General features: G+C 46.6%; 50 protein-coding genes, 3 tRNA genes and 4 pseudogenes (1 of these 57 only partly in view). 32 read left to right on the top strand and 25 right to left on the bottom strand.

Features of this window, described 5'->3' with window-relative positions:
• The 4 genes from C4H11_RS09620 to rnr all read right to left on the bottom strand — a co-directional run.
• Positions 1-1,002, bottom strand: the 5' portion of a protein-coding gene (locus tag C4H11_RS09620) for a tyrosine-protein phosphatase (RefSeq protein ID WP_106043320.1). It extends 66 nt beyond the left edge of the window; only the first 1,002 of its 1,068 coding nucleotides appear in the window; its start codon is at positions 1,000-1,002; the stop codon falls past the left edge of the window.
• 184 nt (positions 1,003-1,186) lie between these two features.
• The gene (locus C4H11_RS09625; protein WP_106041552.1) at positions 1,187-1,738 is read right to left on the bottom strand and encodes an RNA polymerase sigma-70 factor; all 552 of its coding nucleotides are present in this window, start codon (positions 1,736-1,738) and stop codon (positions 1,187-1,189) included.
• A 197-nt stretch (positions 1,739-1,935) separates the two neighbouring features.
• Complete coding sequence (locus C4H11_RS09630; RefSeq protein ID WP_106041554.1) at positions 1,936-2,412, bottom strand: pyridoxamine 5'-phosphate oxidase family protein; 477 nt, start codon at positions 2,410-2,412, stop codon at positions 1,936-1,938.
• A gap of 4 nt (positions 2,413-2,416) precedes the next feature.
• The gene (gene rnr, locus C4H11_RS09635) at positions 2,417-4,564 is read right to left on the bottom strand and encodes a ribonuclease R (protein ID WP_106041556.1); all 2,148 of its coding nucleotides are present in this window, start codon (positions 4,562-4,564) and stop codon (positions 2,417-2,419) included.
• Positions 4,565-5,150: 586 nt separating this feature from the next.
• On the opposite strand from rnr, the gene C4H11_RS09640 reads away from it, so the two are divergent.
• On the top strand, positions 5,151-6,158 hold the full coding sequence (locus tag C4H11_RS09640) for an NAD-dependent epimerase/dehydratase family protein (RefSeq protein WP_106041558.1): 1,008 nt from the start codon (positions 5,151-5,153) through the stop codon (positions 6,156-6,158).
• The gene (locus tag C4H11_RS09645) at positions 6,149-7,114 is read left to right on the top strand and encodes a phosphatase PAP2 family protein (protein ID WP_106041559.1); all 966 of its coding nucleotides are present in this window, start codon (positions 6,149-6,151) and stop codon (positions 7,112-7,114) included. The genes C4H11_RS09640 and C4H11_RS09645 overlap by 10 nt, the downstream gene beginning before the upstream one ends.
• Positions 7,115-7,155: 41 nt before the next feature.
• Here the strand turns inward: C4H11_RS09645 and C4H11_RS09650 are convergent.
• A pseudogene (locus C4H11_RS09650) lies at positions 7,156-7,245 on the bottom strand (transposase); the annotation flags it as partial.
• A 118-nt stretch (positions 7,246-7,363) separates the two neighbouring features.
• Positions 7,364-7,435: transfer RNA gene (locus C4H11_RS09655), tRNA-Arg, on the bottom strand.
• Positions 7,436-7,630: 195 nt separating this feature from the next.
• Here C4H11_RS09655 and C4H11_RS09660 point away from each other — a divergent pair.
• From C4H11_RS09660 to C4H11_RS09700, 9 genes are all read left to right on the top strand, one after another.
• Positions 7,631-9,481: a 2-oxoacid:acceptor oxidoreductase subunit alpha gene (locus C4H11_RS09660; protein ID WP_106041561.1), complete on the top strand. Its 1,851-nt coding sequence runs from the start codon at positions 7,631-7,633 to the stop codon at positions 9,479-9,481.
• A gap of 12 nt (positions 9,482-9,493) precedes the next feature.
• Positions 9,494-10,498 carry a 2-oxoacid:ferredoxin oxidoreductase subunit beta gene (locus C4H11_RS09665; protein WP_106041563.1) on the top strand — a complete coding sequence of 335 codons (1,005 nt, stop codon included), beginning with the start codon at positions 9,494-9,496 and terminating at the stop codon, positions 10,496-10,498.
• 432 nt (positions 10,499-10,930) lie between these two features.
• Positions 10,931-11,623, top strand: coding sequence for an outer membrane beta-barrel protein (locus tag C4H11_RS09670; protein WP_106041565.1), 693 nt, complete (start codon positions 10,931-10,933; stop codon positions 11,621-11,623).
• A gap of 160 nt (positions 11,624-11,783) precedes the next feature.
• A complete protein-coding gene (locus C4H11_RS09675) occupies positions 11,784-12,539 on the top strand; it encodes an outer membrane lipoprotein-sorting protein (RefSeq protein WP_106041567.1) in 756 nt (251 codons plus the stop codon).
• Entirely contained in the window at positions 12,539-13,747 is a 1,209-nt protein-coding gene (locus C4H11_RS09680) for an ABC transporter permease (protein WP_106041569.1), read from the top strand. The genes C4H11_RS09675 and C4H11_RS09680 overlap by 1 nt, the downstream gene beginning before the upstream one ends.
• Positions 13,748-13,829: 82 nt before the next feature.
• The gene (locus C4H11_RS09685) at positions 13,830-15,032 is read left to right on the top strand and encodes an ABC transporter permease (protein ID WP_106041571.1); all 1,203 of its coding nucleotides are present in this window, start codon (positions 13,830-13,832) and stop codon (positions 15,030-15,032) included.
• 45 nt (positions 15,033-15,077) lie between these two features.
• On the top strand, positions 15,078-15,761 hold the full coding sequence (locus C4H11_RS09690) for an ABC transporter ATP-binding protein (RefSeq protein WP_106041573.1): 684 nt from the start codon (positions 15,078-15,080) through the stop codon (positions 15,759-15,761).
• A complete protein-coding gene (locus C4H11_RS09695; protein ID WP_106041575.1) occupies positions 15,758-16,918 on the top strand; it encodes a hypothetical protein in 1,161 nt (386 codons plus the stop codon). Before C4H11_RS09690 ends, C4H11_RS09695 begins: the two co-directional genes overlap by 4 nt.
• 31 nt (positions 16,919-16,949) lie before the next feature.
• A complete protein-coding gene (locus tag C4H11_RS09700; RefSeq protein WP_106041577.1) occupies positions 16,950-18,224 on the top strand; it encodes a hypothetical protein in 1,275 nt (424 codons plus the stop codon).
• 99 nt (positions 18,225-18,323) lie between these two features.
• Here the strand turns inward: C4H11_RS09700 and C4H11_RS09705 are convergent, their stop codons facing one another.
• The 3 genes from C4H11_RS09705 to miaB all read right to left on the bottom strand — a co-directional run bounded on the left by C4H11_RS09705 (position 18,324) and on the right by miaB (position 21,243).
• Positions 18,324-19,076 carry a hypothetical protein gene (locus C4H11_RS09705; protein WP_106041579.1) on the bottom strand — a complete coding sequence of 251 codons (753 nt, stop codon included), beginning with the start codon at positions 19,074-19,076 and terminating at the stop codon, positions 18,324-18,326.
• 277 nt (positions 19,077-19,353) lie between these two features.
• Positions 19,354-19,788, bottom strand: coding sequence for a hypothetical protein (locus C4H11_RS14670; protein ID WP_164996527.1), 435 nt, complete (start codon positions 19,786-19,788; stop codon positions 19,354-19,356).
• A 57-nt stretch (positions 19,789-19,845) separates the two neighbouring features.
• Positions 19,846-21,243, bottom strand: a complete 1,398-nt coding sequence (gene miaB, locus C4H11_RS09715; RefSeq protein ID WP_106041581.1) for a tRNA (N6-isopentenyl adenosine(37)-C2)-methylthiotransferase MiaB — start codon at positions 21,241-21,243, stop codon at positions 19,846-19,848.
• A 609-nt stretch (positions 21,244-21,852) separates the two neighbouring features.
• Between miaB and C4H11_RS09720 the strand changes: the two genes are divergently transcribed.
• From C4H11_RS09720 to C4H11_RS09730, 3 genes are all read left to right on the top strand, one after another.
• Positions 21,853-21,978, top strand: a complete 126-nt coding sequence (locus C4H11_RS09720; protein WP_234819928.1) for an SHOCT domain-containing protein — start codon at positions 21,853-21,855, stop codon at positions 21,976-21,978.
• Between the two features lie 378 nt (positions 21,979-22,356).
• Complete coding sequence (locus C4H11_RS09725; protein WP_106041583.1) at positions 22,357-22,779, top strand: large conductance mechanosensitive channel protein MscL; 423 nt, start codon at positions 22,357-22,359, stop codon at positions 22,777-22,779.
• A gap of 101 nt (positions 22,780-22,880) precedes the next feature.
• Positions 22,881-24,377, top strand: coding sequence for an acetyl-CoA hydrolase/transferase family protein (locus tag C4H11_RS09730; protein WP_106041585.1), 1,497 nt, complete (start codon positions 22,881-22,883; stop codon positions 24,375-24,377).
• A 195-nt stretch (positions 24,378-24,572) separates the two neighbouring features.
• On the opposite strand, the gene C4H11_RS09735 is transcribed toward C4H11_RS09730, so the two are convergent.
• Complete coding sequence (locus tag C4H11_RS09735; protein ID WP_106041587.1) at positions 24,573-25,205, bottom strand: DUF4294 domain-containing protein; 633 nt, start codon at positions 25,203-25,205, stop codon at positions 24,573-24,575.
• Between the two features lie 169 nt (positions 25,206-25,374).
• Between C4H11_RS09735 and C4H11_RS09740 the strand changes: the two genes are divergently transcribed.
• The 4 genes from C4H11_RS09740 to C4H11_RS09755 all read left to right on the top strand — a co-directional run bounded on the left by C4H11_RS09740 (position 25,375) and on the right by C4H11_RS09755 (position 29,314).
• Entirely contained in the window at positions 25,375-27,405 is a 2,031-nt protein-coding gene (locus C4H11_RS09740) for a ComEA family DNA-binding protein (RefSeq protein WP_106041589.1), read from the top strand.
• A gap of 183 nt (positions 27,406-27,588) precedes the next feature.
• Positions 27,589-28,362, top strand: coding sequence for a radical SAM protein (locus C4H11_RS09745; protein ID WP_106041591.1), 774 nt, complete (start codon positions 27,589-27,591; stop codon positions 28,360-28,362).
• 121 nt (positions 28,363-28,483) lie between these two features.
• Positions 28,484-28,948 carry an Lrp/AsnC family transcriptional regulator gene (locus tag C4H11_RS09750; RefSeq protein WP_106041593.1) on the top strand — a complete coding sequence of 155 codons (465 nt, stop codon included), beginning with the start codon at positions 28,484-28,486 and terminating at the stop codon, positions 28,946-28,948.
• A gap of 54 nt (positions 28,949-29,002) precedes the next feature.
• On the top strand, positions 29,003-29,314 hold the full coding sequence (locus C4H11_RS09755; protein WP_106041595.1) for a DUF4491 family protein: 312 nt from the start codon (positions 29,003-29,005) through the stop codon (positions 29,312-29,314).
• Positions 29,315-29,642: 328 nt separating this feature from the next.
• On the opposite strand, the pseudogene C4H11_RS14675 reads toward C4H11_RS09755, so the two are convergent.
• The 4 genes and pseudogenes from C4H11_RS14675 to C4H11_RS09770 form a co-directional block, all read right to left on the bottom strand.
• A pseudogene (locus C4H11_RS14675) lies at positions 29,643-29,747 on the bottom strand (AlbA family DNA-binding domain-containing protein); the annotation flags it as partial.
• 23 nt (positions 29,748-29,770) lie between these two features.
• Positions 29,771-30,235, bottom strand: coding sequence for a DNA-processing protein DprA (locus tag C4H11_RS09760; RefSeq protein WP_106041597.1), 465 nt, complete (start codon positions 30,233-30,235; stop codon positions 29,771-29,773).
• On the bottom strand, positions 30,232-31,269 hold the full coding sequence (locus C4H11_RS09765) for a virulence RhuM family protein (protein ID WP_106043322.1): 1,038 nt from the start codon (positions 31,267-31,269) through the stop codon (positions 30,232-30,234). Before C4H11_RS09765 ends, C4H11_RS09760 begins: the two co-directional genes overlap by 4 nt.
• A gap of 78 nt (positions 31,270-31,347) precedes the next feature.
• The gene (locus C4H11_RS09770; RefSeq protein WP_106041599.1) at positions 31,348-31,650 is read right to left on the bottom strand and encodes a hypothetical protein; all 303 of its coding nucleotides are present in this window, start codon (positions 31,648-31,650) and stop codon (positions 31,348-31,350) included.
• 163 nt (positions 31,651-31,813) lie between these two features.
• Between C4H11_RS09770 and C4H11_RS09775 the strand changes: the two are divergent.
• Positions 31,814-32,171 (top strand): annotated as a pseudogene (locus tag C4H11_RS09775) (integrase core domain-containing protein); the annotation flags it as partial.
• Here C4H11_RS09775 and C4H11_RS09780 read toward each other — a convergent pair.
• The 4 genes from C4H11_RS09780 to ribD all read right to left on the bottom strand — a co-directional run bounded on the left by C4H11_RS09780 (position 32,116) and on the right by ribD (position 36,519).
• A complete protein-coding gene (locus C4H11_RS09780) occupies positions 32,116-32,898 on the bottom strand; it encodes a porin family protein (protein ID WP_106041601.1) in 783 nt (260 codons plus the stop codon). The pseudogene C4H11_RS09775 and the gene C4H11_RS09780 sit on opposite strands and share 56 nt — an antisense overlap.
• 11 nt (positions 32,899-32,909) lie before the next feature.
• A complete protein-coding gene (locus C4H11_RS09785) occupies positions 32,910-34,034 on the bottom strand; it encodes a PCMD domain-containing protein (RefSeq protein ID WP_106041603.1) in 1,125 nt (374 codons plus the stop codon).
• Positions 34,035-34,386: 352 nt separating this feature from the next.
• Complete coding sequence (locus C4H11_RS09790; protein WP_106043324.1) at positions 34,387-35,313, bottom strand: DMT family transporter; 927 nt, start codon at positions 35,311-35,313, stop codon at positions 34,387-34,389.
• Between the two features lie 129 nt (positions 35,314-35,442).
• Complete coding sequence (gene ribD / locus C4H11_RS09795) at positions 35,443-36,519, bottom strand: bifunctional diaminohydroxyphosphoribosylaminopyrimidine deaminase/5-amino-6-(5-phosphoribosylamino)uracil reductase RibD (RefSeq protein ID WP_394336036.1); 1,077 nt, start codon at positions 36,517-36,519, stop codon at positions 35,443-35,445.
• Positions 36,520-36,573: 54 nt separating this feature from the next.
• On the opposite strand from ribD, the gene prmC reads away from it, so the two are divergent.
• The 7 genes from prmC to C4H11_RS09830 all read left to right on the top strand — a co-directional run bounded on the left by prmC (position 36,574) and on the right by C4H11_RS09830 (position 40,767).
• A complete protein-coding gene (gene prmC, locus C4H11_RS09800; protein ID WP_106041605.1) occupies positions 36,574-37,419 on the top strand; it encodes a peptide chain release factor N(5)-glutamine methyltransferase in 846 nt (281 codons plus the stop codon).
• On the top strand, positions 37,410-37,886 hold the full coding sequence (locus C4H11_RS09805; protein ID WP_106041607.1) for a regulatory protein RecX: 477 nt from the start codon (positions 37,410-37,412) through the stop codon (positions 37,884-37,886). Before prmC ends, C4H11_RS09805 begins: the two co-directional genes overlap by 10 nt.
• 81 nt (positions 37,887-37,967) lie before the next feature.
• The gene (gene pyrE / locus C4H11_RS09810) at positions 37,968-38,606 is read left to right on the top strand and encodes an orotate phosphoribosyltransferase (RefSeq protein ID WP_106041609.1); all 639 of its coding nucleotides are present in this window, start codon (positions 37,968-37,970) and stop codon (positions 38,604-38,606) included.
• A gap of 95 nt (positions 38,607-38,701) precedes the next feature.
• The gene (locus C4H11_RS09815) at positions 38,702-39,112 is read left to right on the top strand and encodes an SRPBCC family protein (protein WP_106041611.1); all 411 of its coding nucleotides are present in this window, start codon (positions 38,702-38,704) and stop codon (positions 39,110-39,112) included.
• 26 nt (positions 39,113-39,138) lie between these two features.
• On the top strand, positions 39,139-40,479 hold the full coding sequence (argH, locus tag C4H11_RS09820; protein WP_106041613.1) for an argininosuccinate lyase: 1,341 nt from the start codon (positions 39,139-39,141) through the stop codon (positions 40,477-40,479).
• 104 nt (positions 40,480-40,583) lie between these two features.
• A tRNA-Gly gene (locus C4H11_RS09825) sits at positions 40,584-40,656 on the top strand.
• A gap of 27 nt (positions 40,657-40,683) precedes the next feature.
• A tRNA-Leu gene (locus C4H11_RS09830) sits at positions 40,684-40,767 on the top strand.
• A 149-nt stretch (positions 40,768-40,916) separates the two neighbouring features.
• Here C4H11_RS09830 and rpmH read toward each other — a convergent pair.
• Positions 40,917-41,078: a 50S ribosomal protein L34 gene (gene rpmH, locus C4H11_RS09835; RefSeq protein WP_004292199.1), complete on the bottom strand. Its 162-nt coding sequence runs from the start codon at positions 41,076-41,078 to the stop codon at positions 40,917-40,919.
• A gap of 194 nt (positions 41,079-41,272) precedes the next feature.
• Here rpmH and efp point away from each other — a divergent pair, with 194 nt between their 5' ends.
• The 3 genes from efp to radC all read left to right on the top strand — a co-directional run bounded on the left by efp (position 41,273) and on the right by radC (position 43,684).
• Positions 41,273-41,839: an elongation factor P gene (gene efp / locus C4H11_RS09840; protein WP_106041615.1), complete on the top strand. Its 567-nt coding sequence runs from the start codon at positions 41,273-41,275 to the stop codon at positions 41,837-41,839.
• A gap of 133 nt (positions 41,840-41,972) precedes the next feature.
• Entirely contained in the window at positions 41,973-42,962 is a 990-nt protein-coding gene (locus tag C4H11_RS09845) for a glycosyltransferase (RefSeq protein WP_106041617.1), read from the top strand.
• 35 nt (positions 42,963-42,997) lie between these two features.
• Positions 42,998-43,684 (top strand): RadC family protein, encoded by a 687-nt coding sequence (gene radC, locus C4H11_RS09850; RefSeq protein ID WP_106041619.1) that lies wholly within the window; start codon positions 42,998-43,000, stop codon positions 43,682-43,684.
• Positions 43,685-43,708: 24 nt separating this feature from the next.
• Here radC and C4H11_RS09855 read toward each other — a convergent pair whose 3' ends face one another.
• The 3 genes from C4H11_RS09855 to C4H11_RS09865 all read right to left on the bottom strand — a co-directional run bounded on the left by C4H11_RS09855 (position 43,709) and on the right by C4H11_RS09865 (position 50,039).
• Positions 43,709-44,839, bottom strand: a complete 1,131-nt coding sequence (locus C4H11_RS09855; protein WP_106041621.1) for an AAA family ATPase — start codon at positions 44,837-44,839, stop codon at positions 43,709-43,711.
• Positions 44,840-45,376: 537 nt separating this feature from the next.
• Positions 45,377-46,867 carry a RagB/SusD family nutrient uptake outer membrane protein gene (locus C4H11_RS09860; protein WP_106041623.1) on the bottom strand — a complete coding sequence of 497 codons (1,491 nt, stop codon included), beginning with the start codon at positions 46,865-46,867 and terminating at the stop codon, positions 45,377-45,379.
• A gap of 25 nt (positions 46,868-46,892) precedes the next feature.
• Positions 46,893-50,039 carry a SusC/RagA family TonB-linked outer membrane protein gene (locus C4H11_RS09865; protein WP_106041625.1) on the bottom strand — a complete coding sequence of 1,049 codons (3,147 nt, stop codon included), beginning with the start codon at positions 50,037-50,039 and terminating at the stop codon, positions 46,893-46,895.
• Positions 50,040-50,554: 515 nt separating this feature from the next.
• Here C4H11_RS09865 and C4H11_RS09870 point away from each other — a divergent pair.
• The 3 genes from C4H11_RS09870 (at position 50,555) to C4H11_RS09880 (ending at position 56,568) form a co-directional block, all read left to right on the top strand.
• Positions 50,555-51,769, top strand: a complete 1,215-nt coding sequence (locus C4H11_RS09870; protein WP_106041627.1) for a site-specific integrase — start codon at positions 50,555-50,557, stop codon at positions 51,767-51,769.
• 206 nt (positions 51,770-51,975) lie between these two features.
• On the top strand, positions 51,976-54,981 hold the full coding sequence (locus C4H11_RS09875) for a SusC/RagA family TonB-linked outer membrane protein (RefSeq protein WP_234819815.1): 3,006 nt from the start codon (positions 51,976-51,978) through the stop codon (positions 54,979-54,981).
• A gap of 18 nt (positions 54,982-54,999) precedes the next feature.
• Positions 55,000-56,568 carry a RagB/SusD family nutrient uptake outer membrane protein gene (locus tag C4H11_RS09880; RefSeq protein WP_106041631.1) on the top strand — a complete coding sequence of 523 codons (1,569 nt, stop codon included), beginning with the start codon at positions 55,000-55,002 and terminating at the stop codon, positions 56,566-56,568.
• Between the two features lie 90 nt (positions 56,569-56,658).
• Here C4H11_RS09880 and C4H11_RS09885 read toward each other — a convergent pair.
• From C4H11_RS09885 to C4H11_RS09895, 3 genes and pseudogenes are all read right to left on the bottom strand, one after another.
• Positions 56,659-56,748, bottom strand: a pseudogene (locus tag C4H11_RS09885) (HipA N-terminal domain-containing protein); the annotation flags it as partial.
• Positions 56,745-56,951: a helix-turn-helix transcriptional regulator gene (locus tag C4H11_RS09890; protein WP_106043328.1), complete on the bottom strand. Its 207-nt coding sequence runs from the start codon at positions 56,949-56,951 to the stop codon at positions 56,745-56,747. The gene C4H11_RS09890 and the pseudogene C4H11_RS09885, both read right to left, overlap by 4 nt.
• Positions 56,952-57,044: 93 nt before the next feature.
• Positions 57,045-57,257 (bottom strand): hypothetical protein, encoded by a 213-nt coding sequence (locus C4H11_RS09895; RefSeq protein ID WP_129588297.1) that lies wholly within the window; start codon positions 57,255-57,257, stop codon positions 57,045-57,047.
• Between the last annotated feature and the right edge of the window lie 414 nt (positions 57,258-57,671).

Below are 57,671 nucleotides of genomic sequence, written 5' to 3' on the forward strand. Positions count from 1 at the left end.
GCCCTGTTGCAGGTAAGTGTCCACATCTCCGTATCTTCTTTCCACCTCCTTTTTGACGGCAGTCAGGAAGCCATCGTCACTGTATTCTCGGGGTGCAAAGACTTCTCGCGAACGCATGGGCAGGCGATAGGCATATTCCAAGGTTGGAGGATTGTTGAAGTAGTCGTTATTGAAACGGTAGTCCTCCATGATGGTCTCTTCGTCCACGCCGAGAGCGGCCAATAGTAGCGCCGAGACAATGCCTGTACTTCCCTTGTCCGAAGAGCAATGTATCACTACGGGATAACTTCCTTTATCCAGTAGAATGTCGAAAATCTGCCGGTATTCCTTGTCGAGCTTGCTCATCAAGTCGCGATCCATCCGCTCCGCTATGCGGCAGACGGTATCGCTTTTTATCTTCTGCTCATTCACCTCTTTCTGGAGCTTTTCTATCTCGCCGATACCGATAGGGAGGTGCACCACGTCAAAGTTTTTCTGTAAGTCCGTTTGACTGTTCACTTCGATAAGAGAACGCAGGTCGATGATGGTCTTTATACCAAGATTCTTCAGTTCGCCAATCGAGCTGTCCTCCAGACTTTCTATCTCGGCCGAACGATAGACCATGCCCCAGCGTACGACTTTCCCGGTAGAGTAAGATGGATAGCCTCCCAAGTCGCGGAAATTCTGTATCCCGGGAATATTGACGTTGCGCGTGGCTACCTTCACCCGATATTTGCCGTCGAAGACAAGGGTGTAGTAATAACGCCGAACAGGGTCGGTAGTGATGATGGTGAGTTTCTGGTCGGTAACATCAGCCATGGCAATAGGCTCCTCCGGGATGGCATCGGGATTGGTAGAAGCATATACCTTTACTTTACCCTTGGCAAAAGGATACATTTCCCACCTCACAATGCAATTCCCCACATTGTTCTCTTCGCATACCACAACAATATGGGGGGCAGTACGGCTACAGGCAGTCAACAATACGCCCAGCGTTAGCAGGCTAAACAGATTTCTGTACATAGGCAGTAACTCTCTGACATCTTCAATCACAAAAATAGATTTTTTCATCACATTGCATAACGATGCTACCCGGCTTTTATATTTCTTTGTCTAACTTTAAGGGAACAGCAGGGCAAACCGATGCTTTTCCTGCACACATACGGATTGCTTTTGGGAAAAGGAAAGGAGTGCTGAGCATGCGGTTTCAGAACAGATAAGAGTATTTCCCGTCCAGATACTTGCGGATATATTTCAATGCTTTTGTAATCTGCGCTTCCACGGTCTTTACCGAGGTTTGCGTTCGTTCGGCTATCTCTTTGTTCGTAAGGTTCTCCTGACGGCTTTGGCGGAACACCTCCCTGCATCTGTCGGGCAAGGCGCAGACGGCCTCCTCTATCAGGCGATGCAGCTCTTCCAACTCTATGTTCTCGTCAATGAAGTAGTTGTCGCTCAACGTTTCGCCAAGCCCGTCTATGGGACAGGTCCGCTTGCTGTCGCGCAGCACATTCAGGCATCGGTTTCGGGCTGCCCGAAAAAGATAGGCTTTGAAGGAAAGCTTGATTTGAAACTCTTCCCGGTTCGTCCAAACGTGCATAAAGATATCCATGGCAATCTCTTCTATCTCTGCTTCGTCTTTGAGATACAGCTTCATAAAGCGGCACAACGGAACGAAATAGGTATCAAACAAGTACTTAAAGGCTTGTTCGTCACCCGTTTGCAACTGCTTCAATATATGTATCTCATCGTTTACAAGCATGATTCATCAAGGTGTTTGACTTTTTGAACGAGTGTCTCATTCGTAAAGGCAAAGGCCGGCCATACAACGCTCAACAACAGGCACATCTTCAGACCTTGTCTAAAAAGATAGCTCCAACCAAGCACTTACATAATGTAGAACATGGCAATAACATGTGCAAAGAAGTTTCGCCCATTTCTTTCGGATATGGAGCAACATCAGGTTTCGCTAACGCGCAATCCGAAGGCTTTGCACGTCATCTCTTCCACCGCCACCTCCCATATCTTGACATGGCGAACGGCGGGTTCGGAATAAGTGCAAGGATTGTCGGTATATCGGCTCATGAAAAAGTCCAGAATCTCACGCTTCTGCCCCATGTCTTCTATGAAGCGCACCTTTCCGCGGCACATCACACTGCGCGACTTCATGCTGTAACTGCATGCCACCTGCCGGTGCATGTACACCAGCTCGTGCCCCTCGCAGAAGGTGACGCAGACTTGAGGGCGCTTTGCCAGCATCTCCATTTTGCCCCCTTCAGGGCCGGAATGAAGGTATATCACTCCGTTCCGATAGGCGAAGTTCATGGGAATCACATACGGATTGCCCTCTACATCGGTGATACCCACCATGCAATAAGGACATTTATCTATTACTTCTTTTATTTGTACGAGGTCTGTGATAGCGATTGTCTTCATCGTTTTATTCCATCAGTGCAAAATCCAGTTGTTTCTTTTCCAGATTGGCACGTGCCACTTTGATGCTGATGGCATCGCCCAAGCTGTACGTGCGATTCTTGCGGCGTCCGCGCAAGCAGTAGTTCTTCTCGTCGAACTCGTAGTAGTCGTCGTCGAGGTCGCGGATGGGAATCATCCCTTCGCACTTATTCTCATTCAGTTCCACGTACAAGCCCCACTCCGTCACTCCGGAGATGACACCATCGTAAACTTGACCCAGACGCTCTGACATGAATTCCACCTGCTTGTACTTCACCGAAGCACGCTCGGCATTGGCAGCTATCTGCTCCATGTTGCTGCTGTGCTCGCAAAGATCCTCATATTTCTGCTCGGACACGCTGCGACCGCCCATATCGAGGTACTTAGTCAGCAAGCGGTGCACCATCATGTCGGGGAAGCGGCGGATGGGCGAGGTGAAGTGTGTATAATAGTCGAACGCCAGACCGTAGTGCCCCACATTGTGTATGGAGTAGCGTGCCTTCTGCATGGCACGAATGGACACGGTTTCAATCAAGTTCTCCTCTTTCTTGCCCTGAATGTCGTCCAACAGGTGGTTGATGGATTTGGAGATGTCGGTTTTCGTGCCTGCCGTGCGCAGCTTGTAGCCAAAGCGGGCGATGAACTGAGCCAGATTATCCAGTTTTTCGGGATCGGGCAGGTCGTGTATGCGGTAGGGGAACACTTTTGCCTTTTTGCTTTTGGGCACGCGTCCTATCTTCTCGGCCACGGTGCGATTGGCAAGCAACATGAATTCCTCCACCAGTTTGTTGGCATCTTTAGCCACCTTGAAGTAAACGCTTACCGGCTTGCCTTTTTCGTCTATCTCGAACTTCACCTCATAACGGTCGAAGTTGATGGCACCGGCCTTGAAGCGGTTGTCGCGCAGAATCTTGGCCAACTTATCCAATTGGAGGATTTCTTCCTTGAAGTCGCCTTTTCCGGTTTCGATAATCTCCTGCGCCTCCTCGTAGGTGAAGCGGCGGTCGCTTTTGATGACGGTATGTACCACTCGCGAGTTTTTCACTTCTCCCTTTTCCGTCATTTCGAAGATGACGGAATAGGCCAGTTTCTCTTCGTCGGGACGGAGAGAGCAGATGAAGTTGCACAACCGTTCGGGCAGCATCGGGATGGTACGGTCTACGAGATAGACCGAGGTAGCTCGTTTCTCAGCCTCCTTGTCGATGATGCCTCCCTCTTTTACGTAGTGGGTCACGTCGGCGATGTGTACGCCTACTTCCCAAAGTCCCTCCTTCAGTTGGCGGATAGAAAGGGCATCGTCGAAGTCTTTGGCATCTTTAGGGTCGATGGTGAAAGTAGTCACTTGGCGGAAATCTTCACGCTTGGCTATTTCTTCGGCAGAGATTTCGGCGGGTATCTTGTCGGCGGCTTTCTCTACGGCAGCAGGGTAGACATACGGCAAGCCGAATTCCGCCAGAATGGCATGCATCTCGGTGGTATTGTCTCCGGTTTTTCCCAAAATGTCAATTACCTGCCCGATGGGGTTCTTAGCCTTGTCCGGCCATTCCACCACCTTCACGATGGCTTTGTCGCCCGTCTTTCCACCTTTCAGCTTCTCTTTGGGGATGAAGATGTCATTGGCCAGCGTGCGGTTTTCCGTCACCAGGAAGGCGTACGATTTGCCCACTTCCAGCGTTCCCACAAACGTGTCGTTGGCTCGTTCCAGTATCTCCACCACTTCTCCTTCGGCTTCGCGCCCGCGGCGTTTGGCATAGAAGGCGATGCGCACCCTGTCGTTGTTCATGGCGTGCGCCGAGTTTCGTTCGGCGATGAATATGGGGTCTCCGCCTTCATCGGGCAGGAACGAGTTCTTTCCGTTGCTCTTGCGTTGAAAGACGCCCGTCATCTCCACGCCGTGGGTATTCAGCTTATATCTGTGCTTCTCCACCTCGCTGATGTAATCGTCCATCACCAATTCGGACAAGATGTTCATGCACAGCATCTTCAGCGGGTGAGTGGTCAGCCGCAGTTGTTCGAATAGGTATTTCAGGGATAAAACTTCGCCTTGCTTGTTGTGGAAGAAGTCCAGCAGCACTTTGGCAAGCTCTTTCTTTTTCATGCGTTTGCCGGCTTTTTTGTCTTTTTGCTTAGCCATAATCTGTCTTTTTATGGATGCGTAAAAAGGGAAGTATTATCGATATTCCGCATCCGTTTCTTTTGCAAAGAAAAGAATTTTTTGTTTTCGACAGTTCAAAATGTTTCAGAAACTTCGTATCATGCTGAAAATAGTGTCCGACCGGAATTCCTTTTCATACGAACTCCATATCTTCTCCGCATCCGCTCCGTCTATCCTCCGTATGATCTCCGTATCACCTCCGTATCACCTCCGTATCATCTCCGTATATCCTCCGCTTATATAGATACGGAGAAGGTATGGGGAAGACACGGCGTTGATACGGCCGGGGTATGGTTTCGGTGGTAGGGATATATTGGCTTGCCGCATATTGATAAAGACAGGTGATGATAGATGTATCGATTCAAGGTACAAGATAGATGTGCTTATAGAAGAATATTTCATTAAAAAATAAACAGCTTCTGAATATAATATCCTATCTTTGCGATGATTTATCTATGAGAAAATGGAGATGCAGACTTTAGACACCGGAAGTAGAGAACAAGCTGAAAGCTCTGTTTGTCAAAAAACGCATTTATAAATATATACGTTGAACCAAAGAAGTAGTATGGAAAGCATCTTAGTGACAGGAGCAAGCGGATTTATCGGTAGTTTTATTGCGGAAGAGGCATTGAAGCGCAAATTCGGTGTATGGGCAGGCATCCGCTCATCCAGTAGCCGCGAATACCTGAACAACCGTAAGATACATGTCCTTGAACTGAACTTTGCCCATCCCAATGAGCTTCGTGCCCAATTGTCAGGGTATAAGGGCACCTACAATAAGTTTGACTACATCGTCCATTGTGCAGGTGTCACCAAGTGCGTCAACAGGAATGAGTTCGACCACGTCAACTATCTGCAAACGAAATTCTTCGTTGATACACTGAGGGAACTGAACATGATACCCAAACAGTTTATTTTCATCAGCACCTTGAGTGTATTCGGTTCTGTTCGCGAAGAGACATACGAACCCATTTCGGATCAAGACACTCCCTGCCCCAATACGGATTACGGATTCAGTAAACTGAAGGCAGAGCTTTATTTGCAGAGTATTCCGGGGTTCCCTTACATCATTTTTCGCCCTACAGGTGTTTACGGTCCGCGCGAGAAAGATTACTTTCTGATGGCCAAGTCCATCAAACGGCACATAGACTTCTCCGTGGGGTTTCGTCGGCAGGATTTGACGTTTGTATATGTCAAGGATATTGTGCAGGCCGTCTTTCTCGCCATGGAAAAGAAAGTGGTGCGCCGCGGTTATTTCCTGACCGACGGAGGCGTTTACCAAAGCCGTGCGTTTTCCGACCTGATACGGAAAGAATTGGGCAATCCGTTTGTTATTCGTTTCAGATGTCCGTTAATTGTGTTAAAGTTAGTATCTTTGCTGGCCGATTTTTGGGCAAAGCGACGGAACACCACCAGCACGCTCAATCCGGATAAGTATAGAATAATGAAACAACGCAACTGGCAGTGCGACATCACTCCTACCGTAGAAGAGTTGGGATATCATCCCGAATATGATTTGGAACGGGGAGTGAAAGAGACCATCGCCTGGTATAAAGAAAAAGGATGGCTTTAGATTTATTTAAAAAGGTAGAAACACGCAAAGGACTGTTTGCCGTAGAGAAGATAACACTGATATATAACCTGTTGACTTCTATCCTGATACTGTTTCTTTTTCAGGAAATGGAACATCCGGGCAGGATGCTCCTCGACCGCATCGTTATTGCAGCCATGACGTTCTTGTTGATGTATCTTTATAGATTGGCGCCATGCAAATTCTCGGCTTTCGTGCGCATAGCCATCCAGATGTCACTGTTGTCCTATTGGTATCCCGACACGTTTGAGTTCAATCGCATCTTTCCCAACCTCGACCATGTGTTTGCTTCGACCGAGCAATGGTTGTTCGGTGGGCAGCCTGCCGTATGGTTCAGCGCTTATTTGCCGCAAATGTGGGTGAGCGAGCCATTCAACATGGGCTACTTTTTCTATTATCCGATGATATTGGTAGTGATAATGTGGTATTTCGTCTACCGCTATGACTTGTTTGAGAAAGTATCTTTCGTGGTGGTCACTGCCTTCTTTATCTATTATCTTATTTATATATTCGTGCCTGTTGCCGGCCCTCAGTTCTACTTTCCTGCCATCGGCAACGGCAACGTGGCTCAAGGCATCTTTCCTTCCATTGGCAGCTACTTCCATCACCATCAGGAACTTCTTCCGGGTCCCGGCTATGAACACGGTTTTTTCTACAATCTGGTCGAAGAGTCGCAGCAAGTGGGCGAGCGTCCTACGGCAGCCTTTCCAAGTTCGCATGTGGGAATGTCTACCATCCTGATGATTATGGCTTGGCGCGGGAGCAGACGTCTGTTTACCTGTCTGTTGCCTTTCTATCTGTTGCTCTGTGGAGCTACGGTGTATATTCAAGCACATTATCTGATTGACTCCATCGCCGGTTTCATTTCCGCTTTCGCGATTTATGTGGCGGTGACGTGGATGTTCAAGAGGTGGTTTGCGCAGCCGATGTTCAAATAAGGGGTTCCCGGCTTTCGGCTCCGATGCGCCATCGTTCCCCTTCTTCCCGCTACTCCTTTGAGAACCTTTTGCGTCAAGATCCGCCGGTTGCGGCAGACATGAAGAGGCGTGCTGTCAACAATGCTGATTCCATCTCGTTATGAGACTTGGCAGCCTTGCATTGCAGTCAAGGCTTGGCAAGTACAGTCTCTTCTCGGAGGAAGTCCGGCAACAAAAAAGCCTACTCAGTTACGAATAGGCTTAATTTTGTACCCCTGAGCAGAATCGAACTGCTATTTAACGTTTAGGAAACGCTTGTTCTATCCGTTGAACTACAAGGGCTTCTCTCTGCTGCACCTTGAACAACAAGGTTTTCCATGTGAATTTCTGCATATCGCAACAGATTGCGGGTACAAAGATAATGTATTCTGTCGATTTTCCGAAAAAAGTTTTGTTAATCCAATTAACTTTGCGAAATTTGCCAAGTGTGTAAAAGAACAATAACCTCTAAAAAATAACCTTTAGAAAATCGTAAGTATGGCAAACGACATGATGGTCAAAGAACTGGAGCAAGTGGTAGTCCGCTTCTCCGGAGACTCCGGCGATGGTATGCAACTCGCCGGCAACATCTTTTCAACAGTTTCGGCTACGGTAGGAAATGACATCAGTACCTTCCCCGACTACCCTGCAGATATCCGCGCTCCGCAAGGTTCACTTACCGGCGTTTCAGGCTTTCAGGTGCACATAGGCGCAGGTAAAGTCTATACTCCGGGAGATAAGTGCGATGTATTGGTGGCTATGAATGCTGCCGCTCTGAAAACACAGTATAAGTTTGCAAAGTCCACAGCCTGCATCATTATAGATACAGACGCCTTTCAGAAAGGAGATTTGGAAAAAGCAGCTTTTAAAACCAATGACCCCATTGAAGAAATGGACATCAAACAAGATGTGATCGCCGCTCCCATCTCGCAAATGGTGAAAGATTGTCTGGCCGAAACCGGGATGGACAACAAATCCATGCTGAAATGCCGCAACATGTTCGCAGTGGGACTGGTATGCTGGCTGTTCAACCGCGACCTGAAGATTGCCGAAGACTTTATTCGTGAGAAGTTTGGCAAGAAACCCGAAATTGCCGAAGCGAACATCAAGGTTATTCATGCAGGATATGACTATGGGCACAACACGCATGCTTCCGTAGCTCATACGTATAAGATAGAGAGCAAGGCCACCGTGCCCGGCCGCTACATGGATATTACGGGAAATAAAGCCACGGCCTACGGTTTCATTGCTGCTGCTGAAAAAGCGGGTATGAAGCTGTTCCTCGGTTCTTATCCCATCACTCCTGCCACCGACGTGCTGCACGAGCTTTCAAAGCACAAATCACTGGGTGTGATGACCGTGCAATGCGAAGATGAAATTTCGGGTTGTGCCACTGCCATCGGCGCCTCTTTTGCCGGCGCATTGGCCGTAACTTCCACTTCAGGTCCCGGCGTCTGCCTTAAATCGGAGGCCATGAACCTGGCCGTCATCACAGAATTACCTCTCGTGGTGCTCAACGTACAACGTGGAGGCCCTTCCACCGGTCTGCCCACCAAATCAGAACAAACAGACTTGTTGCAGGCTTTATTTGGCCGTAACGGCGAAAGTCCGATGCCCGTCATTGCGGCCGCTTCGCCCACAGGCTGTTTCGATGCAGCCTACATGGCCAGCAAAATTGCACTGGAACACATGACTCCCGTAGTATTGCTGACTGATGGTTTCGTAGCCAATGGTTCCGGTGCATGGAAATTACCCAAGCTGGCAGATTACCCGGCCATCAACCCGCCTTATGTCACTCCGGAGATGAAAGAGAACTATACTCCGTACAAACGCAATCCGGAGACAGGGGTACGTTATTGGGCAATTCCTGGACAGGAAGGATATATGCACATACTCGGCGGTCTGGAAAAAGACAGTAACACAGGCGCCATCTCCACCGACCCGGAGAACCACAACCTGATGTGCCACCTACGTGCAGAGAAAGTAGCCAAGATTCCCGTACCCGATGTGAAAGTACAAGGTTGTGCGGATGATGCCGACCTGCTGATAGTAGGTTTCGGCGGTACATACGGTCACTTGTACTCGGCCATGGAAGAGATGAACAAGGCAGGCAGAAAAACAGCCCTCGCCCATTTCACCTACCTCAATCCGCTGCCTCAGAACACGGAAGCCGTTTTGAAGAAATATAAAAAGGTGGTGATTGCCGAACAAAACCTCGGACAGTTTGCCGGTTATCTGCGTATGAAGATAGATAACTTCACACCGTATCAGTTCAATGAAGTCAAAGGACAACCGTTTGTCGTGGCCGAACTGGTAGAGGCTTTCAATAAGATAATTGATAACGACTAAAAGAAAAACATCATGTTCGAATATACAGCAAAAGACTTCAAGAAAGGACAACCTCGCTGGTGTCCGGGTTGCGGTGACCACTTCTTTCTGGCTTCACTGCACAAAGCAATGGCAGAAATAGGCATAGCTCCCTGGGAGACTGCCGTCATCTCAGGCATCGGCTGCTCCAGCCGTTTGCCCTACTACATGAATACGTATGCGATGCAGACCATTCACGGGCGTGCCGCCGCCATCTCGACCGGCGCCAAAGTAGCCAATCCCAATCTGACCGTGTGGCAGATTTCGGGTGACGGCGACGGGTTGGCCATCGGCGGAAATCACTTCATACATGCCGTACGCCGCAACATCGATCTGAACATGATTCTGCTGAACAACCGCATCTACGGCTTGACCAAAGGGCAATACTCGCCGACTTCCCCGCGCGGTTTCGTCAGCAAATCGTCTCCTTACGGCACAGTGGAAGACCCGTTCCATCCGGCCGAACTCTGTTTCGGTGCCCGCGGGCGTTTCTTTGCCCGTGCGGTAGCTACTGATGGTGTAGGAACCACAAATATCCTGAAAGCGGCTATTGCCCACAAGGGAGCTTCTGTCTGCGAGATTCTGCAACATTGCGTCATCTTCAATGACAATACCTACGACAATGTTTATAAGAAAGAGGGTCGTGCCCAAAACGCCATCTATCTGGAACACGGCAAACCGATGCTTTTCGGAGAGAACAATGAATATGGCCTGATGCAGGAAGGCTTCGGCCTGAAAGTTGTAAAGCTCGGCGAAAACGGTATCACGGAAAAGGATATTCTTATTCACGACGCCCACTGCATGGACAACACCCTGCAACTGAAGCTCGCCTTGATGGAAGATCCCGACTTCCCGGTTGCACTCGGTGTAATCCGTGATGTGGAAGCGCCTACCTACAACGACGCCGTTCACGAACAAATAGAAGAAGTATCTTCCAAGAAGAAGTATCACAACTTTGAAGAGCTGCTGATGACAAACGATACGTGGGAGGTAAAATAAGCTTTCGCATTACAAGCATACTTTTTTGTTCATTATTTTTTCCCCTTCACTAAAGCCCGGAAGGTAAAAGTGAAGGGGATTTTTTTAATGTATCTATTTGTCTTGACGTTTTAAGCAGTGATTGTATGGTGTCTTGAGACTCTGGTTGCATTCAGTATAAAAACAAATCCGTATTACTCCGCATGTTCCAACTCCTCTTCCCCCCCAAAAAAAACAGCCTTTTAGCGTCATTGCGGCCTAAGAGTCATCAACTTCCATGAATAGGACTAACAAATTGTACAAAAAAGGGTGAAACACGGTTTTTTATACGATTTGTTAGTCTATTCTATCGTTTTTTTTTATTCTTTTGTGAAGAAAGGCTAAAGAGAGTCTATATTTGTTACGTGGCATCAAGAGAAACTAAAGCATAATATTCACTAAAAACAAAAGAACATGAAAAAATTATTAATGATCATTGCTATCGCAGTATGCGGCATCAATCAAATGCATGCACAGTTCTACGTTGGTGGTTCGGTTGGATTTACCAGTAGTAAAATAAGTATGGGGACGGGCTCCGACGAAAGCGGTTCTTCGTATAAGATACTGCCTGAAATCGGTTATAAGTTCAGCGACCAAATGTCTTTCGGCGTCAGCTTAGGATACCTCAAAGGCTATGCGGCATTGGGCTCTTTCGATGTGAATGACATCAAGGCTTTGGGTGGTGCTCTTATAAGTACAGCTGCCGACCTTTCTTCCAGTGACTCGAACGACATGAGTCTGAAGGCATTCCGCATCGCTCCCTATCTGCGTTACACTGTTTTCGAGTCGGGAATGTTCCAGTTCTTCATCGATGGCGTTGTAGGATACAGTTCCATAAAGGCAGATGCCCAGAAACTTGGTAAAAAGGCAGGCGGTGATAGTGGCTTGGGAAATATCAACATGAAAGACCGGACCGTAACGGGCTTGGAAATGTGCATACGTCCGGGTATCGCCGTGAACCTGAATGATAATTTCAGCCTGTTCGCCAAGATCGGCTCCTTAGGCTATCAGACCCTGAAGTTGAAAGACAGCGATTTCAAACTGACCCGTATCGGATTTGACCTCGATAGCAACAACTTGTTGTTAGGAGCAATATTCTACTTCTAAACGTTCCGGGGCCTCAAGAGGGTGTGTCAAAAAAAACAGAAGTCGCTTATCTGACAGATAAGCGCAACGGATTTTTTCTTGACATGCTCTCTTTCTTTTTTGTTTGACTTGTTGCTCCGGAGAAGACTTTCTTCTTGTTTAATGCCAACACTGTGTTCTTATGAAAGCCAACATTCTATTCTTTTTATGGGTCTGTAGCATTTTCCTTTTACCGGCAAGCGCACAAGAGCCTTCGGTCACCGGCATCATGACGAAAGCGTGCCGCAACAAGGAGGGACAGACTTTTCGGGCAAAAATGAAGATGACCATCATACGCCCCAAGTGGAAAAGAGAGATTGAAGCCAAGATGTGGGTAAGAACGCGCGACTACTCATGCGTGCTGCTCACTGCACCCGCACGCGAACGGGGGCAGGCTTTCCTGAAACGGAAAAACGATCTGTGGAACTGGCAGCCGGGAATAGGACGCACCATCAAGATGGCGTCCACCCTCACCGGTCAGTCGTGGATGGGAAGCGACTTCACCACGGACGACATAGTACGGCAGACCTCATTTTTGAACGACTTCACCCACACCCTGTTGGGCAAAGAGATAGTGGACGGCAACGAATGCTACAAGATTCTGCTCACTCCAAAGCCCGAAAGCATAATCGTGTGGGGAAAAGTGATCTCATGGGTAAGTACGAAAGACTTCGTGGATGTGAAAAACGAGTACTACGACGAAGACGACAATCTGGTGCAGACCTATCGGGGTTACGACTTCGAGCACTACGCTTCATACTACATCCCCATGAGGATGGAGATGATTCCGGCACAGAAGAACAACCACAAAACGGTGCTCACCGTGCAGGCCTATGAAATCAATCCACCGATAGACGACAGATTCTTTTCCCTGCAAAACCTTAAAAAACTGCACTGATGCTCAGAACGGCCTGGCTCAATCTATGGAGAAACCCGCGGCGTACATGCACCACAGCGGCGTCGGTATGCTTCGCGGTATTCTTCTGCATACTGCTGAACTCGGCCTATATCGGTATTTGGGAGGCATTCATACAGAACTTTCTGCGCATAGAAAAAGGACATATAGAGATATGCCACAAAGCCGAAGAGGAGAGCGACGATGAATACATGCCTATGTCGGACGAGATGCTGCAACACTTGTCCGACTTGTCCGGGGTGACCGATGTATTACCGCGGATAGAGACATTTGCCATGGCTTCTGCCGGAGACCTGAGCCGCGGAGTGGCGGTGTTCGGTGTTCGCCCTTCGCAAGAGAAGCGCCGAATGAGTATCACCTCCATGCTGACTGAGGGGAGTTACCTTGAAGAAGATGACGACGGTGTGTTGTTGGGACTGAAACTAAGCCGTAGCCTCAACGTTGGCGTGGGCGACAGCATAGCCGTGATAGGCAAAGGCTGCCACGGTTCGAGTGCAGGAGGCCTGTTTCCCATACGGGGCATAGTGACACTGCCAGTAGCCAAAGCAGACAAAGTGGCCGTATATATGAGCCTGAAAGCGGCGCAAGAGTTCATCGGTCTGCCCGTGGGGTACAGCCGCGTGTATCTGTGGATAGACAAGGAAGAAAACCTTGCCGCCATACAAAAGGAAGCAGAGGCTCTTCTTCCTCCCGACGAATATGATGTGCAGAACTGGATAAGCACGATGAGTGATTTTCTGATCTATGCAGAGACTACAAAGACGATAGGAGAGATAGTGAACCTCATTCTGTACATGCTGGTGGCATCGGGTGTGCTGGGCACCGTGATCATGATGGTCAACGAGCGTCGATACGAGTTCGGCATGATGATAGCTTTGGGCATGCAACGCACCCGGCTTGCTCTGACCGTGTTCTGCGAACTACTATTCATCATGGTGGGGGGAGGCATGGCAGGCATAGTTGCCGTACTGCCCATCATCCACTATTTTGAGTGCAATCCTTTTCCCTTAGATGGCAATTCAGCCAAGCTGATACAAGATTATATCACCAACCCCGAGTTCACCTGCCACACCGGAGTGGGCCTCATCGCCGAGCAACTGATTGCCGTGGCGCTGATAGGTGGAATCGTCATGCTATATCCCGCACTGGCCATCTTCAAGTTAAAGGTGAACCTTGTGTTGAAACAATAGCGATAAACAAGAAAAAAACGATGAAGAAATGAACCTCTTCAGAAAAGAGTACTAAGACAATAACAATAAAGAAGAAAACGCCATGATATACTGTCCCGCCTGGAGAAACATTTGGCGCAACAAGTTGCGCAGTGGCATCATAATGGGTGCCATAGCCATCGGTATGTTTGCCGGAACGCTTCTGGTGGCATTTCTCAAGGGGTGGAGTACGGACATCATACAGGAGCACATAGACATGCAGGTATCGTGCATTCAGATACACAGGCACGATGACGGAGCGGAGAACGATGCAAGCAATTTCTTCGCCGAGGAAGAAGTCGTGCAGGTGCTTGAGACTACACCGGGTATAACGGGTTTCAGCACCCGGCTGAAAGCCGATGCCGTGCTCACAAGTCCGGAGGAGAGTACCGGAGTGACCCTGATAGGAGTAGATTCGGAAATGGAGAAAAAGATTTCACGCGTGTATACCACTATTCCCGATTCGGCCGGCAGCTTCCTGTCCCACTCCGAGGTGAGCCCCATCGTAATCAGCCGTGAGACGGCCGACAGACTGAAGGTACGCCTGCGATCGAAAATAGTGCTCAATGTGCAAGACTGCTCCGGCGAAATACAGAGCACCCTCTTCAGGGTGGGAGGCATCTTCGCTACCCACAGCAAACGCTTCGATGCGGTGACGGCCTACGTGCGCAAGTCCGACCTGGCCCCTTACCTCATGACGCCTGAAGGCTGTGTGCACGAGATAGCCGTGATGACGGCCGAGCCGAAGAAGAGCGACGAGCAAGCCCGCAGGCTGTCGCAACGCCTGCCCTCTATGCTGAAAGCCGAGTCCTGGGGCGAGGTATTCCCCGTGCTGAACGTGGGTCTTTTCTGGTTAAAAGTCTTTAGCTATCTGTTTTTGGGAGTATTCCTCACCGCACTTTCGTTCGGTACGGTGAACATCATGCAGATGGCCGTGATGGAGCGCGACAAGGAGTTCAAGATGTTGTACCGAATAGGCATGGCACCGAGGCTGATACTGAAGATGGTGCTGCTGGAGACCTGCTTCCTCACCTTGGTGGGCGCAATAGTCGGCATCGTGCCGGCCACGGTGCTCGCGGCACTCACGGCCGATGTGGGCTTGAACATAAGCATGCTGTTCAACCTGAAATTCGCATACGGATTTGGCGAGGTGGTGCACCCTGAACTATCGGTGGTGGCCATAGTGGAGATTTTCATCCTTGTCGCAGTATCGGCTACGGTGTCGGCCATACTGCCCATGCACCACACTTTGAAAATAATGAAATGAACCGGAAGAGAAGCCGATGCGGCATAACTAAATAACAACAAGCATATGGCATTGATAGAGACAGAAGAACTTGGAAAGATATATCGGGGCAAGGCTTTCGACGTGGAGGCCGTGGCCGACGTCAGCCTCGGCTTCGAGCAAGGAGAGTTCACTGCAATAGTAGGTCCCTCGGGCTCGGGAAAGACCACCTTGCTCAATCTGATAGGCGGGTTGGACCGCCCATCGGCAGGCAGGGTGATGATAGACGGAAAGGACATCGGCCTGCTGAAGGAAAAGGAGCTGGTGGACTTCAGGCTGCACAACGTGGGCTTCGTGTTCCAGGCATACAACCTGATTCCGGTGTTCACGGCGGAGGAGAACATATCTTTCCTGATGGAGCTGCAAGGCAGACCTAAGGAGGAACGGAAAAGCCGTACACAAGAGTTGCTGCGGGTGATAGGTCTGTCCGACCGTGCCCGCAGCCGTCCGGCCGACCTTTCGGGTGGCGAGCAGCAGCGTGTTGCCGTGGCTCGCGCACTGGCGGCAAAGCCCCGTTTTGTGCTGGCCGACGAGCCTACGGCCAATCTTGACACCAAGTCGGCCGAGAACCTACTCGACATGATGATGAGGCTGAATAAGGAGGAGGGCATGACCTTCATCTTTTCTACGCACGACCCCCGCGTCATGGCAAAGGCCGGACGCATCATCACTTTGGAAGACGGCAGAATGATAAAAGAGGAGAGAATATGAGGAAGGCGGTGCTCATATGGATGGCATTGCTCGCCACATGCACGCTGACGGCACGGGCGCAACGCATGGAGGCACCACGCATTTCGGGCTACCTGAACAACAGCACGGTTTATGCGGCTACCCACCCCGACCTGCTGGAGGAGACGTTGTGGCAGAACATCGTGTACCTGCGCACGGACTTAGACTGGAGAGCCTCCTCTGCTATTCGTATAGATGCGGGGATGAGGAACATAGTCTATACGGGAAATGCTACCGCACTGTCGTACATAAAAGAGTATACGGACGGGGAGCGAGGATGGGCAGGCATGACTTTCGACATTGTCGACCGCGAAAGGATGCTCTACCGACTGAACATAGACCGGCTGTCGTTGCAATGGAGCTCCGGTGCACTGGAGGTGAAGGTGGGCAGGCAGCGCATAGACTGGGGGCAGACGCTGGTGTGGAACCCCACAAACATCTTCAATCCTCATTCTTTCTCTCGCTTCAACTGCCTCGAACGACCGGGATGCGACGCTCTGCGCACCACGTATTATCACAACGAGACGTCGTACAGCGAGATGGCCATCTCGCCCGACAGGAATGGAAGAATGACGACGGCCTTCAGGCACGGCGGACGGATGGGACGTGCCGACTACAACCTGATGACGGGTATATATCGCGAAGAAGACGCCGTGGCCGGAGCTGCGATGACCTACGGGCACGGCGAACTGATGGTGCGCACCGAGGGCGCTTTGTTCGTGCCGCTCGACTCCAAGGACGAGTGCGAAACGATAGTACAGATTGCAGCCGGTGCCGACTACGCCTTCAACAGCAATCTGACGATACTGTGCGAGGTGCTATACAGAAACCGCAGTATTGACACGGACGTGAACAGCCTGATGTTTTATACAGACCCGCACTCGGCCAGAGACCTGTCCGTATCAAGGTGGAGCATTCTGGCGCAGGCTGTCTATCTGCTCACACCACACCTGTCTGTACGCCTGTCGGCATCACATTTTACAGACAAGCGGCTATCTCACGCCGGCTTCAACCTCAACTATCGGATGGGGGCCAACATAGAGACCTCACTCTTTGCCCACTTTGCGAACTACGCTTCGCAACAGCCGATAAAGATCAAGGCAGAACTGGGGTACGTGCAACTGAAATGGAGTTTTTAGAAGATAAGACAATAATAAATCAAAAGATACAATGAATATGCTTACACATATCAGATCACTTGCAACAGGCCTGCTTGGAGCACTACTGCTGGCAGGCGTGTTTTCGGCCTGCGATCGTAAAGATTCCGAGCCGTTTGTACCAATGGAGTATGTGACGTTCTCGGGGGAGTTGTTCACCAAGAATCTGCGATTGAAAGAGGTTGTAGACGAAACGCAGGGACAGCTCCACGTGGGTGCGTTAGAGCCCATCTTAAGCGGACAAGGCTTGTCGGAGAGCGAAATCAAATCGATCATGCAAAAGGTGAACATGTACATTCAGCTTTCCGGCGAGTGCTACGCTCACGCCATCACTTACCACACCACAGGCCCGAAAGGAGAGCCCATCGTGGCATCGGGCATGATTTATTATCCCAAGTCGGGCCGCCCGAAGGGGGTAATAGAGATTGTGCCGTGGAGCAAGAGCAAAAAGGAGTGCGGTACGGAGAATTACGCTTTCATGCCCGAAATCATTCCCGGCATGAGCGCATACGTGCATATCGTGGCCGATCAAGTGGGGTATGGTGCTACGGCCGACGTTCCAATAGCCTACTTGCAATACGACAACGTGGCCGTGGTGGCCGCTGACATGCGTCGGGCCGCAGAGGAGTTTGTGTACAATCGCCATCATTGCAAACTGAGTGCCGAAAGCATCCTGATGGGCTATTCGCTGGGAGGCGGAGGGGCATTGAGTCTGGCCCAATATTATCAGGGGCATCCTGAAAGAGGCGTCAAGGTGAAGGATCTTTTCATAGGGGGTGGAGTGTACGACCCCTCGCTCATGGTAAAGGAGATATTTGCTTCGGGTCATGCCGGTTATGCTCAAATACCGTCTGTGATATGCTCGTTCGACCATTACGACGATTTGCAGATAGACTTCGGTAAAGTCTTCAAAGGAGATTTGCTGAAACACTACAAGGACTGGTGTTACGGGCAGTACAACCTGACAGAATTAACCGAGTCTCTGGGTACCGATCTCCGCGGATATTTTACCGATGAGTTTCTGGGCAGAGAGGAGTCGGAGGAGTATAGGAAGCTGCTGGAGATTTGCCGGCAGAAAAAGATAAGTCTGGAGCAGAAGCCCGACTTCAAGATACACCTGTCGCATGCACGGAAAGATGAATTAGTACCCACAAGCTGCTCCGACTGGTTGTACGAGGAACTTTCCGCCATGGGTGCCGAAGTGGAATACAACAAATACAACGCAAACCACCTGACTTGTTCCCTCTTTACGTTTTGGGAACTTTGGATGGCCCTCGGCAGTCGCTGACCACCCGAAGATACCCTCTCTGCCCAATGCGTCAATTCGGGGTGTCCAGCACCTTGCGTGATGGTATGGCTATAGCCTCAACCTTCAGAGTATGTTTTTTCAGGTGCTCTCCCTCCCTGCGAGGGGGAGACCGAAAGGAAAGTTCTCTGCAAACCTCTCATACAGATCGCTCATCAGCACATACAGCCCTGCGAAAAACAGCGGAGCCGCTGCCGGGAAAAGAGAGTATCGCCACGAGACTGAAAGCGAGCTGCCTACAATCCATAGCGGAAGATAGAATATGTAGATGATGGCGCAAGCCTTGAAAGAGGTCTCTTTCTCCGCAAGCCCACGGAACACCACGATGAGCATCACCCCCATGCAGAAGCACAGGAAGACGGGTAGCCAGCCATATTGCCCGACGGCGGCGAACGAAACCGTCACGGCGGTGACGGCTATGACAAAGCCGTGGACATTCTGCCGGAAGCGTTTCCACCGAAACAGCCTCTCTATCATCCAGCCTCCCAGCATACCGACGAAAACGTCATTGAACGTATCTATATATTGCTCGGCAAATATCATGCTGAACCAGGCTTCGTATTCCTTCTTTGGGTCTACGTGATGCAACTGGGGGAAGAGGGTGAACAAATTGCTGATGATACCTTGTTCCAGAACCTCCCAAAGCGCAAGCAAACCAAACAGGGTCAGCCATCTGCGCTTCACTTTACAGACCGACAGAATGACCAATAGCATGAGACCGCTCCAGAAATGAATCAAAGTCCAGCCATCGTAGTAAAACGAGCCGTACTGGAAAAAAGGTTCCAACAACCAAGTCAAGGGAACTAAAATCTGTCTGACCAACTGTTCTAACATAACGCATCCCTCTCTTTAGAAACTGTTTTGAAATGAATAAAAAAAATCTTGATAATATGAATAAGGTTATCAGTTGTTTAATTAAAATATTCTCGTAACCTCTGAGTATTAAATCTCTATAGATTATGAAATACTATTCAACCAACCTCTAATTTGTGGCAAGATATAGAAAAAATCACTAATTCACAAGCAAGGGTAGGAAAGAATTCTTCTTGAGAGATTATGATAGTTTATTATCTCTTTCGCAAATGAAAACTTGAAGAAATAATTGAGGATATCATGGGTGTTGCCAAAAAGATGGATTGTTGAACGATCTTTCTCTTGGCAGGAAAACTTCCGACGTCTTGCCATAGACTATGAATATCCGGCTGACACACTCTTTCTTTGCTTTCTTGAGTTCTGCTTTCAATTCTCTAATCTGCTCGTCTTTGCTTTTGTGTGCCATAGTGTCATCGTTTTTCTCTTGCAAAGATACTAAACGATTCTCGGAAAGATAACGACCCACCCAAGAAAATAGCACTTGAACGTTGGAAATGTGATATTTCGCAACCAATTCCTCTGGCGCGTTTTCACCTTTCAAAAAGTCAAGTACTGCCATAACACGATCCTCTTCATCATGGATATACCGAGTTGTTTCTACCCATACCCACTCATGCTGACCAGTCGATTCATTCATGACACGGTCTCTTTCTCGTTTTACTTTTGTTCTCATACACTTTTGTTTGGGACATCCAAAAGTGTCAAGTTTTTCTAGGGTAAGTCAGAGTGCTTAAGAATCGGTTTCTTCATCCGTTCTCGGCAAAACCTCTTCCCCCTTCAGCGTAGCCGAACTGGATTCCGTGATTTTCACCATCACGAAGTCTCCTATCCGGTGCTTGCCACGGTCGAAGACCACTACACGGTTCTGCTCCGTACGCCCGAACAGTTGGTCGCGGCTGCGCTTGCTCACACCCTCTGCCAGCACTTCGTAGGTCTGACCCACACAACGGGCATTGGCTTCGGCGGAAAGACGGTTCTGAAGAGCGATGATTTCGTTCAGACGGCGAACCTTCACCTCTTCGGGCACATCGTCCGCCAGATGCTTGCTGGCATATGTGCCGGGACGCTCGGAATATTTGAACATAAAGGCAGCATCGTATCCGCACTCTTCCATAAGCGAGAGGGAAAGCCGGTGGTCTTCCTCCGTTTCGGAATGGAAACCAGAGAAGATGTCGGTAGACAAACCGCAATCGGGGATGATGCGACGGATGGCGGCCACACGCTCCAGATACCACTCACGGGTATATTTGCGGTTCATCAGCTTCAGGATGCGGCTGCTGCCGCTTTGCACCGGCAGGTGTATGTGTTTGCACACGTTGGGCATATCGGCAATGACCTGCAAGGTTTCGTCGCTCATATCCTTGGGGTGCGAGGTGGTGAAACGCACACGCACGCCCGGTGCGGCCTCAGCCACGATACGAAGCAACGCAGGGAAGCCTACCACCGTTCCGTCGGGTCTCTCAAAACGGTAGGAGTTGACGTTCTGCCCCAGCAGGGTGACTTCCTTATATCCTTTCGCCACGAGGTCGGCCACTTCGTTGAGGATGCTCTCCACGTCGCGGCTGCGTTCGCGCCCGCGGGTGTAGGGCACAATGCAATAGGTGCAGAAGTTGTTACAGCCACGCATAATGGATACGAAACCGGAGATATGGTTTCCGCAGATGCGCGAAGGAATGACGTCCCGATAGGTTTCGGTGGTAGAAAGTTCCACGTTCATCGCTTTCTCGCCGGCTTCTACCGCCGCAATCAGCTCCGGCAGGGTGAGGTAGGCATCGGGGCCCACCACCAGATCGACGTGGTGGTTGGTGATGAGGTCGTCCTTCACACGCTCGGCCATGCAACCCAGCACGCCGACTATCAGCCGCCGCTTCTTCTTTCTGAGCGAATGGAAGAACTCCAGCCGGTTCAGTATTTTCTGCTCCGCATTGTCGCGGATGGAGCAGGTGTTCATAAACACGGCATCGGCCTCTTCCAGCGTCTCGGCCACGGAGTAGCCCGCCATCTGCATGACGGACGCGATTACTTCACTGTCTGCCACATTCATCTGGCAGCCGTAGGTTTCGATAAACAATTTCTTGTTTTCATCGGCAGTTGCAGATTTAAAGTCTGCTCCCGTTACTTTTTCCATACTTGTCTTTATCGTTATTGATTTGCAAACAGCTTCTTTCGTAGCCCGAACAGACAGATTTTCAAGCACAAAAGAGTGTGCAAAGATACGTCCTTCCCCGAAAATAAAGAAATGCTTTTCATTTTTTATAAAATGAACTCATAAGGCCGGAGGAAGGGATAAGAGCTCAAAAAAAAGATTATCCTGCCGAACTCCGCAATCATTGTTTTCTTTGAAAAATCCAACCAAAAATCTCTCTTGGAAAAATCGAGAAAAAGGAAAAGAAGGATCAGCTCCATACAGAGGATATATCAATCCTATACTGATGTAGGCTCAGTCTTATACTGAAGGTACATCAGTCGTATACTGATCTACCCCTCGTCAGAAGGTGCTCTGACAGGGGTATATCAGGCCTTCGCTTTTTGTCTAAGACGAATTAATGAAAGTAAATTATCGTTATAGGTGCACGGTTGCACCAACTATAAGAAAGTTGGATTTAATTTGTCACTACAACATCAAATACTTGAAGAATATTTTGTGGAAAAGCAACTATCTTTGTGGCAACATAACGAGAGTATGCGTACTCTCTACGATACATATAGCAAGAATGTTAATACGGTTGCCATTAATATGGGGAATTCTCCAAACAGTTCTGCAAACTCAAGTAGCGAGGAAATAAAAAAACTGTATGAGTTGAAAGAAAAGGGGATAATAACTCAAGAGGAGTTTGACTTAAAGAAAAAGACAATACTCTAATATTTGCAGATGAATCCGAATTCAGTATTCCGATTCTCCCCGAACTGACATTAAATGATTATAAATTCAACGATTTGTTTAATTACTGTTAATTACACGAACTTTCCACTTGACAATTTGGTATAAAAAGAATTAATCTACAACTTTGTAGGACGAAAGAAACATTAGATTTTTTCATAGTTAAGGTTTAGGTTAAAATAAGGGGAGCTGTGAAGCTGCCCTTTTTTTATTGCCTGTTTCTTGAATGCAATCCGGACTTGATTATTACATTTGCCCGAAAGCAAACACAAATTGCATTCTGCCGCAAAAAAAAAGATAAATTCGTTTGTTCTACTTTCGGTTTCCATTATCTTTGGGAAAAAATAAAAGAACGATAGTATGGAAGATGTCTTCAAATTCCTGTTAGTTGCAGCTGTCATCGCAATCGGAATCGTCAAGCAGATCAAGAAAGAAGCTCAAAAGAACGCTGACAAGAAGCCCGTCATGCCTGTGCCCGACGCTGACTTCCCACTGTCTGAACACCGGGATGAAGACACTTATGGAGACAGTGTCCCTGCGGGTTCCGGAATGGAAGCGGAAGTCATCCGCCAATCATCTGTCAGGCCTGCCAAACAACTTCGCAATCAGAAACAGCCGTCCCAGCCGCAAACCACTGCTTCGCAACACTCTTCCGTCAACGTCTTCTCTCCTCCGACATACAGCCCGCCAGAATCCGACGAAACTTCCGGCTTCGACATCCATTCGGTGGAAGAAGCAAGAAAGGCCGTCATCTGGTCAGAAATAATTCAACGGAAATACTAAACAATAAACGGTGGGCAATCAAGAATAGACAAAACCGACCGGTACGAAATATACCGGAAAAGCCTTGAAAATCTTTACACGAAAAATAACAGTTAATAATTATGGCACTTAATTACATTTCGGCAGCAGAAGCTGCAAGTCTCATCAAACATGGCTACAACATCGGTCTGAGCGGATTCACACCCGCAGGAACTGCCAAAGCCGTTACGGCAGAATTAGCAAAAATAGCAGAAGAAGAGCATGCAAAAGGGAATCCCTTCCAAATAGGCATCTTTACCGGTGCTTCCACGGGAGACTCTTGCGACGGCGTTCTGGCACGCGCCAAAGCCATCCGCTACCGTGCTCCCTACACCACCAATGCCGATTTCCGCAAAGCCGTGAACAACGGAGAGATAGCTTATAACGACATACATCTCTCGCAAATGGCACAAGAAGTACGCTACGGCTTCATGGGCAAAGTGGACATTGCCATCATCGAAGCCTGCGAAGTGACACCCGACGGCAAAATCTACCTGACAGCCGCCGGAGGCATCGCCCCCACCGTATGCCGGTTGGCCGACCGGATTATCGTGGAACTGAATGCCGCCCACAGCAAAAACGCCATGGGGCTGCACGACGTTTACGAACCGCTTGACCCTCCCTATCGCCGCGAAATACCCATCTACAAGCCGAGCGACCGCATCGGACTACCTTATATTCAGGTTGACCCCCAAAAGATTGTCGGTGTAGTAGAGACCAACTGGCCCGATGAAGCACGCGGCTTTGCCGACGCCGACCCGCTGACGGATAAAATCGGACAGAACGTGGCTGACTTCCTGGCTGCCGATATGAAACGCGGAATCATTCCCTCCACCTTCCTGCCCTTGCAATCGGGTGTGGGCAACATTGCCAACGCCGTGCTGGGTGCACTGGGACGAGACAAGACCATCCCCGCCTTCGAGATGTACACGGAGGTGATTCAGAACTCCGTTATCGGACTGATTCGAGAAGGTCGTGTGAAGTTCGGCAGCGCTTGTTCGCTGACCGTGACCAACGACTGTCTGGAAAGTATATACAATGATATGGACTTCTTCCGCGACAAGTTGGTGCTCCGCCCGTCGGAAATATCGAATAATCCCGAAGTGGTGCGCCGTCTGGGAGTTATCTCCATCAACACCGCCATCGAGGCTGACCTTTACGGAAACGTAAACTCCACCCACATCAGCGGCACGAAGATGATGAACGGTATCGGAGGTTCGGGCGACTTTACACGCAACGCTTACATCTCTATCTTCACTTGCCCGTCCGTGGCCAAGGAAGGCAAAATCAGCGCCATCGTGCCGATGGTTTCGCATGCCGACCACTCGGAGCACGACGTCAACATCATCATCACCGAACAAGGTGTGGCCGACCTTCGCGGCAAGAGCCCGAAAGAGCGTGCGCAAGCCATCATCGAGAACTGTGTCCATCCTGACTACAAAAATATCCTTTGGGATTATCTGAAACTGACCGATGGAAAAGCGCAAACACCTCATGCCCTGCGTGCCGCGCTGGCGATGCATGTCGAACTGGCCAAAAGCGGAGATATGAAGAACGTGGACTGGGCGCAGTACAAATAAACGCCCTTTCCGAATCCGTCATATTAAGACAAAACTAAAGCCAACTAATTCGTCGTGAGTTCACGAGTTAGTTGGCTCATTTTATGACAATCTATGGTTTTGGACAGGGAGAAGTATCGGTTGTGATGCAGGAATTATTATTTTGGGATTGATTTCTTTAGAAAATATCAGGTATAAAGTAAATAGAAGTAGCTATTATAATTGTCCGCTTTCCACCATCAGTATTACTCGTTCGGTCAGTGCGTCTTCTCCCGCCGGGTCATACTGTTTTTTCAGGCTGGCACCCAATAAGGCAGCGAAGGTCTGGTAGAATCCGGCTTTAAACGGCCCCATGAAGGCTTTTACCAATTCGTAGCCGGTGGAGTTGGTTTGGCGATCTACTAACTTTATCAGCAGTTTGCCTTGAGCAAAGGTGAGTTTCTTCAATCGGGGGGTATATTGTTCTTTCAGACCTTTTTCCACGGCTTTGATGTGCTGTTTGCGAGCTTTCTCGTTGGGCAGGGTCATCATGTACTCGTAAGTTTCAATGATGGCCCGGTTCACTTCTTTTGAGATGGGAAGTACTTTTTTCACATCGCGGATAAGTTTATAATACTTTTCTATTTCCCGCTTGTTTCTGAACTTTAACGGCTTGAATATATAAACGTTGGGCAGGTCGACGTATGGGATGGTGTCTCCCTCGTAAATGCACATGGGGACAAGCTGAATATTTGTTTTTCCACCGCTCTGCGCAGACTGCGGCTGTGCAAAAGCTTCCGGGCTTCCGCAGAGCAGAAAGAGAATGAATATTACTATATTAAGTCTTGTCATATCACAAAAGTACATCATTCCGTGAAATGTTGTTGCATTCGGATGTTTTTTCCTCGGTATCTTAACTTATTTATCGAGACAACGCTCTGTTTTATTCGAAAATAAACACTTTCCTCTTTCCTTTTTTGTTTTATAGCCTTACTTTTGCATACCGGATAACCATCAAACAACAAAACGGCTGTATCAAATGAAATGCGTCAGATTGGTAGTTTTTGTGAGTGTGCTGTTGGCGGCTTCTGTGCTTAGGGCACAAAACACGCCCTTGTCTCTTTGGGAGGAGCATTTGGAACAGATTTCTGCGGATGCCGAAGATGAACACAATTGGGAAGACGAACTGCAAGAACTCTCCCGGCTGTTGCAAGAACCTCTCAATCTCAATGCGGCAACCAAAAGCCAATTGGAACAATTCCCTTTCCTCACGGATATTCAGATAGAAAATCTGTTGGCATATATCTACTTGCACGGGCAGATGCAAACCTTATATGAACTACAATTAGTGGAAGAGATGGATAAGCGCACCATTGAACTGCTACTGCCTTTTGTCTGTGTACAGAAGGTGGAAGGAGAGAGTAAGGGTTATCCCGCTTTGAAAAACATCCTTAAACATGGCCGACACGAAATGCTTACTCGTGTGGATGTACCTTTCTATACACGAAAAGGCTATGTCAAAAGCTATCTCGGTCCTTCGCCCTATCACTCCCTGCGCTATGGCTTTCGTTACGGCGACTACTTGCAGGCAGGCATAACGGGCGAGAAAGATGCCGGAGAACCTATGTTTGCCTTGCACAACGGCAAAGGTTATGATTACTACTCTTATTATTTCATAGTCAGAAACTTAGGTAGGCTGAAAACCTTGGCTTTGGGCAATTATCGTTTGAGCTTCGGACAAGGATTAGTGCTCAGTACAGATTTCCGTTTGGGTAAGACATTCTCCTTATCCACCGCCGAACATCGTGCCGGAGGCATACGAAAACATGGCTCTACGGATGAGTATAACTATTTTCGCGGAGTGGCGACAACGGTGGAAATCATCCCTTCTTTGGAGTTGTCGGCATTCTATTCGTACCGATTAATGGACGGCACGGTGAAAGAAGGAGAAATTACTTCCATTTACAAAACGGGGCTGCACCGTACGCAAAAAGAAGCGGACAAGGCAAATGCTTTTGCTCTTCAACTCATGGGTGGTAACCTGACCTATGAGAAAAAAACATTGAAAGTAGGTCTGACGGGCATTTGTTATTCCTTCGATCATCCTTATGAACCGAGACTTGACGGATATGCGAAATACAACCTGCACGGCAATGACTTTTACAATGTAGGGATAGATTATAAATATCGGTTGGGGCGTCTTGCATGGGCAGGCGAGGGTGCAATCGGCAAACGAGGATATGCCTTGCTGAATAAATTGAGATACGACTTCTCGCCCGACTATCGGCTGCTGCTGGTTCATCGCCTCTATTCCTTCGATTATTGGGCTATGTTTGCTCGCTCTTTCGGTGAAAGCAGCGCACCGCAGAACGAAAACGGCTGGTATCTGGCGGCAGAACTCTCTCCTTTTGCTCATTGGAGGTTCTTTGCTTCGGTCGATATGTTTTCTTTTCCTTGGTGGAGATACCGCATCAGCCAACCTTCGCAAGGAACTGATGTCATGTTTCAGGCGAACTATTCGGCAAAACGCAATCTATCCATGTATCTCAATTACCGATATAAACGGAAAGAGAGAGACGTGACGGGTAGCCGTGTTGCGGTTACATCACCCATACACCATCAACGGCTTCGATATAGGTTGTCCTATACACCGGGTAGCTTTACATTCCGCACCACCATTGACTACAATCATTTCCGTCAGCAAGACAAGGCAAACCGTCACTTCGATGGGAAAGCCGGATACCTGTGTACACAGTCTTGTGCCTATTCTTCCCCTTCCTTTCCCTTGTCGTTTGTCTTGCAAGCCACTTATTTCAATACGGATGATTACGATTCGCGTATATATGCTTCTGAAAGAGGTTTGCTATATACCTTTTCTACCCCTTCTTTTTCTGGCAGAGGTTGTCGCTATTCTGTTCTTTTCCGTTACGACGTAAGCAAAAACTTTATGTTTCTTGCCAAGTTCGGACAGACCGTTTATAACGATCGCAAAACAATCGGTTCGGGTTCCGATTTGATAAACGGCAACCGTAAAGCGGATTTGCAAATGCAGCTTAGAGTTAAGTTTTAGGCAGAATATCCGATTAAGCTTTTCATAGTAGTAGAAGCATAACCTGAAACATTAAAAACAAGCTCAGGTATTGTTTTTGTTGAAACTTTAGACCCCGAAGATTGTTTAATAAAAGTGTTTGATTAACTTTGTTCTTGTTCAAGATTCTTTTAGATCAAGAATAACGGTAAATAATTTACAGCAATGACAGTCATTTATCCTTCTCCCATATTTGGTCCCGTTCATTCCCGCCGTTTGGGAGTATCATTGGGAATCAACTTATTGCCTGCCGACGGCAAGGTGTGTACCTTCGATTGTATCTACTGCGAATGCGGTTTCAATGCCGACCACCGGCCCAAAGAGCAGCTACCCACACGGGAAGAAGTACGTGTGGCCCTTGAAGCACGCCTGCAGGATATGTCGCAGAATGGGCCTTCGCCCGATGTACTGACCTTTGCCGGCAACGGTGAACCTACCGCGCATCCGCATTTTCCTGAAATCATAGAAGATACGCTTGTCTTGCGTGACCGCTATTTCCCGGACGCCAAGGTAAGCGTACTCACCAACTCCACCCTTATCCATAAGCCTGCCGTGTTTGAGGCTCTGAGCAAAGTAGATAATAACATCTTGAAGCTTGACACGGTAGACGAAGACTACATTCGTAATCTTGATTGCCCTACGGGGCCTTATTCTGTAAACAAAATCATCGAAAGAATGAAAGCCTTCAGAGGTAACTGCATCATACAAACCATGTTCTTGAAAGGAAGCTACCGGGGCAGGGATATGAATAACACTTCCGACAAATACGTTCTGCCCTGGCTGGAGGCAGTGAAAGAGATAGCTCCCCGTCAAGTGATGATTTACACCATCGACCGCGAAACACCGGGTAAAGACTTACAAAAGGCCACACATGAAGAGCTGAATCGCATTGCGGCACTGATACGGAAAGAAGGGATAGAAGTAAGTGTCTCTTATTGAAAATTCTCACATACTTATCTCTTTTTACTCAATTTTCCTTTCATTTTTATAGGTAAATTAAAATAAAGCCCTATATTTGCTTACTATTTGATAAGATAAAAAACTTTATTTACATACTGTTATGGAAAAAATAGACAATCTTGACCGGCAGATTCTGGAAATCATTTCTCAAAATGCCCGTATTCCTTTCAAAGATGTAGCCGCTGAATGTGGAGTATCGCGTGCAGCCATTCATCAGCGTGTGCAACGTTTGATAGATCTTGGCGTTATTGTTGGTTCAGGTTATCATGTAAATCCCAAATCGCTTGGATACAGAACTTGTACGTATGTGGGAATCAAATTGGAAAAAGGTTCCATGTATAAAAGGGTGGTTGCCGAATTGAATAAGATTCCCGAAATCGTAGAATGTCACTTCACCACAGGCACATATACCATGTTGACGAAAGTTTATGCCCGTGATAACGAACATCTGATGGACTTGTTGAATAACAAAATGCAAGAGATTCCGGGTGTGACAGCTACAGAAACTCTTATTTCTTTGGAGCAAAGCATCAAGAAAGAGATTCCTATTTGTCCTGAGAAATAAAAATAAAGAATCATAGGTGGCTCATCACCGGCTTATGAACAATAGCAAACAATAATGGATTTCTTAAACGAATATCATTTGTCCGGTCTTCTCATCGGTATCTGTACATTTCTTATTATCGGCCTGTTCCACCCCATAGTCGTAAAGGCCGAATACTATTGGGGAACCAAATGCTGGTGGTTTTTCCTCCTGCTTGGGGTCAGTGGCGTCATAGCTTCTCTCTGCACGGAGAGTATTATGGTTGCTTCTTTGCTGGGCGTATTCGCTTTCTCTTCCTTCTGGAGTATTAAAGAGATATTTGAGCAGGAAGAGCGTGTAAGGAAGGGATGGTTTCCCAAGAATCCTAAAAGAACCTATAAGTTTTAAGGAATGGCTGTTATCCTACCTCCTTCTCAAGACTCTTTTCCGGGTATATCTGTGTCAGTTTGATATAAGAATGACAGAATGTTTCAGAAACTTCGTACCATGCCGGAAATAGTGTCCGGGCGGAAACTCTTTTAATAAGAGCTCCGCATCTTCTCCGCATCCGCTCCGTATATCCTCCGTATCATCTCCGTATCACCTCCGTATATCCTCCGCTTATATAGATACGGAGAAGGTCTGGGGAAGACACGGCGTTGATACGGTTGGGGTATGGTTTCGGTGGTAAGAATGTATTGGTTGGCCGCATATTAGGATGATAGATGTGCTTCATTCCACCATCGGCATTTGCAAACGCAACGATGGATACCACCAAAGCCTTTGGCTCTATTTGAATGCTCTTGCGATCAAACGTCTGACCTTCCTTGCGGGTTATTATATCTTATATAGTCATAGTGGAAATTATAATGTTATTATTTTTTGTTTATTATTAAAGGCGGCCTTAAGCGCATAGAGACTGCTTTGCTCGGTCACGCCAATGAATAATATCCTGTCGGCCATTTCGCAAACCCACCTATTCCTCATCATTGCTGTGTCCTTTGACTGACGTGCCGCATTACTTACAGACACTATCAATAGTCTGTTTTGAGTTAACACTTCTTGTAATTCCTTAGGGATGGCTTTATACATTCGCCGGGCAATAACAAGAATAATCGGTTGGCTGCCTTTCAGCAGGAAGTGAAGCACATCCTGTTCCAATTTACTGTTAAATCCACTGATGATACAGTCTCCACGACTGCGCATATCCGTAGCCCAATCATATACCCGCAACACCGTCTCGGAAGCGATATTACTCGATGCGAGGAAGGCTGTCTTTTGCAAATTCAACAGTTCCCTGTTGCCAAGATATTGTGTGTGCACTGTCATTGATGATTCTCTCCGTCGCCTTTCTTCTTTTTATTGTTCTTTCGTGGTGCGATACGCTTCAGGTCTTGGTCGAGTTGCTTGATACTTTCAAAGTGCTCTATTTGCCGTTGCTGCTCTTTGTAAGCAACGTATTCCTTTGTAGCTTTGGCTACTGCCAGCTTGTGAGAAATTGTGCCGGCATGCTCAAGGATATTCTTCTCGTTCATGGTGAGTACAAGTCGCAGCTTCTGCACCCAGTCACGCATGTACATTGGTTTCTCGGCCAACGCCTGCGCCTCGGCATAGGCAAGGAACTGCTCTACGATAAGTTTCAACTGTCCAATCTCTTTCTCATTCAGGTAGTTCTTACCTATCAAGACATCATTCTTGGTTACTTTCCCCTCTTTTTCCGTAGAAGTAAGTCCCATCATCGGTAGTGAGGCATTAGCACGATAATAAATAAGTTCGGCAGCCGTCTTTCCGCTGACAGCCCAAAGTAGCTTGTTCTGTATTTCCTTGAAGAAGGCCAATGTCATCTCAGCAGATGGATTATAGTCGATGCTCGTTGCGTATATATCCTTTATCTGCTGATAAAACACCTTCTCAGAAAGGCGTATCTCACGAATGCGGTCTAAGAGTTCTTTAAAGTAGTTATAGGAAGAACCCGTCTTGAATCGCTCATCGTTCAGCGCAAAGCCTTTGATGATATATTCTCTTAGTCGCTGTGTAGCCCAAATGCGGAACTGCGTGCCTTGCTGAGACTTCACCCGATAACCTACCGAGATGATAACATCGAGGTTGTAATAATCCACCTGATAAGTTTTCCCATCCGTTGCAGTTGTTGCATAATTTGCAACAACTGAAGGAGCTTGCAATTCTCCTTCCTCAAATATGTTCTTAACATGCCGTGAAATGGTAGATTTATCACGCCCGAAGAGTGTTGCCATTTGGTCTAATGACAGCCACACGGTTTCGTTTTCAAATCGCACATCTATTTTTATCTTTCCATCTTCCGACTGGTAGATAAGCATATTGTCGTTGTTGCTTGCTTCCATCATTCTATTCTTTATTTATTGTCTCATACGAGATGCTCCTTGCTTTCGTCTAATGTTTTATGGCTTCCTTATTCTAATTTACAACTGTGGGGATTGTAATATACTTCGGTCTTTTCCAAAATAATCATCCCAGATGATACGTAACTGCAAAGCATCTGTATGACCTTCGGATAAAAACATACGCTCTTCTCTATAACCATTACGAGATGTTATCAAATCGTATGGTCCCCAAGTTCCTAATAACTTAACTCCTTCAAGAGTGCCCTCATTTACAATCTCTATACGAACATTACGAGCATCGGCCTGCTCTGAATTATAGAAACGGATTCGCCGGCTGCCTTTTTCGTTATGGATAATATTGCACTCAACTTTGGCTTGCAATTCTTGGTTTTCTGCTTTTTTTATTTTTTTATTTGTAACTCATTCAAGAACTTTTCTTGCTTCTTGCTTCTTGATTATCTTATCGTGACGATAATACATAAATAATCTGAATTAGTCAAGACTTAATCTGACAGTTACGCATAAAAAAGAATAATTTTGTAACAGAGAAAACCACGAGTACGAGCTGTATCCGGCCGTGGAGGACATAGACCATTCCAAAATCAAGGCGAAAAGCCCACAAACAAACGGTATCTGCGAGAGATTTAACAGAACTGTGCAGAATGAGTTCTACGCTATTGCAGAAAATATATGTATCTATCGAACAGCTGCAAACAGACCTTGATGCATGGATGAACGCTTACAACACGGAAAGGACACATTCCGGAAAGCACTGTTTCGGGAAAACGCCGATGCCGCCTATCTTAAAAGATAAATCGGCGTCATCAGCGTCTGAAAAATCATATCCTAAAACTTATATCCGAAGCCCAGATTCAGGTAGATGGGATACATATCGAACGTGATGGTCTTGAAATCTCGTTTAAATACGTTGCAGAAAGCCCAAGTAAAATCGGCGTTGACCGAGAAATGGCGGAATGCTTGCCACGTGCCGCCTATCTGTGCCCCGTACTGGAAACGACGGAGGTCGGAACTGAAATCATAGGTCGACGACTTGCCGTCCGTAAATTCCACTTTCTCGCCCGTAGGCGTACCTTCGCGCAAGTAACCGTCGCTCACCGAACCGGAGAAGTTGCCGTCCATACGATAGGATACATACATGCCGGCACGCACTTTCCAACTGCCGTTGAACCGATAATTGGCCATCACCGGCAAGGTGAGGAACGTGCTGTTGTAGTTCGTCTCCACCCGTCCTGTCCATCGTCCGGCCACCTTGTTGCCGTCGTTCAGTATTTCCGTGCCGTAATTCTTCACCCTTGCATCTGTCTTCATGCCTTTTTCCTCGATACGCAGCCCCACCGATACGCCCCGGTTCTTCTTGCGGCCCAGCCACTTCGTGACGGTTCCTTCCACCACCCCATTGAATTTCGGGCTGAAGCTGTTTACTTCGCGAATCTCTTCGGGCAACGGGATGGGCGACGCCCCGCCTATGTTTACGCCGGCCTTCACCTCATACTCCCAACCGTTTCTCTCGGACAGTCTTAAGCTCTGATTCCTGTCTTGTTGCGCCATAGTCGTCACCGACCAAAGGCCGAGGGCCGTCGCAATGAGTCCCTTAAAATATATCTTCATGACTATTGTTTTTATTTATAATACAAGTTCATCTCATCTACATACAACGTGCTGCCCACAGCCCCATTGAAATAAGCTCCTCCCTCGCTCGAGGAGAGCACGATGGCAAGGTTGTATTTGCCGTTGCGCAATTTCTCCGCCTCAATCGTTCTGCCTCCTATGGGTTTGAACTCAGCCGAGAAATGCGTCCATTCGTCCGCCTCCTTACGATTCTCCACCTGTGCCATCATCACGATATTCTCGTGTTTTTTGATGTTGGTTCCGTCGAGGTAGGGCACTTCTTTGGTCACTTCATACATCACGGCATAGATGTCGAAAAGATCTTTCTTTTCCGATTGTTCTTCACTGTTCTTATTGATATATTTCTCGCCGGCTTTGTATTTGAAATAACCGTCCAGCCCCAACGGCATCATGCGGAAAGGTACACCGAAATGAGTCGATTTGGCCATATTGCCCATATTGATTACAAACTCGCCTATGAAAAGGTTTCCTGCTGCCAAAGGAGCTTGAAACATCGCCCCGAGCGTGCCGGTGGAACGGGTGACAAGTTTGGCGCACTTACCTTTGTATCCGTTCTCTGCCTGACTGGTGGGATAGTCCGTGGCGGGAGCGGTGCTGTTGGTTATCATGAATCCCGCATTGCCGCTGCTCCAGTCCATATCGGCCCCTTCGATGGTCCGGTCGTAAAAGATGTGGTAAAACTTCCGTGGCTCGGCCGTAGGATCCCATTCGTCCTTGTACTCATAATATCTGATGTTCTCGAAATGATACTCCGTAGCCGGGCTTTCGGAGATGAACGAAACTTTATAAGTCTTCTTCCACTGTCTGTCCTGAGATGTAACAGTATAGGTTTGCGGCGTGGTGAAATCCCTCATCGTACCGCCGGCAGGTTCTATCGTTGCCCCTGCCGTCAACGTGAAAGTGGGCGCAAGGTTTGTCAAGTCCTCCCATCCGTTGACATAAAGCTTTACTTCAGTATTAGTAATCACCGGTTCGCGAATAAGCAGATTTCCACTCACGGCGCATGCCACGATGTCTGCTTCTGCATTTGCTGCCTCGTCCTTGATACACGACGTCGTCCATGTGGCGACACACAGTCCCACAAAAGCAACCTTTGTTATTCCTTTCAATTTCATACCTCAAATGTTTTTATCTGTTTTTATTTCAACCTCCTTCCACTTTGTGTTCGGGCGTTTTTGTGCGCAAAAAGGGAGTTTGGTTTATATTATATGGGTCGCAAAGGTACAATTTCTTTCGAAAATACAGAAAAGCTCGTCTCCGTCCTTTCTATGATTTATCAGTGTGGATATGTACCCTTTTTTATAGTTCTTTTTTAGTAACTATTCGGCGATAGGTGCACAAAATATTTGTGTCCGTTGAATAAGAACATCTATTCTGAATTTAAGAAAGAGGACATCGGCATACCGTTTCCACAGTTGACAGTGTATCAGGCAAAAGATTGATGCCGGCAGTTTTCCGTCCTGCCTTTTACCTCTTTAACGGCAGTCTTGGAAACAGTTTCCTGAAGCGTATCAAGTAGGCGTTGATATTACTGCCGGCTATGATGAACGTCACGGCCAAAATAATCAGCACTATTCCAAGACACAGTCTGGGCGTAAGTTGCTCGCCGAAGATGGTCACTCCGAAAAAAACGGCAGTCACGGGTTCCAAGGCGCCGAGTATGGCTGTCGGGGTGGAGCCGATGTACTGGATGGCTTGTGTGGTGCAGAGGAAAGAAATAGCGGTGGGAAATACGGCCAATGCGAACAGATTGCCCCATAAATACCATTTATCAACAATATACAGGGTTTGACCGAAGTCTACGCGAACCAGAAAGAGCGAGAGCCCGAATAGCAATACGTAGAAAGTTATTTTCAGCGTGGCCACATCTTTCAGCCGCGGGCGGTTGACACCTACAATATAGATGGCATAGGAGAGGGAGGAGATTACTACCAATGCAATGCCCGTCAGACTGAGTGTGGTGCCGTCATCACCTTTATACAAAAGTGCAATGCCGCTCAAGGCAAGGAAAATGCACAAGATGGTTTGCAGGGTGATTTTTTCTTTAAATACAAATGCCATGATCACTGCGACCAGAATGGGGTAGACAAACAGTATCGTTGAAGCGATGCCTGCTTCCATATAGTTATAACTTTGAAACAAGGTCAGGGAGGAAACAGCCACTAAGCATCCCAATGCAATCAACGGCAACACGTCTTGCTTTCTCAGCTTAAAACTCCTGCCTCTGGCCTTGAGCATGATACCTAAGATGGAAATGGCGAACAAGTATCTGAAAAACAGAACGGAGTCCGGATCCATCCCTTCTTTGTAGAGCGGGAGGGCAAAAAGAGGGTTCATGCCGTAGGATGCGGCAGCGATGCTTCCCAATATATAGCCTTTTACCTTTGCATTCATATGAGCCGTAAGTTGCTGTTCGTTTCGATTCATCGTTTTTGAGACTTGCAAAGGTAAATCATACTTTTTATTCTTCAACCTTTTTCTTAGGGAAAATAAATACTCTTTTCATCCTATGTGGGGCAGATGTTATCCGGCATTTGCCCTGTTGGCCTGTCTATAGTGGCGGAAATTCCGGCCGAATACCAGTGAGACTTCGAAAGGCATATCATCGCTTATCTTCGGAGCCTTGGCACCGGAATGAAGCAGGACGGGTGCTGTTTCTACAAAGGCCTCGTCCCACAAACCGGCATCGATGAACGATTGCAATAACATGCTGCCGCCTTCTACGAGAAGTGATTGCAGCCTGCGTTCATAAAGGGCATGCATCATCTGCGGAAGTGTGTCTTGTGAGTAATCTATCGGAATATACTCCACATTGAGAGCTGCTTCGTGCGGCTTCTCGGTAAAAACAAGAGTAGGCGTGTTGCCGTCAAAGAGTTGCAGGGCGGGGGACAATGCTGCACTACGGTCGATGACGACACGTACGGGTGAACGGCCGTACCAATGACGAACGGTCAGTCCGGGATTATCCAAGCGGGCTGTACGGGTACCCACCATGATGGCGCTATGCTCTGTACGCTTTTTGTGTACCAACATGGATGTCAACGGACTGGATAGCATAACCGGACAACCGTCTTTACGCTGCATGTCCAAATAGCCGTCGGCCGACTCCGCCCATTTTAACGTAATATAGGGACGGTGGAGGGTGTGGAAGGTAATAAACCGTCGAATGAGCTGTCTGCATTCCTCTTCCATAACCCCCACGATGACCTCACGTCCGGCATCTTTCAGTTTCCGTATGCCTCGTCCGGCCACTTCAGAAAAGGGGTCGATACATCCGATGACGATACGGGGAATTTGCTTTTCGATGATCAGGTCGGCACAGGGGGGCGTTTTCCCGTAATGCGAACATGGTTCCAAACTGACATAAATGGTGGAGCGTTTCAGTAACGAAGGGTCTTTGACGGAACGGATGGCATTGACTTCGGCATGCGCCTCTCCGCAACGTATATGATAGCCTTCGCCTATGATTTGTCTGTCGCATACAATCACTGCCCCTACCATCGGATTGGGGGCTGCGTTGCATCGTCCGTTCTGTGCTAACTGAATGCAACGGCGCATGTATTTATATTCTTCTTCCATATATTCTTTATTGACGGTCATTCTCTACTCGTTTTTTTTCTCTATTTTTGCATCTTGATACAAAGAATGTTTTTAATGAGTACCCCTGCCCGACATATCCGTACTGTTTTGCAATCTTGTTATTCCGCACGGGAGGCGGCCGCTCTTTGTCGCATCATTTGCTGTGAAATGCTGGGGCAAAGCTCCGTGGATTATTATCTGGGCAAAGATATAATTTTATCTTCGAACAAGGAAAGAGAACTGGAAGGCATTCTGTGCCGCTTGTGCAATTTTGAGCCGATACAATATATACAGGGTGTTGCACCATTCTTGGGACGCCTTTTTCACGTGGCTCCCGGTGTGTTGATTCCCCGCCCCGAAACCGCAGAACTGGTGGAAGAGATGCTGAAAGAGATTGCACCGGACGGTCGCATTCTCGACATTGGTACCGGAAGCGGTTGTATAGCTGTCAGTTTGTCAAAAGAACTTCCCGAGGCGCAAATCACGGCTTGGGACATTTCGATAGAGGCTCTTTGCATAGCTGAAGGAAACAACAGGCAATTGCAGGCTTCTGTCTGTTTTGTTCGGCGCGATGTCCTGACATATCGGCCGACTGATGATGACCGTTTTGATGTGATAGTCAGCAATCCGCCTTATATTACGGAAGCCGAAAAGCAATATATGGAACGGAATGTGACGGACTGGGAACCTTCTTCGGCCTTGTTTGTGCCGGATGCGGATCCCCTCCTTTTCTATCGCCGTATCGGAGAGTTGGGGCAAAGCATGCTGACACCGGGGGGTAAGCTCTATTTTGAAATTAACCGGGCATTCGGAGAGGCCATTGCGAGGATGCTTCGCGAACAAGGCTACACGAAAGTCCGTGTCCGAAAAGATATTTCCGGCAACGACCGGTATGTAATGGCAGAAAGAGGATGGAAATGACCGAAACAGAGGCCCTGAAGCGGATGGAGTCTTATTGTTCCACTGCTGAACATTGTCGGGCAGAGATAGTGGAAAAACTTCAGCGGATGGGTGTGAATCATGATGCCGTAGAACGCATTGTCAATCGCCTGATAACGGAAAGATATATAGACGAGGAGCGTTTTTGCCGTGCTTTTGTCAACGATAAATATCGTTTTGCCAAATGGGGGAAGTATAAAATAGGCAAGGCGCTTCAGCAAAAAGAAATCCCCTCGTCCGTTTACCGCACTTCTTTGGATGAGGTTGATGAAGAAGAATATCTCGCCATTCTTCGGAATTTGTTGGCGGCAAAGCGGAAGAGCATCCGAGCTAAAAGCGAATACGAACTGAAAGGCAAGTTGGTTCGCTTCGCGCTGAGTCGTGGATTTGAAATGAAGGATATACGTTGCTGCATCGATGTTTCCGACGAAAACGACTATACTGAATAAAAAATATTTGGTATTCTCTTTTCTAATCTCATACAGTTTCTGTACTTTTGTACCATATTTATCATAACAGTTAGTGTTATTATGAAAACTTTAGAAAGATTGTTTGCAGAAAAATTGCTGAAGATAAAAGCGATTAAACTACAGCCCGCCAATCCATTTACTTGGGCATCCGGATGGAAGTCTCCTTTTTATTGCGATAACCGCAAAACCCTTTCTTATCCTTCCCTTCGCAATTTTGTGAAAACGGAAATTACACGTCTGATTCTGGAACGCTTCGGACAGGTGGATGCCATTGCCGGTGTGGCAACGGGAGCCATCCCTCAAGGGGCATTGGTGGCCGACGCCTTGAATCTGCCATTTGTATATGTACGTTCCACTCCGAAAGATCATGGCTTGGAGAACCTGATTGAAGGTGAACTTCGCCCCGGAATGAAAGTGGTGGTGGTAGAAGACCTGATATCGACCGGTGGAAGCAGCTTGAAAGCTGTAGAAGCCATTCGTCGCGATGGATGCGAAGTTATCGGCATGGTAGCCGCCTATACTTACGGATTCCCCGTGGCCGAAAAAGCCTTTAGGGATGCCAAAGTGCCCTTGGTAACATTGACAAACTACGAAGCTGTGCTGGAGACTGCCTTGCGCACCGGTTACATCGAGGAGGAAGACGTGGAGACACTGAATGAGTGGCGCAAAGACCCTGCACATTGGGATGCCGGGAAATAAACATTGTTCTTAATAAAAATATGGCATGACAAAAGAACCATTCGGAGCAATCTATGTCCGGATAGTTCTTTTGTCTTTTTAATAGAAGCGAATATATGACGAAATTTGAGAGTGGAATAAAGAATATTCAAGCTTCACAAGAGGCTGTCTATCAGAAGCTGTCTGACCTGAATAATTTGGAGAAAGTGAAAGAACGCCTGCCGGAAGACAAAATAAAGGATTTAACTTTTGATGCCGACAGCATGACTATGGAGGTGGACCCCGTAGGGAGAATCACTTTGCAGATTGTTGAGAAAGAACCTTGCAAGTGCATCAAGTTTGGAACGATTGCCTCACCTCTTCCGTTTAATCTTTGGATACAAATTCTACCTGCCACCGCAGGCGAATGCAAAATGAAACTCACCATTGGCATAGACATCAATCCGTTTATGAAAGCCATGGTGCAGAAACCCTTGCAGGAAGGCCTTGAAAAGCTGGCCGACATGCTCTCCCTCATACCTTACTAATCATTAATCGTTAAACACTAAATCACGTGGCTCAGAAACTTTGGGAAAAATCAGTCCGGGTAAACAAGGATATCGAACGTTTCACGGTAGGGCGCGACCGTGAAATGGATCTTTACTTGGCAAAATACGACGTGTTGGGCTCTATGGCACATATCACGATGCTCCAAAGCATCGGCCTTCTGACTCAAGAAGAGCTGGAGAGCTTGCTTGCCGAATTGAGAAACATATATGAAACGGCAGCGCGCGGAGAGTTTGTGATAGAGGAGGGGGTTGAAGATGTGCATTCGCAGGTAGAGCTTATGCTGACACGGAAGCTGGGTGATGTAGGAAAGAAGATTCATAGCGGACGTTCGCGCAACGACCAGGTGTTGCTCGACCTGAAACTATTTACCCGTGCAGAGTTACGAGAAATTGCGGAGGCTGTGGAGCAACTGTTTCATGTGCTGATTATGCAGAGCGAGCGTTATAAAGAGGTACTGATGCCGGGTTATACGCACCTGCAAATAGCTATGCCTTCTTCATTCGGATTGTGGTTTGGCGCCTATGCGGAAAGTCTCGTAGATGACATGCTTTTCTTGCAGGCAGCGTTTAAAATGTGCAATCGCAACCCTTTAGGTTCGGCGGCCGGTTATGGCTCTTCTTTTCCGTTGAACCGTGCCATGACTACTCGTCTTTTGGGTTTCGACTCCTTAAACTATAATGTGGTATATGCCCAGATGGGACGTGGCAAGATGGAACGTAATGTCGCTTTCGCTTTGGCAAGCATCGCCGGCACTATCTCTAAGCTGGCTTTTGACGCTTGTATGTTCAACAGCCAGAATTTTGGCTTTGTGAAGTTGCCCGACGACTGCACTACCGGTTCCAGTATCATGCCGCATAAGAAAAACCCTGACGTTTTTGAACTGACACGTGCCAAATGCAACAAACTGCAATCCTTACCCCAACAGATCATGATGATTGCCAATAATCTTCCTTCCGGTTACTTTCGTGATTTGCAGATTATCAAGGAGGTTTTCTTACCGGCTTTTCAGGAATTGAAGGATTGTTTGCAAATGACAACTTATATCATGAATGAGATAAGGGTGAATGAGCACATTCTGGATGATGATAAATATCTGCTTATTTTTAGTGTGGAAGAAGTGAATCGTCTGGCACGTGAAGGCATGCCTTTCCGTGATGCTTATAAAAAAGTGGGATTAGATATCGAGGCCGGACGTTTTCTGCATGCAAAAGAAGTGTACCATACGCACGAGGGCAGTATAGGAAACCTATGTAACAAAGAAATCTCCGCATTGATGCAACAAGTTGTGGATGGTTTCGACTTTGAAACCATGAAAGACGCAGAACGGAAACTTCTTGGCAGATAGGCTGTCAAAACTGTTTGGTTCTTGGCTACTGAATGCAATACTTTTTATAAAATATATTTGGCGGGAATGGGAAAACTGTTTATCTTTGCAGCCGTTCTTCCAATGCGGAAATAGCTCAGTTGGTAGAGCACAACCTTGCCAAGGTTGGGGTCGCGAGTTCGAGTCTCGTTTTCCGCTCTCTTTTCCTTTTTTTTCTGTAAGGATGCTCGAATGGTGGAATGGTAGACACGAAGGACTTAAAATCCTTTGGCCATTGCGGCTGTGCGGGTTCAAGTCCCGCTTCGAGTACGATGGAAGCCCCGTGAGTCTTAAACTTACGGGGCTTTGTTATTACAGGTGATGACTACACTCATAAGGGGGGTAAAAAGGAAAAGCCGCAAAAGAGGCTGTTACTTCTTTGCGACTTATTTTATCCTAATCATTTCCGGAGGGGAAGCTTATGCCTTTACTCCGTTGTATTCGTCAGAAACAGTCAGTTTCTTTCTGCCTTTGGCACGACGTGCGGCCAATACTCTGCGTCCATTGGCAGTTGCCATTCTCTCACGAAAACCGTGTTTGTTCTTTCTCTTTCTGTTAGAAGGTTGAAATGTTCTTTTCATTACTGTATCTTGTTTTATGTTATTATTCTCACGAATTCGGGCTGCAAAAATAGGGACTTTTTTCAAATAAACCAAGAGATAACTCATTTTCTCTCAAAAGTTTTTGTGATTTCTGCCGATTTCCATTACTTTTGCAGGCGTGAAGCAATTCCAACAAAGCAAACCATAATAATATAATAATAAAGACTATAAGTATGATTAATGCCCAAGACATTAAAATCGGAACTTGCATCCGCATGGACGGCAAGCTTTATTTCTGTATCGACTTTCTGCATGTAAAGCCGGGAAAAGGTAACACTTTTATGCGTACCAAGCTGAAAGACGTAGTGAACGGTTATGTTCTCGAACGTCGTTTCAATATCGGTGAAAAGCTGGAAGACGTACGTGTGGAGCGTCGTCCGCATCAATACCTCTATCACGATGGTGACTACTACCAGTTTATGCATCAGGAAACTTTCGAACAAATCCCTATCAGTCACAACCTCATCAACGGTGTGGACTTCTTGCTTGAAGGCATGGTGGTAGATGTGGTATCGGATGCCACAACCGAAACCGTGCTTTATGCTGATGTGCCGGTAAAGGTTCAGCAGAAGATTACTTATACCGAACCCGGGCTGAAGGGTGACACGGCAACCAACACCTTGAAGCCTGCAACCGTAGAGTCGGGCGCAACCGTTCGTGTCCCCTTGTTCATCAACGAAGGCGAGACCATTGAAATAGACACTCGTGACGGCTCTTACGTGGGCCGCGTAAAAGCATAATTTTTCTGTATAGTTTGTAACTCGCTCGGCAGCTTGTCCGTAACTTTTTGGGGCAGGCTGCTTTTTTTATTGCCGAGTTTTCCATTATTGCTGGGTTTCCATTACCTTTGTCCGTGGCTAAAGAACAAACGTTATGAGATATTCAGTCATTATTCCCGTTTTCAACCGTCCGGACGAAGTGGACGAATTGCTGCAAAGCCTTGTCCGCCAAAGTTACACCGATTTTGAAGTGATTGTAGTGGAAGACGGTTCTTCTCTTCCTTGCCGGGACATCGTGGAAGAGTTCCGAGAAAAGCTGGATATACATTATTACAATAAACCCAATTCCGGCCCCGGCCAGACACGCAACTATGCCGCAGAGCGCAGTAATGGCGAGTATCTGATTATTATGGACTCCGACTGCATTCTGCCCGAAGGATATTTCATCGCAGTGGAAGAAGAATTGCTGCGAAAACCCGCCGATGCTTTCGGCGGGCCGGACCGTGCGCACCAATCCTTTACCGACATGCAGAAAGCCATAAACTACTCCATGACTTCTTTCTTCACCACCGGCGGCATACGAGGGGGGAAAAAGAAGATGGACAAATTCTATCCCAGAAGTTTCAATATGGGAGTGCGGCGAGACGTCTATCAAGCCTTGGGCGGTTTCTCTAAGATGCGTTTCGGTGAGGACATCGATTTCAGTATCCGCATTTTCAAGGCAGGGTATACATGCCGTCTGTTTCCCGGCGCATGGGTATATCACAAACGTCGGACGGACTTGAAGAAGTTCTTCAAACAAGTACACAACTCCGGTATTGCCCGCATCAATCTGTATAAAAAATATCCTGAATCGTTGAAGATAGTCCACTTGTTGCCGGCGGCATTCACTTTGGGCTTGGCGATACTGCTGTCGGGCGTGCCTTTCTGCTTATACAGCCTGACGCCTGTCGTTGCCTATGCTCTGTTGGTCTGTATGGATTCTACCCTTCGAAATTGCAGTCTGCGCATCGGCGTCTATTCCGTTGCCGCTTCTTTTATCCAGCTTGTCGGATACGGGACAGGCTTCTGGCGGGCCTGGTGGAACCGTTGCGTATTGGGGAGGGGAGCGTTTGAGGCTTTTAAGAAGAACTTCTATAAATAGTCATGACAAAGTGGCGGAGAAGATAAGCATACGGTATGAATAAGCTGAATATCAATCAGTGGGCCGAAGAGGATCGCCCACGGGAAAAAATGATGCAGAAAGGGGCGGAGGCGCTGAGTGACGCCGAACTGCTGGCCATCCTCATCGGATCGGGCAATACGGAAGAAAGTGCCGTGGCTCTGATGCAGCGGGTACTTGCCGGTTGCGGCAATGACCTGAATCGGCTGAGTAAATGGGAAGTGCATGACTTTGCCCGCTTCAAAGGTTTGGGGCCTGCCAAAAGCATCACTGTAATGGCTGCCCTTGAGCTGGGTAAACGGCGCAAATTGCAGGAGTGTTCCGAACGCGCCGTCATCCGTTCATCGGCAGATGTCTATGAGCTGTTCCATCCTTTGCTATGCGACCTTGCCACCGAGGAGTTTTGGGTATTGCTTCTGAATCAGGCTTCCAAAGTGATAGACAAGGTGCGCATCAGTCGCGGAGGCATCGATCAAACGACTGCCGACGTACGAACCATCCTACGCGAAGCCTTGTTGCGGCGTGCCACGCAGATTATCCTCGTCCATAATCACCCTTCGGGCAATACACGCCCCAGCATGGACGATAAGCGCCTGACGGAACAAGTGAAAAAAGGCGCGCAGACCATGAACATACATCTGGCCGACCATGTAGTTGTTACGGATGGTCATTATTACAGTTTCAGTGACGAGGGGATGCTGTAACCTCCGTCTTCTTTCAGCAGGGCGTCATGCCTTCAATTCCTTCTGTAACCACACTTTCATCACCGGATCCGGGATTATGACGCGGCGCTTTTCTATTTCTATAAGTTCCTTTTTAATCAATGCCCTTTTCACGATACTGACATTTGCTGACGAGCCAAGTTGATATTTCTGCAAAATCTCTTGTGTGGTAAACTCACTATGAACACCATCAATAAGGGCTTTTAAGAAGTTCATCTGATAAGTCGTAAGGCTTTCTGTCTGTTTTTCAAACAACGGTGTGTTTTGGTCAATAATATCCTGATATGCCATCTCGAAGTCATGCTCTGTGGCGATTTTGTCCGTATGCACCCACACCAACCACGACAACTGCTGCACATACGAAGAATGGTTGTCTACCCTTTGGCATATCTTTTCGGCTAATTCTCTTGAAATCCGTTTACCTGTAGCTGCGAAGCGGGCGCAGATGTAATCAATCCAATCTGAAGTTCCGATTTTGGGCAAATAAATGGCGTCACCGAATTTATAAAACGGAAGGCTCTTCTTTTCAAAAAGCTCATTCATCAAGTGTTTCTTACTGCCGAACAAACAATAAGATACCGACTTTTGTAGTTGCCATACAGAACGTAACCGCTTCTGAAAAGTCTTCGAATCCTTGAATTCGGCAATCTGTTGGAATTCATCGATGCATACGACAATTTTACAACCTTTTTTTTGCGCTATCTTTTCGGGGAGTTGCAGAATCTCATCAATATCGTCGCTCTTGGGATTCATCTCAAGTGAAATGGAGAAATCCGTCATCGGATCAGTGCCTATTGATATTTTGGGGCTGATACGCGAAAGGAATAACCTGACATTTTCAAGCCACTCATCCAATTTAGAAGATGTTTGTTTAAGAACGGCGGCCGCAAATGCGTCATAGAAATCTCTGTCGCTGCGACACGGGAATATATCAAGATACACAACCTTCAATTTGTCGGATTGTGCCAAGCGGCACGCTTTCTGCACTAAAGAAGTCTTACCCCAGCGGCGAGGAGAAATCAGCACCGTATTTATGCCGTGCTGAAAATTCAATAATAGACGTTCCGTTTCTTTCTCCCGATCGGTAAAATTATCGCCCGATGTCGCAATACCGAATATAAAAGGCTTATTCTCCATAAATCTCCAGATATTATTCTGATGTAAAGGTAGACAATATTTTTATTAGTAACAATGTTATTACTAATAAATTTGTTACAACATGAATTCTAAAGAAAGCCCAGGTTTTTAGAATTCATTGAGGTGTGGTTTCGGTAAGAGAAACTGGTGGATTCTAATAGGGAGAATACTTTTCTCCTTATAAGCGAACTTACCGTTATTTGATCTGCTTGGGGTGGCTATCCTTAAGCTAAATCAATCCTATGATATGTAAACTTATTGCGCCGAAATCAGTATTACAAGATGGGAGTACATTCGAACATTCAATATTTTTCCGGAATCAAAAGTCTGCTTTCTTTGCATGTACGGTGGTGTAGGAGGTCGGTAAATGCGAAAGTAGGAGGCAAATGCCTTTTATGCTTAGCATTTACCTCCTACCCGATTTAGGCATTATGACACCCTCTGACTTTGTTTTAGGGGTATCTCTGTTTTACTATGTTTGTTCACTATATACGTAAACAACATTCATAATCGGAATCATTCTACATACGTTTCGATTTATTCATTCTGGTCTTTCTCTGTGATTAGCTTGTTCTCCTGCATCTCCCTCAAAGGAATCTGATATACCCAATTCTTCTCCTGTGCAGGTACAGTCAACTTATAACCGGCCAAATGGTTGTTCCCCTCATAATTGCGATCAATTCCTTTGTTCAAGCGTTTCAGGTCGAAATAGGAGAAACCTTCTCCCCAAAGTTCGATACGACGTTGCAAATAAACATCTTCCACAGTTACGGTAGACATGTCCCAGCTCGGTTGACGATTAGCCATCAGTATTTTTAACACTTCAGCAGCCTTTGCTCCTTGATTAAGATGCGCATACGCTTCGGCCTCAATCAACACCATCTCTGCCGCACGCATATACATGTAATCCATTGTCCAAGCACCGTCTGTTCCGAACTTCAAGTTCGCATAAGGTTTCCTAGATCCCACTGTCGGGTTCTTGGCATTGCCTTCAGCACCGTTAAACAAACTTTTTCGATAATCGTCACTGGCAATCGACTCATAAAGTTTTTTATCAATCAAGCGAGTGGAATATCCTAAGCCACCATAACCGGGAGCTAAAGCTGATATGTGAGAGAAGAAGGAAGCATAAGTCGTGGTGGTTTCCGTAGTATGATCAAATCCCCACATCCACTCTTCATTGGAAATATCCATAAAGCCATCATGCAAGCCGGTTTTTCCCATAATAGCATAGCCGTCACGTGCTTTATTTGCTGCCTCTGCGGCCTTTTGCCATTGTTGGCTCAACAAATAATAACGCGCCAACAAACCATTTGCCACATTCACATCTATATAGTTTTTATTGGGGCGTTCATAACCGGCCAAGTTTTCTACAGCAGCAGTCAAGTCTTTTTCTATTTGTTCATAGACAGCCCCCAATGTATTACGTCCCTTCGAAGCAGTGATTTCCTCTTCCGTTTTCCCATCTGCAGTCGTATATATCAAAGGAACACCTTTTGCCGTATTGTTGACGGCTCCATTGGCATCTACAGGAAATTGATACAGTTGAATCAGGTAGTAGTAAGCCATGCCTCTGATAGCCTTGGCTTGTCCCAATAGGGATTTTTGGGCAGCAGTTTCACCCCCATTCGGATAGAGGGAGATAACTTCATTTGCCTTTGCAACCAGTGTGTAAAGACAAAGCCAATCCACTGAAGTGCGGCGATAGTTATACATTCTGTTGTCATGTTGATAGTCAAATCTGAACCAGTGACCGGCCGATAGCGCAATATCTTGTCCCATCATATCCGTGCTATGTAGTATTGACATGATTCCGAAGTCATCGTGAGCTCCTGTCCCTGCCATGTCAAAAGTAACCATCCAAGACCACATTCCATTCAGAAACACGTCCGGATTATTTCCGGCTGCCTCGGAAGCTGCCTGTGCATCCAACTCGGCAGTATATTCCGTATCAAGGAATGATTCGCTGCACGAGCCAAATCCCACTATGGCAAGCAGCCCAACTACAATATATCTTGTTATTTTCATACGTTTTTATTTTTATATGTGTGAATTAAAAAGTAAGGTTCAATCCTACTGAGTAGGTACTTAAAGCGGAGTAAACAAAACCGGTACTTCCTGCGAAACTCTGACGAGGATCTAATCCCTTACGCTTGGATTTCAGCCAGATATTGTCACCGGTCAAATAGAAACGTAGTTTCTCTATACCGTATTTCTTTAAAATGGACGTTGGGAGAGCATATCCCAATGTTACATTACGCAGGCTGAAATAAGAAGCTTTTGTCAGGAAGAAGTCTCCTTCTATCTTATAGTTACGGTCTCCAAACATTAATGAAGGAATATTGGTATTTGTATTGGTAGAAGTCCAACGGTTAAGCATATCTTTGTGGAAGTTCTGTCCATTATCTCCCGCATTCATCAATGAAGAATAAAAACTATCCATTACATAACCGCCCAATTGGAATGCCGTTTGAATGGAAAGATCAAAGCCGTAAGCCTCAAATGTCGTAGATAATCCTCCTGTAAGGTCGGGTATCGCCGATTTTCCGGTTTGACGCAAAGTTGCATCCGAAGATTTGTTTACTATTTCTATTGATTCGACGCCTGCGTCGTTCTTTACATATTTATTATATTGAGGTTTACCATTTTCCGGATTCACTCCTACGTATTCGTATGTATACCAATCATAGAGCGTTCCTCCCAATTTTCTCCAATAAGAGCCGGCCTGATATCCATCAGGAAATTCATCGGTGGGTTTGGAGTCAGGCAATTTGGTCAACTCATTTTTATAATGAGTGGCATTAAACGCAACATTCCATTTGAAATTGTTCTTTTTCAAGATATCTGCCGTGATTTCAAGTTCGACACCGGTATTCTTCATATTCATTTCGTTGCGATAGATAAAGGTGGGACTACCTTCGGAAGCCGCCAATGGACTGGCATAGAGCATGTCTTTGGTTTCTTTGATGAAGAAGTCGGCGTTCACATTGATACGTTCAAATAATCCCAATTCGAAGCCAATGTTGAAGTTGCTGCTCTTCTCCCACGTCAAGTCCTTGTTTCCGCGGAATGTTTTAGTGAAAGCGGCTTTTCCACCCACGCGGTTCACTGTATAAAGGTCGGAGTAGGCTTTCCAGATAGTGTAGCCATCAGAGTCTAACACGTTGTCGTTTCCTTGTGTTCCGAAGCTGGCTTTCAATTTCAATGAATTGATGGCCTCTACATCCTTTAAAAACGTCTCTTCCTTAATTCTCCAGGAACCACCTATTGCCCAAAAACTGCCCCAGCGATTATCCTTGTGAAACTTGGACGAGCCGTCACGGCGATAACTGGCTGTAAAATAATATTTGTCGGCATAGTTGTATTCTCCTTTCAGGAAATATCCTTCCAAAGCATATTCTGCCGTGTAAGAAGTAAGGTCTTGATACTGGGCTGCATTGCTAAACTCTGGATTATTATAATCAGAGTATCTGGTCATGTGTCCACGCATATACTCATATTTGTCATTCTTGGTTTCATGTCCCAGCAAAGCACTTACATTATGCTTTCCGAACGAATGTTGCCAGTTGAGTAACTGATTTATATTCAAAGCCGCACGGCGAGTGCTGTATTTGTAGCCACGCCCTCCTACATTAGCGGCGTCTCCCCCAATCGGAGTTGCAAAGTTCGTTTGCCTCATGTCGAACACGTCGAATGCCACGTTTGTCGTAAACTTGAAGTCTTTCAAGAAAGTAGCTTCTAAATATCCGCGTGAGCTCAAGTTATCGTACATTGTTTTGAAAAGATTCTCTTTCGCTACGGCATAAGGATTTTGTTCGGAAGCATATGGACGCCCATATTCCGTACCGAAATCATACTTCACTTTCCCTTTCTCGTCATACTGCAATTTTCCATCCGCATCATACAGATAGATGGGGTAAATTGGAGCGATGTTCTGCGCAAACATGAAGATATTGGAATATTGAGTTCCAGTACTTGACGCAAACCTTTTCATGATAGTATTTGCATAAGCAATGTTTCCGCCTACTTTTACAAACTTACCGATTTTCTGATCCACCTTTACGCGAGTACTGATACGGTCGAAACCCGAACCTACCATATAACCCTCGTCAGACAAATAGCCTAAAGAGGCATATGCCTGCGTGCTCTCGGTTCCACCTGAAATATTGATATTGTATTCCTGACGAGTACCATTGTCAAAAGGATCTTTCCGCCAATTATCCGCCCATTTGAGTTCTTTGGCTGCTGCATTCAATTTTCCGGTAGCCGGGTCAATCAATGCATTATCGGCAACATTCTTAAAGATGTTATACTTCAAATTCTCTTTGATTAAATTTTCTGCCGCATATTTGGGTGCTTCTGACCCTTTTTCCGCAACCAAGCTGTTGCGGTAGGCTTCATACATTGTCTCGTAATATTGACCGGGAGACGTAATGATGTTGTAATCCGGTATACCACGTGTATTGAATCCATATCGGGCCTCGAAGTCGATCTTTGTCTTGCCGGACTTACTTCCTTTTGTAGTTATAATAATCACACCATTAGAGCCGCGTGCACCGTACATGGAATTGGCAGCGGCATCTTTCAATACAGTCAATGACTCTATATCCTGTGAAGAAATGGAGTTCAGCGAACCTTCATAAGGTACGCCGTCTACCACAATCAATGGAGACTGGCTGCTGGAGATTGAACCCAAACCACGAATAATGATGCTGGCAGAAGAACCGGGAGTACCACTTGAGGAAACTGTCTGCACACCGGCAATAGATCCTTCCAGCGATTTCGAGATGTCGGAAACCTGCATCTTCTGGATTTTCTCGCCTCTCATCGTTGCGGCCGCTCCTGTAAACGATGACTTCTTCGCCGTGCCATAAGCCACAACCATCACCTCGTCCAATAATTCGGATTCCGGCTTCATCACCACTCTCACATTCGGCTTTATCGCCACCTCCTGTGTCTGCATGCCAATGAATGAAATCTGCAAAGTTTTCGCGGAACTTGGTACGTTTGGTAATGTAAAATCACCATCCACACCGGTAATGGTACCGATTTGCGTACCTTTCACCAATACAGAGGCTCCAATAACCGGCTGCCCGTCTTCTTCAGAAACTACAACACCTGTAACTTTCTGGGTTTGGGCAGTTACCAAGCCTATCCCTACAAAAAGACAGGCCAATAACAGCATTAATTTTCTTTTCATAAATTCTCTCTTAAAGTTTAACTTTTCATTAAATGTTTCTATACTCTAACAAAATGCAAATATATTAATAAAACTGAAACAAACAACTATTTTATTGAAAAAACCTTGCAACCCTGTCTTTTTGTTAATCCGATATGCCTTTTTATGCTTTTAAGCATACTTTTTGCCTTTAAAAAATCCAAAAACAGGAATACTGCCTATCATAATGCATCTCTCCGTTTGGCGCAAGACTCCATTTTATATACACTTTTTATAAAAACAGGGTTAAAAAGGAGGCTGGCGGTTTGTGAAATCTGCTTCATGCACTGATAATTCGATTTCACAGTCCAAGTGATAGGAATTCCGAATAGCCGATATCTTTCCCATAAATACCCTAAAGTTTCACCCATCCTATGTGAGGAGGATGAAACTCATAGTTTCAGCACGTCACATAAAATAGGAAAGGAGTCCCCGATGGCACGTTTGTTGAACAAAATACCGGATAATTGCAATACAAATTCTAAAAACCTGAAGAGATGAATAAGATTACTTACCGTTTAGTGTACAACAGGAAGAAGTGCCTGAATAGGCAAGGGACGGCCTTGGTGCAAGTGGAAGCTTATCTGAAAAACAAGAAAAAGTACTTCTCTACCGGAGTTTATCTGAAACCAGAGCAGTGGGACACCGCCAGATGTGTAGTGAAAAAGCACCCGAATGCGGATGCACTGAATCGCTGGATACAGCAGTATGCAACAGAGATAGAAAAGAAAGAACTGGATATGTGGCGGCAAGGAAAGCGCATTTCTCTGGAGTCGTTGAAAGACGGCTTGAGCGGCAACAGCGGTCCCTCGTCTTTTCTGCATTTCTTCAAACAAGAAGTAGAAAATTCCACATTGAAGAAGAGCAGCAAGAGTAACCACCTCTCTACGCTTGCACTACTGGGGGAGTTTAAAAAGGATCTCTGCTTTGCCGACCTGACTTTCGAGTTTATCACCTCGTTCGAATGCTTCCTGCGCTCCAAAGGCTACCACATCAACACGATAGCCAAGCACATGAAACACCTGAAGCGGCAAGTCAATATAGCAATCAATAAGGATTATATGAAAATGAGGGAGTATCCTTTCAGAAAATATAAAATTAAAACCGTGGCCAACAAACACACCCACCTCACTCCGGAAGAGCTGGAGCGGCTGGAGTACCTGCCCCTTATGGGGAAAGCCGCCAAGTACAGGAAAACGCTGGATGCGTTTCTCTTTTGCTGCTATACGGGGATACGATTTTCCGATTTCATCAATCTGTCTTCGGATAACATAGTAGAAATATATCGGGAAACATGGCTGGTTTATAGAACTGTCAAAACCGATACGGAAGTCAGGCTTCCCCTTTTTCTTCTTTTCGACGGGAAAGCGCTCGGAATATTAGATAAATACAAGGATGCCCCGGATTGTTTCTACCAGCTGAAAAACAATTCCAACGTGAACAAGGAGTTGATTATGCTTGCACGCTTGGCTAATTTAGGAAAAAGAATATCTTTTCATACTGCCCGGCATACCAACGCCACCTTATTAATATATAAAGGTGTAAACATCACCACGGTGCAGAAGCTACTCGGTCACAAAAGCTTGAAGACTACACAGGTTTATGCGGAGGTGATGGATATGACCATCGTACAAGACTTAAAGAAGAACTCAGTGAAGCCAAACGGAGAATCGGGTAGATTTGCCGATGACAAACAGCCTTACGAGAAATAGTTTCTATTTATTGATTTACAATGCATTATACCAGAAATCCGGTACCCAATCGGTAGATAAAGTGTTTTACGCATCATGCCCACAAGGAGGCGGGAAGAGGTACTGCAAGGATAGAGTTAGTTTTCTTAAGATTTTTATTGACTTGACGATCAATGCATTGCGCATGGCATAGTTCCGCGAAGACTTTGCAGATTTCATTCATTGGTATGCAGACACAGGAGGTGGCTATAAAACCGAATGTGAGAGTGGCACTCAAAAGTAATGCGGAAACGTTGGACGAGGTCGTTGTAGTGGCTTACGGTACTCAAAAGAAAGAATCGGTAGTAGGTGCTCAAGCATCTGTCAATGCCAAGCAATTGGAAAAACGTCCTATCACCAATGTGTCCAATGCCTTGGGCGGCTTAGCATCGGGTGTACAAGCTGTAACTTCTACCGGACAACCGGGCTCGGGAAGCTCGATTCTTATTCGTGGATTTGGCTCAATGAACGCTTCCTCGGCACCTCTTTATGTAGTGGACGGTTCTATCTATAATGGTTCTCTTTCGGACCTGTCACCGCAGGATATCCAAAATGTCAGCATCTTGAAAGATGCGGCTTCCACATCTCTCTACGGTTCGAGTGCGGGTAACGGAGTAGTGCTGATTACCACGAAAAGCGGAGCCGGAGCCAAAGACGGAAAACCCAAGTTCGATTTAACCATAAATCAAGGATTTACCCGCAGGGGACAAGATGATTACAAAAAAGTAGGGACGATGGATTACTATCCCATCAGATGGCAACAATGGTATAATGCTTTCAAATATGGGCGTAATCTTGATGATGCCACTGCGGGTTCGAATGCTGCTTACTATGTTTGGAATGACTTGAAGTATAACCCTTATGCCGGTATTACTTCCGTTTATGAAGAGAATCCTACAACCGGAGATTTGACTGTGACAAATTCTCCTCAAACCGGAACATTTACTTTTCCTGCCATCGTCATGCCCGACGGAACCTTGAATCCGGAAGTCAACGGATTGTTATATGGAGACGACCTTGATTGGGAAAAAGCATTGTTCCGTACCGGGTATCGCAGCGAATATACGTTGAGCGGAGGATTGAACACCGATAAAATGCAAAGTTTCATGTCCATCGGATATTTAAGTGAAGACGGTTATAGAAAGCATACCACATTCGAGCGTTTCTCCGCGCGCGCCAATGTGTCTTACACTGTCAATAAATGGATAGGAACAGGTGCCAATGTAGCTTTCTCGCGTACGCATAATGAAGCCCCCAAGCGGGCGACTGGAGCTTATAGTTCCAACTCTTTCGCTTTTTTACGTGGAATAGCTCCCATCTATCCCATTCATGTACACAATGCTGATGGCTCATACGCGTTAGATGATAAAGGGGAAAGGATTTATGACCATAACGCATTGCGTCCATACACCGCCAGATTCAACCCGGTGGAGGAAGGCTTATTGGATCATTCCACATTCGACAGAGATGCCATTACGAGCCGTCTGTTTGCGGAAGTGACTTTTATCCCTGATTTAAAATTACGTGGCAATTTAGCCTACGATTTGAGTCGGGCATTATCCAAAACACGCTTCAACAACAAAATGGGAGATCAGCCGGCCGGTCTCTTAATTATGGCAGACAATCGCTACTCTACAATAACATTCAACCAATTGCTCACGTATAAGAAGAGCTTTGGAAACCACAATTTTGACCTCTTATTGGGACATGAAAGTTATTGGTTAAAAGTGCAGACCACCGGTATGGAGAAAAAAGGCATGAGTATCTTAGGAATTGACGAGATGAACAATTTATCTACGCCGGTAAGCATGGAATCTCAGACAGACACATATACAAAAGAAGGGTATTTCACCCGTCTGAACTATGATTACGATACCCGTTACAACTTCTCCATCTCTTATCGCCGTGACGGTACATCGCGATTGGATCCTGACCACAGATGGGGTAACTTCTGGTCAGTGGGTGCCGGTTGGAACATTGCCCGCGAATCTTTTATCGAGGCTGATTGGCTGAACACGCTGAAAGTCCGTGCTTCTATCGGGCAAACCGGTAACGATGCCATCGGGTCTTATTACGCTTACAAAACCCTTTATGGCTTAGGTAACAATAATGGTGACAAGGCCGGCGTACGCTTTGCTCGTTTAGGTAATCGGAACCTACAGTGGGAGACACAAACCAGTTATGACTTCGCCATCGAGTACAGACTTTTCGATAAGATTAGCGGGACGGTGGAATTCTTCAACAAAGAATCCAAAGACCTGTTGTTCTCCTATCCGCTACCTCTGTCCAGCGGAATCTCTTCCATGGAACGGAACATCGGTAAAGTGCGCAATTATGGTATTGAATTTGACATAAAAGCGAATCTGATATCACAAAACGATTTGAAATGGGATGTCACATTAAATGGTACATGGCTGAGAAATGAAATTGTACGTCTGCCGGATGAGAACAGAGAGAAAGGCATTGAAAACGACTATACAAAGTATGAAGAAGGACGTAGCATCTACGACTTCTATCTGAACGAATGGATTGGAGTTGACCCGGAAGACGGTCTGGCAATGTATCGTTTGGACAATGTACGCTATCCTAATAATGCCGATCCTAATAAGGAAGGCTTCGTGGGAGTAGGAAAAGAAGGCGAGGCTGCCACTTGGACGAAAGACGGACGTTTTGCGAAAAAACATTTTGCAGGCAGTGCCATTCCAAAACTTTACGGAGGTTTCGGAACCGGACTTGAATGGAAAGGATTCGATTTAGACCTCGCTTTTGCTTATCAACTGGGAGGGAAGACCTATGATGGAGCTTATCAAGGCTTGATGGGACGAAACTTGCAGGGTGGTCGTGCTATGCATGCCGATATGTACACGGCTTGGAAGAAACCGGGCGACGTGACCGATGTTCCCCGTTTGGATGCCGAAGGTGGTGGAAACTATGACGCCCTGACTTCCGATCGTTTCTTGATTTCCAGTGACGCTTTATTGCTGAAGTCTATTGCAGTTGGTTATACCTTGCCCAAGAAGTGGGCCAAAAAAGTAGGACTTGAAAGCGTACGCATCAGCGTGGCAGGCGAGAATCTCTTCCTATGGTCGGCCCGTCAAGGTCTGAACCCGATGATGAACTATAGCGGAGTGACAGGCGCCGCTTTCTATGAATATGCCAAAACTTTGACTTCAAGCATCAATATTAAATTCTAATTCTAAAAAATGACTTATATGAGAAAGTTTAAAAAAATATGCGCGGCATTCTTTGTCGGACTGCTGGCTACCGGATGTGCGGGAGACTACCTGGACAACGAGCCATCTAACTCCATAAGCCGGGATAAAGCTGTAGAAAACACAGAAGGACTGAGGTACATTCTGGAAGGGGTGCACAATATGATTTATTCATATAATTTCAGTAATCAAGTATTCACCCTCGGCCAACCGGGTCTGAATGCTAGCTTGGACTTACTTGGAGATGACATGATCAACACTAAACCGGCCTACCACATGAGTGTTTATCGCTGGGAAGACCATACAAGTCCTGACGGAGAAATCAATCTCTATGCTTGGGACTATTTCTATACTATCATCCAGCATCTGAACGAGATTATCGGAGCGGTAGATAACGTGAAGAATGCTGCGGCAACGGAAGTGGCTACCTTGAAAGGGGAAGCTTATAGCTTGCGCGCATGGGCTTACTTCAATTTGGTTCAACTTTACGGCAAACGCTATGTAAAAGGCGAAGCCAATGACAATTTGGGAGTTATTATTCGTAAAGAAGTGTCATACGATGCTCGCCCGCGCTCTACCGTGGCTGAAGTATATAAACTTATTGATGAAGACATTAAGACCGGTCTTGAGAATTTAGAAAAGGCTCCTGACTTGGAACGCAAAAACGTGATTCGTTATTCTACGGCATGTGGCATTGCCGCACGTATCGCCTTGGCAAAGTCGGAATGGGCAGATGCCGAGAAATATGCAGATTTGGCAATTAAGCATTCAGGCGCCACTCTACAACAAGGTGGTGCGCTTTGTGACGGCTTCTGCGATTTGAGTGCCTCCGAATGGATGTGGGGCTATTATCAAGGCAGTGACCAGGATTTTTTCTACGCAAGCTATTTCTGTGCGTATTCTTACAACTTTAACGGGCATAATAAAGGTTTCAAACATGCGGTAAACCGTACCTTGTATGACAAGATGGGCAAAAACGATGCACGTCGCGGCTGGTGGGTATGTTTGGATCAAGGAGATAAGATTCCTAAAGATGCCAGCGCCTCTTACTTTGAGGGAGGAATGAGTAAGCCCAATTGGGAAGTTACCGGGCAACAAATCAAATATCGCGCCAAAGGAGCTGAAGATACGCATGGAGATTTGCTGATTATGCGGCTGGGAGAAATGTACTACATCAAAGCGGAAGCACAAGCCAGACAGGGTTCCGGCAGAGAAGCCGATGCCCGTGCCACTCTATTGGAAATCATGAGTACACGCGATCCGGAATATAAGACGGAGGCTGTGGGCGATGAACTGATGGATGAGATTTTCCGTAACAAACGAATTGATTTATGGATGGAAGGGCAACGTTTCTTTGATATGAAACGCTTGGGCATTATTCCCGATCGCTTGAATAGCGCAAATATTCAAATACACTTAAAAGGCAATGCCCAAAAGACTGCTATCACTCGTAACTCAGGTACCAATGCCAAGAAAATAGCCAAGTCTGTAGATGATAAATATTGGGAGTTTGCCATTCCGTATACGGAAATACGTGGTAATGATCAATGTGTACAAAATCCTTTATAAAGGTATGTCATAAGATTATCGTAAATCATTAATCTAAAAAAGGATAGACCTCACCAAACGCTTTTGAAAAGCCATTTGGTGAGGTCTCTTTTTCGGCAAATAATGAAACTCGTACCCCGCATCGTACTCTGTCAGAATGCCGATCAAGTGGTCTTTGTAGAATATGTTGGCTTGTCTCATTGATTATTCGTTTTTGACGTAGTAACCATTTCATAATTGAAGAACTCGAGAAGCTGATTCACCTTATCGAGGCGTAGCGTTTCCTTTCCTTGTTCAAGGTCGCGAACGAAGCGCAATCCTACACTCGACTTCAACGAGAGTTCTTCTTGTGTCAGGTTATACTGCTTTCGCAACATTTTGACTGTAGTAGAGAGACTGTTCATAATCATCCGGATTTATACCTTTTCGGGTTCGAAGTTCATACAAATATTCAATATTATACCATAAGGGGTATAAATCATTGCTTTCCGGTGCGATTATATCAGATAAGGTGCAATTTTGTGATAGCAGACCCGAAAGAAGCCATCATGGCTCTGACAAGTACGGCATAGCCCTTCTTCCTCTCCGTAACGTTTGCGCAGGTATATGGCGCAAACGTCCTCTGATAGCATCGCATCTCCGCTGAACAGAAAGATACTCAGCAAACCGCTATCAACAAAGTAGTGTTTCTTCACCGTATCTTTCTCCACAAACTTCGTCGTATAATTTTCCAACGAGAACAACATGCGCAGGTATCTGCCTCAAAAACAGGACCGGTATGATTTCTTGCTTTTTGAAGAATGACAGTTTTTTGCTTTTTCTATGAGTTCTGCTGTGAGGCGGTCTGCAAATTTCGAGTACTTGCTGTCTATCAAATTTTGCGCCAATGCCGGTAGTTCCGGTGAACTTTTATTTACAAGAAAGGGAATAATATGTCAGTTTCTTAATTGGGGAAAGTAAAAATGTTATTCATTAATATATCCAATGTTTCGGACAAAGCTTCATCTGTTGTCACCGGGCGTGTTTTCCGGTTAAATGGCGGGCATATGGCCGAATTAAAGAATGACATTGCTTGAAGATTGTGTGAAAATCCTTATATTTGTGGCCATTAAAATTGGAATATA

The organism is Bacteroides zoogleoformans (genome assembly GCF_002998435.1).
GTDB lineage: Bacteria > Bacteroidota > Bacteroidia > Bacteroidales > Bacteroidaceae > Bacteroides > Bacteroides zoogleoformans.

Bases quoted from the DNA above. Each gene is read 5' to 3' on its own strand.
- C4H11_RS09625 (WP_106041552.1), bottom strand. From the start codon at position 1,738: ATGCTTGTAAACGATGAGATACATATATTGAAGCAGTTGCAAACGGGT.
- C4H11_RS09630 (WP_106041554.1), bottom strand. From the start codon at position 2,412: ATGAAGACAATCGCTATCACAGACCTCGTACAAATAAAAGAAGTAATA.
- rnr (WP_106041556.1), bottom strand. From the start codon at position 4,564: ATGGCTAAGCAAAAAGACAAAAAAGCCGGCAAACGCATGAAAAAGAAA.
- C4H11_RS09640 (WP_106041558.1), top strand. From the start codon at position 5,151: ATGGAAAGCATCTTAGTGACAGGAGCAAGCGGATTTATCGGTAGTTTT.
- C4H11_RS09645 (WP_106041559.1), top strand. From the start codon at position 6,149: ATGGCTTTAGATTTATTTAAAAAGGTAGAAACACGCAAAGGACTGTTT.
- C4H11_RS09660 (WP_106041561.1), top strand. From the start codon at position 7,631: ATGGCAAACGACATGATGGTCAAAGAACTGGAGCAAGTGGTAGTCCGC.
- C4H11_RS09665 (WP_106041563.1), top strand. From the start codon at position 9,494: ATGTTCGAATATACAGCAAAAGACTTCAAGAAAGGACAACCTCGCTGG.
- C4H11_RS09670 (WP_106041565.1), top strand. From the start codon at position 10,931: ATGAAAAAATTATTAATGATCATTGCTATCGCAGTATGCGGCATCAAT.
- C4H11_RS09675 (WP_106041567.1), top strand. From the start codon at position 11,784: ATGAAAGCCAACATTCTATTCTTTTTATGGGTCTGTAGCATTTTCCTT.
- C4H11_RS09680 (WP_106041569.1), top strand. From the start codon at position 12,539: ATGCTCAGAACGGCCTGGCTCAATCTATGGAGAAACCCGCGGCGTACA.
- C4H11_RS09685 (WP_106041571.1), top strand. From the start codon at position 13,830: ATGATATACTGTCCCGCCTGGAGAAACATTTGGCGCAACAAGTTGCGC.
- C4H11_RS09690 (WP_106041573.1), top strand. From the start codon at position 15,078: ATGGCATTGATAGAGACAGAAGAACTTGGAAAGATATATCGGGGCAAG.
- C4H11_RS09695 (WP_106041575.1), top strand. From the start codon at position 15,758: ATGAGGAAGGCGGTGCTCATATGGATGGCATTGCTCGCCACATGCACG.
- C4H11_RS09700 (WP_106041577.1), top strand. From the start codon at position 16,950: ATGAATATGCTTACACATATCAGATCACTTGCAACAGGCCTGCTTGGA.
- C4H11_RS09705 (WP_106041579.1), bottom strand. From the start codon at position 19,076: ATGTTAGAACAGTTGGTCAGACAGATTTTAGTTCCCTTGACTTGGTTG.
- C4H11_RS14670 (WP_164996527.1), bottom strand. From the start codon at position 19,788: ATGAGAACAAAAGTAAAACGAGAAAGAGACCGTGTCATGAATGAATCG.
- miaB (WP_106041581.1), bottom strand. From the start codon at position 21,243: ATGGAAAAAGTAACGGGAGCAGACTTTAAATCTGCAACTGCCGATGAA.
- C4H11_RS09720 (WP_234819928.1), top strand. From the start codon at position 21,853: ATGGGGAATTCTCCAAACAGTTCTGCAAACTCAAGTAGCGAGGAAATA.
- C4H11_RS09725 (WP_106041583.1), top strand. From the start codon at position 22,357: ATGGAAGATGTCTTCAAATTCCTGTTAGTTGCAGCTGTCATCGCAATC.
- C4H11_RS09730 (WP_106041585.1), top strand. From the start codon at position 22,881: ATGGCACTTAATTACATTTCGGCAGCAGAAGCTGCAAGTCTCATCAAA.
- C4H11_RS09735 (WP_106041587.1), bottom strand. From the start codon at position 25,205: ATGATGTACTTTTGTGATATGACAAGACTTAATATAGTAATATTCATT.
- C4H11_RS09740 (WP_106041589.1), top strand. From the start codon at position 25,375: ATGAAATGCGTCAGATTGGTAGTTTTTGTGAGTGTGCTGTTGGCGGCT.
- C4H11_RS09745 (WP_106041591.1), top strand. From the start codon at position 27,589: ATGACAGTCATTTATCCTTCTCCCATATTTGGTCCCGTTCATTCCCGC.
- C4H11_RS09750 (WP_106041593.1), top strand. From the start codon at position 28,484: ATGGAAAAAATAGACAATCTTGACCGGCAGATTCTGGAAATCATTTCT.
- C4H11_RS09755 (WP_106041595.1), top strand. From the start codon at position 29,003: ATGGATTTCTTAAACGAATATCATTTGTCCGGTCTTCTCATCGGTATC.
- C4H11_RS09760 (WP_106041597.1), bottom strand. From the start codon at position 30,235: ATGACAGTGCACACACAATATCTTGGCAACAGGGAACTGTTGAATTTG.
- C4H11_RS09765 (WP_106043322.1), bottom strand. From the start codon at position 31,269: ATGGAAGCAAGCAACAACGACAATATGCTTATCTACCAGTCGGAAGAT.
- C4H11_RS09780 (WP_106041601.1), bottom strand. From the start codon at position 32,898: ATGAAGATATATTTTAAGGGACTCATTGCGACGGCCCTCGGCCTTTGG.
- C4H11_RS09785 (WP_106041603.1), bottom strand. From the start codon at position 34,034: ATGAAATTGAAAGGAATAACAAAGGTTGCTTTTGTGGGACTGTGTGTC.
- C4H11_RS09790 (WP_106043324.1), bottom strand. From the start codon at position 35,313: ATGAATGCAAAGGTAAAAGGCTATATATTGGGAAGCATCGCTGCCGCA.
- ribD (WP_394336036.1), bottom strand. From the start codon at position 36,519: ATGACCGTCAATAAAGAATATATGGAAGAAGAATATAAATACATGCGC.
- prmC (WP_106041605.1), top strand. From the start codon at position 36,574: ATGAGTACCCCTGCCCGACATATCCGTACTGTTTTGCAATCTTGTTAT.
- C4H11_RS09805 (WP_106041607.1), top strand. From the start codon at position 37,410: ATGGAAATGACCGAAACAGAGGCCCTGAAGCGGATGGAGTCTTATTGT.
- pyrE (WP_106041609.1), top strand. From the start codon at position 37,968: ATGAAAACTTTAGAAAGATTGTTTGCAGAAAAATTGCTGAAGATAAAA.
- C4H11_RS09815 (WP_106041611.1), top strand. From the start codon at position 38,702: ATGACGAAATTTGAGAGTGGAATAAAGAATATTCAAGCTTCACAAGAG.
- rpmH (WP_004292199.1), bottom strand. From the start codon at position 41,078: ATGAAAAGAACATTTCAACCTTCTAACAGAAAGAGAAAGAACAAACAC.
- efp (WP_106041615.1), top strand. From the start codon at position 41,273: ATGATTAATGCCCAAGACATTAAAATCGGAACTTGCATCCGCATGGAC.
- C4H11_RS09845 (WP_106041617.1), top strand. From the start codon at position 41,973: ATGAGATATTCAGTCATTATTCCCGTTTTCAACCGTCCGGACGAAGTG.
- radC (WP_106041619.1), top strand. From the start codon at position 42,998: ATGAATAAGCTGAATATCAATCAGTGGGCCGAAGAGGATCGCCCACGG.
- C4H11_RS09855 (WP_106041621.1), bottom strand. From the start codon at position 44,839: ATGGAGAATAAGCCTTTTATATTCGGTATTGCGACATCGGGCGATAAT.
- C4H11_RS09860 (WP_106041623.1), bottom strand. From the start codon at position 46,867: ATGAAAATAACAAGATATATTGTAGTTGGGCTGCTTGCCATAGTGGGA.
- C4H11_RS09865 (WP_106041625.1), bottom strand. From the start codon at position 50,039: ATGAAAAGAAAATTAATGCTGTTATTGGCCTGTCTTTTTGTAGGGATA.
- C4H11_RS09870 (WP_106041627.1), top strand. From the start codon at position 50,555: ATGAATAAGATTACTTACCGTTTAGTGTACAACAGGAAGAAGTGCCTG.
- C4H11_RS09875 (WP_234819815.1), top strand. From the start codon at position 51,976: ATGCAGACACAGGAGGTGGCTATAAAACCGAATGTGAGAGTGGCACTC.
- C4H11_RS09880 (WP_106041631.1), top strand. From the start codon at position 55,000: ATGAGAAAGTTTAAAAAAATATGCGCGGCATTCTTTGTCGGACTGCTG.
- C4H11_RS09890 (WP_106043328.1), bottom strand. From the start codon at position 56,951: ATGAACAGTCTCTCTACTACAGTCAAAATGTTGCGAAAGCAGTATAAC.